The organism is Rossellomorea oryzaecorticis (assembly GCF_045897515.1).
In the GTDB taxonomy this organism is placed as follows: domain Bacteria; phylum Bacillota; class Bacilli; order Bacillales; family Bacillaceae_B; genus Rossellomorea; species Rossellomorea enclensis.
Map to the genome: position 1 here is coordinate 57672 of NZ_JBJOSA010000003.1, position 57383 is coordinate 115054.

The window sequence follows — 57383 nt, forward strand, 5'->3', positions numbered from 1 at the left end:
GGGATCGTTCTTCCAAGCTATCTGTTGTTGACGTTCGCATTCACCTTCCCGTTCAGTGATTTCCGTAATCTCCTCCCCGTCTTTGATCATTCGATTAAAGATATCATGTTGGCCACAAAAAATATGTCGCTGACGTTTCTCGGATATGAGTCGATCCTGATGCTCTACCCATTCATTAAAAACGCAAAGAAATCACAGAAATATGCTCATTGGGGACTGTTCACCACTACAATGGTGTACGTTTTCATTGCCCTTATTTCCTTTGCCTTCTTCAGTGAAAAGCAGCTGGCAAAGACGGTATGGGCGACTTTATCAATGTGGAAAATCGTTGAGATGCCTTTTGTTGAACGATTTGAGTATATCGGGATAGCCAACTGGTGCCTGATCATCCTGCCGAACGTCTGTATCGCTTTGTGGTGCGGGAGCAGGATCATGAAGAGGACCACCTTCCTCAAACAGCGTCATTCGGTCTGGATTCTATCGGCAATTGTCATCGGCACCCTCACATTCTTGACAAATCGCCAACAGGTAAACTTTTTGAATACCTTTTCAGGGGAAGTCGGTTTCTATATCAATTACGGGTACATCCCCCTTCTCCTCTTATTGGTGATCATCATGAAAAAGGTGAAAAAGAAGTCATGAAAAAACAACTGACATTATGTATCATACTGCTATTACTCCTGACAGGCTGCGTCGAAAGGGAGATCCTTGATGATTTGAATATTGAAACCGCCAAAGGGTACGATCTTGTGGATGAAAACACCATAAAGGGGACAGCTTTATTTCCTGTTTATATAAAAGTCGGGACCATCGAAAACAGGACCCTTTCAGCCGAAGCCCCATCCACCCGGGAAGTACTGGAGACATTATCCCGGAAGTCCCAGCAGCCTCTCGTCCGGGGAAGCCTGGATGTCGTGCTGATCGGAGATGAGTTGGCAAAGAAAGGAATCCTCGATGTCGCCGATTCCCTTCAAAGGGATGCAAGCATCGGGGCTCGTGTGATGCTGGCCGTTACCGAGGGAAATGCAGGGGATATCCTGGAAGGGGATTACGGGATCAGAGGGAACGGGATGTTCATATCGAATCTCCTCCATCAGAACATCAAGAGGAGGGAACTTCCTGAAACCAATCTGCATATGTTTCTCTTTGATTATTATCAAGAAGGCCAGACCCCTTATCTGCCCATCATCAAACAAGTCTCCAACGATACACTTGAAGTCACAGGTATAGCCTTGATGGATGATGACAAGATGATCGACAGGGTCGCTTCCGATGATATGTTCTTTTTCAAACTTCTGGTGGATAAGCTTTCAGAAGGAAGCCATGTGGTAAAGCTTGGCGGTAAAGACGGAAGCACGGAGCAGCGAGTCGAAGCGGCGGTAACGAGCATTAAATCGAAGCATAAGATCAAGGTAGTGAATAAAACGGATCCTGTAAAGGTTACCATCAAAATCACTATTAATGGGATTATTAAAGAATACACAGGAAAAAGCTTAACACCGAAGAAAATCAAAGAAATAGAAGATAAGATGTCATCTGATATTGTCGACCATTCAGAAAAACTGCTCGCACGGTTCCAGGAGCTGGGGATCGACCCCATCGGTATCGGACAGCTGCAAAAACACGGAATGCGAGGGTTTGATATAAAAAAATGGGAAAAGTCATTATATCCAAATGTCCAGTTCGATATTAAACCTAATGTAAACATACTTGAGTCAGGGACGGTGGAATAGGATCGTGCAGACAGAAAAAAGAGGAGAGGTGCCGAATGATCGCACCACTCCTCTTTTGCTTTATTAAAAATGGACGACCTTTCCATAAGATGAACTTTCCTTGCAGGCTTCGATGATCCTGATTACTTCAAGGGCTTCTGCTGCTTTTACCGGTGACGTATCATTATTCCTGATGGCCTCACGGATTCCTTGATAAAAAAGAGTGTAGTCTCCTTTTTCAGAAGGTAGTTTTACGGTGTCCACCTTTTTGCCGTCCGTAACGGATAACGTCCCCCAAGCACTTTCATTCTCCTGTCCCCATGATTCCGAATATGGGTCGAGACCCTCTTTCAGGTCTGCTTCCTGTCGGTCCATACCGTATTTCATATAGCTCCCGCTGCGGAAGTGCACCTGATAGCGGGGTCCGGGGTCAAGCACCATTGAGCGGGAATTGAGGGAAACCCTCATCCCTTCATATCCCATTACGATATGGAAGTAATCTTCCGCCTTATCCTGATCGCGCTGTGAAAACACATCTGCAAATACCCATTGAGGCGTACCGAACAGACAAAGTGCCTGGTCGATCAAATGTGAGCCAAGGTCATACAACACTCCCCCGCCATCGATTTTATTCTCTTTCCAGCGGTCCTTCACCTGAGGGCGGTAGCGGTCGAAATGGGCTTCGTATGTCGCAACTTTCCCCAGCCGTTTTTCTTCTAAAAGCTTTTTGATTGTGAGGAAGTCAGCATCCCAGCGCCGGTTATGGAAAACAGACAAGAGGAGGCCTTTTTCTTCGGCCAGTGCGATCAGCTCTTCTCCCTCGGAACTTGAGGTGACGAACGGTTTTTCCACCACCACATGTTTCCCGGCATGCAGAGACTGCTTGATCATGCTGTAATGCAGATGGTTCGGTGTCGTAATGACAACAAGCTCGATGTCTTCCTGAAGCAGTTCATCCAATGTTTGAACCACCCTGGCACCTTCTATGTCTTTCTGGACTTTCTCCTTGTTTGAAGACATGACTGTATGTATATGATAGTCCTTGGAATGCTGCAGAAGAGGACGGTGAAAGCTTTGTCCTGAAAATCCGTAGCCTGCAAGTCCAACGTTGATCGGTTTCATTTTATCACCTGAATTTCTATAGAATGTATCCATTATACTATCATGTCCTGTACAGATCTGGGAAATGCTTTGCAGGCCTGGATCTGATATCTTGCAGTTTACGTAAAGTTGCGCGTAAGGTTAAAATAAGAGGGAAAGGGGGGTTACAAATGCAATCGATCAAAAACAAAGAAACGTTCGAAGAAATCATTTCTTCAGAACAGCCCGTAATCGTTAAATTCCATGCAGACTGGTGCCCTGACTGCCGCCGCATGGACATGTTCATTGATGAAATCATGGAACAATACAATCAATATAAATGGTATGACATCAACAAGGACGAACTTCCGGAGATAGCGGAAAAGTATGACGTCATGGGGATCCCGAGCCTGCTCGTCTGGAAGAACGGCGAAAAGACCGCCAATCTTCACAGCGCGAATGCAAAAACGCCGGATCAGGTGACAGACTTCTTGGAATCCTTGTAATGACAAAGCCAGTCCTCCGCTTTACCGGGGGACGGGCTTTAAGCATTTTAGCAGGATTGGATGAGTTACTCATGAACGTTTCCATGCTCATCGACCGTAACGGTTCTGATGACCGTCCGTTGGAACCGCTCCCCCTGTGCTGTCGTTCCCTCTAAGTCAATCGTGATGTTATGGATGCCTTCACCGTATCCTGCAAGGGTTTCCGGGTTGAGATCCGCCGGTTGAGCCTTTTTCCCTGATGGGAAGTGGGAAAGATGAATTTGTTTTTCAATATCCACTATCCCTGTCATCTTCACTTCCTTACTATCGGACTCAGCCACTTTAACGCTGATGATTTCATCCATCCCCACATTCACCCCGCCTGAAAAGATGACATTCAACAAATAGGACTCCCGTGAATCATTCCTTGCCTCCATCACCCATCTGCCCTTAGCCGGTGACGGGATGATGATCGAATGGTGAAGTGCATTTGGAAAGAAACCGGTCTCATCACCCGCTGTGACAAAACGGACATGCCGCCTGCCATCAGGGTCCGTCAATACATAGGAGGCATCGTTTGAAGAACTGACCCAATCAACCGTCAGCTCCTCCACCCCATCTTCCACATAGAACCGTTCTGCTGCGACACCCGTATACACCCCTCCCTTATGGAGGACGGAAACGGGCAATTCCTTTTCAATCGATTCAGCGGAAATGGCAACAGGAAGTTCTTCCACTTCCTCAAGAACCAATTTTTCTATATAAGGAAAGATTTCATCTCCCAGTTTGATCGTCTTGTGGGTCCAGTCACCAACCATCACTTCCTCCCCATAAGGAAGCCGGGAGCTCTTCACCGTCACTGCACCGTCACTTGGACCGAACCGCCTCAAATACAAACCGCCCCAAAACAACTCTGATCCCATGCTGCCCCAGCCGGTACCGCCGAATGTATAAAAAGGTGAATGCCCCCGCTCCATGTTGTCATCCGTCCGTTTCCGGTAGGCTTTCATATAGCCCGTCTGCAGGGAAAATACCGCTTCACTCCTGCTGCCGAGCGTATCTGCGATCCAGTCTGCCCACTTGCTGAACGCCAAATCTGCAAGCTGGGATCCGTGATGAGGGGTCGATAAGGTGATCACCCGCTTCACAAACTGCGAGGCATCATGATAAACCATTGCCGTCTGGGCATCGATCCCTCCCTTGCTGTGAGCCACAATCACCACTTCACTTTGAAAAGATACAGAAATCTCCTTCAGTTTTTCAGCCAGCAGCAGTCCATTCGACCACATATCCGCCGTTCCTGAAAGATTGATGAACGCTGTGCGGTATCCTTTTGCACGTGCTGTTTCACGGATATCATTCCCATCAACGTTCCATGTTGCAGATGTCGTGTTTATACCATGAATGAAAAGGATCGGATAGCTGCCGGGCTTAATATCGTCAGGTTCCTCCCCCGGATACCAGCTACCCGGAATGGTTTCACCGGCTGTGCCCGGTGACATACTGGAATTTAGAGACTCCTTCATAAACCCGCCCCCTTCTTCTGTTTATAGTTTCTTTATTCCACACCTGAAAACCTTTAAATGGCTTCCATCTTTTAAAATCGGGACTTCATCCCCATGCATATCCATCACCCTTTTTTCCAAAACTAAAGTGACTAGATGAAGGAGGAATGACAAATGACGAAAAAAGATAATAAAGGAAGCAGCAACCAGAACTCCCCGAAACGGGGGACAACTGAATTTGCTGCGGAACTGACAAGCGGGGATAACAGCAAGGGCAATAAACATAACAAGGACCAAAAGAACAAGTCCGACTGAAGAATTGATCCCGTTAAACATAAGGAGGATGCCAATCATGGAACTTAAACGTGCGAAACAAATTTTATCTTCGTCAGCGGACATAGAAGTGAAATATCAAGATGCGTCTGTATGGATCGATGAAGTAATGGAAGACGGACAGACAGCAGTGGTACATCTGCGCGGTCCGCTTGAAGAGAGATCACAGGTAAGCATTGCGGATTTGCAAGAAGGATAAAGAAAGCCACGCGGCGATACCGCGTGGCTTTTCACATTATTTATTCTCTTTGATTTTTCCTTTATTCTTTAAAATTTCGAAAATCAACTGAGCCTGATCCGTATTGTCGATCATCCCTGCAAACTTTTCTTTCTGGGGACCGAATGCATAGACAGGTACGTCATCCCCTGTATGTCCATCCGTCGTCCAGCCAGTACCGGAACGTGTATCGAAGATCCTTTCGATTGCATTATCGATTTCCACTTTATCCTTCGTCGCCGCTGCTTCTTTTACAGAAGAAATTTCTTCGTCTGTCAATTCAAGGTCGACATATTGAGAAAGCGTTTCTTCTACAGATGCGCCGTTCGCGATTTCTTCTGCCATGAAGTCAGGCGTGCGTTTCGCAGCATCGATCACGTTTGGATCCCAGTTATAGTCACCATCCGAACCGATTGAGAATCCGCCAGTTGAGTGGTCAGCCGTCACGACGACCAGGGTCTCACCATTTTCTTTGGCAAAATCACGTACTTTTTCAAATGCTTTTTCAAAGTCCCTCATTTCACTCATAGAAGCGACAACATCATTATCATGTCCGCCCCAGTCGATCTGGCTTCCTTCCACCATCAGGAAAAATCCGTCTTTGTCAGATTTCAGGCGGTCAAGTGCAGATGTAGTCATATCAGCAAGACTTGGCTGTTTTTCATCGCGGTCGATCATCTTATCCATACCTGACTCGGCAAAAAGACCAAGGACCTGTTCATTATCATCATTCTTCATTTCTTCAGTTGACTTCACATAGCTGTATCCGTCTTTCTTGAATTCTTCAGCCAGATTACGGTCTTCACGTTCGAAGAAGTCCGTTCCACCGCCAAGCATAACATCGATTTTATGTTCACCCTTGATCATTTCATCAAAATAATCATTGGCTATTTCATCTTCATTTTTACGGCTTTCATCATGCGCACCGTAAGAAGCAGGTGTTGCATGCGTGATTTCAGAAGTTGAAACAAGACCTGTAGACATGCCGTTTTCCTTTGCCTGCTCAAGGACTGTTTTAACATCAGATTTATCATTATCAACAGCAATCGCATTGTTATACGTCTTCACCCCGCCGCTCATCGCTGTTGCTGCCGCTGCTGAATCCGTTACATTTTCTTTTTCATCTTCAGGATATGTGGACTGCAGTCCCACAAGATACGGATCAAATGCCGTTTTCTCGAATTCCGGTGTATCCGGATTGTCATTCATATAACGAAGGGCTGTTGTATAAGGGACACCCATGCCGTCACCAATCATGAAGATGACATTTTTGGCTTTCCCGTTTTTAGATTCTTTCGCTTGCGCCTCAGGGTTGTCCTGATTCATACCGATCACACTTCCGATTGCCAATGATGAAACAACTGCCAAAGGAAGGATCTTCTTCATGGATTTTTTCATTTCGCGACCTCCTAGATTATGAATACAGTTACTAGGATAGTAGAGAATTATAAAGAATTATTTTCAAAGAGACGACAATCTTGTAAAAGATTTGTAAATGTAAAAAGGCCCGCCCCGCTTCCCATTTACGGAGTGCGGTTCGGGCCTTTGTCTATTCCCTTACAAGAGGCAGGGTGCAGCACCTGAAGGAGCCGCCTGATTTGATGATTTCCGAGAAGTCGGTTTCAATGACCTTGAAGCCCTTTTCTCTTATTCTTTCATTCAACTCTCCATTCTGCGGGAGGCTGACAATCGTCTTGTCACCAATGGCAAGGACATTGGGTCCCATACGGAACTGTTCCTTCTCGCTTACTTCGATGATGTTGTAGTGCTCTTTGATTTTTTCCAGATCTTTTTTCGAAAAAGCAGGCGGATAAACGAGTGCCGCTTCTTCCGAAATGATCGTGAACACACAATCAAGGTGCAGGATATCACTCCTCAAAGGAAGTGCATGGACGGTATAGTCGGGGAGCAGTTTTTTTAGGGCCTGGACCGCCAGACGGTTCGTGCGTCCGCTTATTCCGACCCAGACATTTTTACCGTCTACCAGTACATCCCCTCCTTCGATTGAATGGGCAGCCAGATGGGTATGCGGGATCTTTTGTTCCTCGAGCCATCCGAGAAGAACCTTCACTTCTCCTTTTCTAAGCTCTGTATTCATCGATGAAACGATGAGTTCATTCCCGATGCAGAATCCGATATCCCTTGTGAATACCTGCTCGTTCATTTCCTTTCGAGGTGTGAGGTGATGCACCTCAGCGCCGTTTTCTTCAAGGATTTTCACAAACTGCTCATGCTGGTGCACGGCTTTATCTATATCGATGTTATCTTTCATAAAATGTTTTTGTGTTTCATTGATGATTTCCGTGATTCTCATGTTTTGAGGTGAAACCACCAATACCTTTTTTAATTTTCCGTATTCAGAAGGACAATTCAGAGCATTGTCCTGGACTGTTTCTCTAGACAGGTTCATAGGGTTTTTTACCTCCCAAAATTTTTCATTACGGAGGACTATTCCCCGTTTGGGAAGGGATGAAACCTTGGAAATAATATAGATTCCCCTACACATTTTTCCTTCTAATAAACCAAATGCAATTAAATCTATTTAAGAAATCCAAAGATCACAATACCTGTAGAAATCGGTTAACAATGCCGCTAATGATTTCCGTGCAAGACTTCGCTTTCCGCGGGTAGCCCGTGAGCCTCCTCGGCAAGCCTGCGGGAAGAAAAGCGGAGGGGCTTTGCCCAGAGGCGGTTGGCATAAGGCGAATCGTCCACGAAGGCGTTCTTTGCCTTCTTGGTCGGTTTGACTTATGACATGTGCCTCTAAGCCCCGCAGCTAGACAAGTCTCACATAAGCTACTCTTCCCGCAGGAGTCTTCGTCTTGCACTCCAATCAACCGCTGGAACAAGTTAAAGCTGAACAATTCGGCATACTTAAAACATTTTTCAATATTAAATTGAATTAATTCAGGAAATGGGAACACTAAAATGAGGTGATGGTGATGCGAATTTTTGTCTATTTTTTAATAGGGCTCTTTCTTTTCTCAAATCCTGCTTTAGCAGGGAAAAAGATTAGAGGATATGATATTGTTAGTCAGGACAAAAATGAGAATATAACCCTATACGGTAAGAAAACGAATGGATTATACAGGGGATTCAAGATTGATTTCAAAGGGGAAATTTATACAAAGCCTTTTTGGAATAGCGAAATAAGCCCTTCCTTCCCTCCACAAATATTCTACTCAGACATAAATACTGACGAAAAAGAAGAATTTTCCATTACCTTGACGAAGGGGCATGGAACAGGAGTCCTATTGGAAGATGTTCATGTTTTCCACACAATTGACAACGGATTATGCGAAGTGATTGTAGATAACCCTTTAGCAATCATTAATAAGAATGTTAAAACAAAGCTTTCGAATCAAGAAGCAGAAATTCAAATAGACAAAAGGAAGTATAAAGTTGATTTGCTTCCATTTGGAGTCAACCCTGAAAATTTGTTTGAGGATATAAGTTTTGGGAGCAATATTGATTATGAAGTAATGAACCATAATCTTATGGTTAAAGTAACCGGACAAATATCACCAGCTATGTTTATTGGGGATATTATCATCACTTATGAATATCTTGCTAAAATGTATCAAGCGAAATCTATCGAATTTATAACGGATATTGATAAAAATCCTTTTTATGGACCAGTGACACAGGAAGAGATATTTAACCCGGGAAAAAAACAAAGAAAGGACCACACATTTTAGATTTCTCTAATTTGTGTGGTCCTATTTCCCTCAATTACTGAGTTTGCACAAGTTCCCTTTTATTTGTTAAGATGATATTAATTGTTGTTATTTGAATTGTTGTTTGAACGGTTGGAGCCGCCTGAATTTGAGTTTCTGCCGCCTTTTTCACCGATGTCCTGGTAGAAATCTTTATCATGATTATTCGAGGTGGCTTCTCCGCCTTTTTCTCCGATCTCCTGATAGAACTCTTTATCGTGATTGCGTGACGTAGCTTCTCCGCCTTTGCGCCCCGCTTCTTCATAACTCATTTTATTATTGTTTTTACTGTTATTGTTGTTATTACTATTATTATTGTTTGCCATTTTGTTTCCTCTCCTTTAAATGTAATAGTCTCCATGACGTTTACCGGAAATGACGTTTCTATGACAATAGACTTTTTCGAATGCTTATGTTTTAGCTGTTGTTTGAGCTGCTGGATCCTGAGTTAGAGCTGTTGGACCCTGAGTTTGAATTGTTGCTTCTTGATTGATTTGAATTCCCTGAGTTGCTGGAATTTCTGCCGCCTTTCTCACCGATGTCCTGGTAGAATTCTTTATCGTGATTCTGGGAAGTAGCCTCTCCGCCTTTTTCTCCGATTTCCTGATAAAATTCCTTATCGTGCTTGCGGGCAGTTGCTTCTCCGCCTTTACGTCCTCTTTCCTCGCGGCTCATGTTTCCGTTATTATTGTTGTTATTGTTGTTGTTTCGATTATTGTTGTTTGCCATTTCGTTTCCTCTCCTTTAAATGTAATAGTCTCCATGACGTTTACCGGAAATGATGTTTCTATGACAATTTTTAGCTGTTGTTGGAGCTGTTGGATCCTGAGTTGGAGCTGTTGGACCCGGAGTTTGAATTATTGCTTCTTGATTGATTTGAATTCCCTGAGTTGCTGGAGTTTCTGCCGCCTTTTTCACCGATCTCCTGGTAGAATTCTTTATCGTGATTCTGGGAAGTCGCCTCTCCGCCTTTTTCCCCGATTTCCTGATAGAATTCCTTATCGTGATTGCGGGCAGTTGCTTCTCCGCCTTTACGTCCTCTTTCCTCGCGGCTCATGTTTCCGTTATTATTGTTGTTATTATTGTTGTTTCGATTATTGTTGTTTGCCATTTCGTTTCCTCTCCTTTAAGTGTGATTAGTGTGATAACCAATGACTCTTCAGAAAATGATGTTTCCAATGACTTTCCATAAACCTAAGCAGAATTCTCATAAACTGTCACCTTCACTATGGCTTGTCTTTTCTTTTAAAACGGTATGCCATATTGCAAGAATCCTCCTTTGATTTTTGATGTTACATTTGCTTGTTTACCATCTATTTGGAAAGATAAACATGGCGATGTGGAATAAATATTTGTATATTTCCTCGATGCCCAATAGGACGCGGCTTCCTCATCCGAAAAAATTTTTCGAATAATTTGTTTACAAACACCCTCCCCCGTTTCCATAAAAAAATGACGTGCGTGTACACGTCATTTTTCTATTTCTATCTAATGAACCATCCGGTCCCGGTCCTTCCAAAATTCTTTCCTTATCACGACCTTTTGGATTTTTCCGGAGGCCGTCTTCGGTAGTTCCTCCGCAAAAGTAATGCCTTTTGGCGCTTTGAAATGTGCCAGCTTCTCCCGGCAGAAAGAGATGAGCTCTTCTTCAGCAAGATTATGTCCGTCGCGGAGGACGACCACCGCGTGCGGGACTTCCCCCCATCTTTCATCCGGAACGGCAACCACCGCTGCTTCAAGGACGCCCGGATGTTCATAAAGCGCCCCCTCCACTTCGATCGAGGAGATATTTTCCCCGCCGCTGATGATGACGTCTTTCATACGATCGACAATCTCGATATAACCGTCTCCGTCCACAACCGCCATATCCCCCGTATGGAGCCACCCATCCCGGATCGCTGCATTCGTCGCTTCCGGATTTTTAAAATAGCCCTCCATGACCGTGTTCGTCCTGGTTACGATTTCTCCAATCGCTTTCCCGTCATGAGGGACCTCGTTCCCTAACTCATCTACGACCTTGACCTTGGCGCCGATCATGCTGTATCCCGCTTTGGCCTTTAACCGATACTTCTCTTCATTGGTTTTTTCCAGTTCCATGGAACGGATTGCAGAAGTGGTGATGAGCGGAGAAATCTCCGTCATCCCGTACACCTGGATAAATTCCCACTTCAGGTCCTCTTCCACTTTTCTCACAAAAGCAGGAGGAGGTGCAGAACCTGCGATGACGACCCTCAGCGGCTGATTGATGGCCGGCTTTTCAGATTCATATTGTTCAAGGATCATATTGAGGACAGTCGGGGCCATATGCATGACCGATACGCCGTGTCTCTTCACTTTTTCTAAAATAAGCTTGGGGTCGACCTTCCTCAGCATCACTTGAGTGGCACCGTTCGCCGTGTAATAAAAAGGTGAGCCCCAGCCGTTCACGTGGAACATCGGCAGCACATGAAGAAGAGTGTCCTGATCCGATACCTTAAGGTGGTGCATGCTGGACAGTGCGTGAAGATAATTTGAACGGTGCGTGAGGAGGACTCCCTTCGGATCACCGGTCGTACCGCTCGTGTACAGCAGGGAAGCGATATCCGATTCTTCAAGCGGCACCCGGTCGAATGGTTCGGTGCCGTACTTCCCCCTCCACTCGTCATATCCAGGATAATCGTCCTGAGAATCGCCGTGGATGATCACGTGTTTCAGGTTTGACACTTTCGACAGGATCGGTTGAACGAGCGGATACAATTCTTCATCCACAAACAATGCCTTACTTTCACTGTGGGTCAAAATGAATTGATAGTCCGCAGGCTTGAGACGTGTATTCAGAGGGGTCATCACTCCGCCGACTCCGTATACCCCGTAAAACCCTTCGAGCATCTCCGTCGTGTTCGGCGCGAGGTAGGCGACTTTATCCCCTTTTTTGAGTCCAAGTTCCTGCAGCCCCCGGGATAATTGGTTTACACGGGCATTCAGCTGTTTATATGTAAGTCTTTTTTCATCATCGATGATCGCAGTCTTATCCCCGTATTGCTCCACCGCCCGATCAAGAAAGTCCGTTAATACTAAAGGTACATGCATGCTGTCATTCCATCCCCTTCCCAAATTAGTAAAGCGTTTACTTTATTTTAAAGGGAATGTGTGAGAGATATCAAGTTAGTTGTGTCAATTTTCTGATAAGTTTCAAGGGAAGTAGGAGAATGTGTGGGATTGAAGCTGATTTTAGGTGAATTTGGGGATTGGAGCTATATTGCAGAGACAATTTTTGCTGGTTTGAAGGCGGGGAGAGGGAGAAATCCAGTCAGAAAAGGGGTTGGGAGCTTATTATAAGACCTGATGGACTGGAAAATTGGTTAGGAACAGGTAGAGTTGGAAGGAAAATGGTAAAACTTTTAATTTCGGGTCAAAATCTTCGAATTTCAGGCAATAATCTTTTAATTTCCACTCTTAATCTTCGAATTCTCCCCATTATTCTTTCGATTCTGCGATTAATTCCGTCACTTACCAAATTAATCCATAAAACCGCAACTTAAAAAGCATGGCAGCGCATTATCACGCCACCATGCTTTTTCCAATAATTAAGACCGTCCTCTTCTTCCGCCTGTACCCTGGCTTGAGCTGCCGCTGCGCCCGCCGGATCTCCCGCCGGTCCCTCGTCCGCCGCCTCTGCCAGCCGATGACGATCCTCTTCCAGATGGATTCCTGCCATCAGATCTAGCAGCTGAACGATTGCTTGATCCGTGTCTGCCATCAGGTCTATCACCCGAACGTCCGCTCGTTCCACTTCTGCCGTCAGACCTGCCAGCTGAACGGTCGCTCGTCCCGCGTCTGCTGTCAGAGCCGGCACCCGAACGTCCGCTCGAACCTCGTCCACTGCCTCTTCCGGAGGATGTCCGTTCACCGTCACGGCCGCCTGATCCGCGTCCGCTTTTCCTGCTGCGTTCCCGGCTCTCCTGAATTTTACGTTCCCTTCTATCCTTGGCACTTTCATTGTTCCCTTTACCGCGGGACGGGGATGGGTTGCTTTCAGCAGCAGCCGCCACTTCCACCTCACGCCTCGGCAGCGAACGCTCGATGCCCTTTTCGATCATTTCGAGTGCCTGCTTATCCTTCAATGCCGCAAACGTGATGGCGAGTCCGTCATTTCCGGCACGCCCCGTCCGGCCGATCCGGTGGATATAACTTTCCACATCCTCCGGGATATCGTAGTTGAAGACGTGCGTGACGCCTTCAACGTCAAGGCCGCGGGCCGCAACATCCGTGGCGATCAATAGTTGGATTTTGGCGTCGCGGAACTTTTTCATGACCGCTTCTCTTTTCGCCTGGGAAAGGTCACCGTGAAGCTCATCGACAAGGAATCCCCTTGCCTTAAGATCCATGTGCAGTTTGCTTACCCGCCTCTTCGTCCGGCAGAAAATGATGCCGAGAAACGGCTGGACGTCGTGGATCGTTTGACTGAGGGCATCAAGTTTCTGACGGTCGGTCGTTTCGATGACTTCCTGCTGGATTTCCTCGACGATCTTTTCCTTTTCCCGGATCTGAACGTTATGAGGGTTGTTCATATAGCGCTTCCCTATTTTCCGGATGTCCTTTGACATCGTCGCCGAGAACAGGGCGGTCTGCCTCGTATAAGGCGTCTCTCGGATGATTGCCTCGACCTCATCGAAAAAGCCGATATGGAGCATTTGATCCGCTTCATCCAAGACCAGGAATGACACTTCAGTGAAATCGACCGTCCCGCGGCGTACGTGATCAAGGATCCGTCCCGGTGTTCCGATGACGATGTGGACCGCCTTATTTGTCAAACGCTTGATCTGTTTCTCGACGTCCTGGCCGCCGTAGACCGCAAGCACATTGATGTCTTCTTTTGATGCAGCCAGCAGCTGGTTGAGTTCAGCCGTCACCTGGATCGCCAGTTCCCTTGTCGGAGTTACGATGAGGGATTGGATGCTTTCTTTTTCTTTATCGATACTCGCAAGCATCGGCAGCAGGAAGGCCATTGTTTTCCCCGTGCCGGTCTGTGCCTGTCCAATAACATCTTCGCCATTTAATAAAACAGGTATCGTTTCAACCTGGATCGGTGTCGGTTCTGTAATGGATTGTTCTTTTAATGCTTCTGTGTACTTGGGCTGAATCCCCAAGGATGTGAAATCGTTCAATATGGTCACCTCTTCCCCCTCATTATACCCCTATCCTTTCTATAAAAATAGGGCACTGTGCTATAATGAAAAAATCGTTGTAATAGAAATGAGGAATGAGCATGCTGACCTTCCAGGAAAAACTGGATATCATTGAAACATTCGATGAACTGACCAAAAAAGAGGTGTCTCTCAACCGGGTGAATTTTCACTTTGAGGACAGCCTTTATGATAAAACAGTCGTTGTATACCACCTGCATCCGAATGGAAACGGATTTGTCTACACCGGGGAGCTTCCCCAATATGAATCTAATGCAAAGGGTCTTGTGAATATCCGCGACTATACTGAAGAAGAGATCCGTACCATCATCACCGCCTCGATCACTTATTTATCCCAGGAAGAAGAAATCGAGCCTGCTGCCCAACAAACATGGAAAGATTCCGAAGGCCACACCCTTCTTCTCGTGGAAGAAGACGACCGCTGGAACATCTATGCCGGTGAAAACCTTGAGGACAGCTTCGGCGGATATGATGAAGCTGCTTTGTATTTGAGGGAAGAAGGATTTAAGATCCGATAATATTTTTTTCAAAATAACCCAGTCATATCAATAACAAACAACCCGCGGAGAATCCGTTGCCATTCCCTGTTTGCCCATGGATGAATATACTGGGGATAACTGCCCAACCAAAAGAGAAGGAGAGTTACAGATGAAAGTATTAGCGCTGCTCGGAAGTACGAGAAAAGACGGGAACTCCGAATACCTTGCGAAAAAAATCGTCGAGGGGACCGACCATACCATTGTGTCGCTTGCAGATTTGGATATTAAGCCAATCGTGGATATGAGACATACAGAAGAAGGATTCTCACCTGTCGAAGATGATTATGAGGAACTCGTTGAATTGATTCAGGAACACGACATCCTTCTGTTTGCAACTCCGCTTTACTGGTACGGTATGAGCGGGCCGATGAAAAACTTCTTCGACCGCTGGAGTCAATACTTGCGCGATGAACGGTTCAACTTGAAAGAAGAACTGACCAAGAAAAAAGCCTATGTCGTCATCAGCGGCGGACCAAGCGCCCGCATCAAGGGACTTCCGCTTGTTCAGCAGTTCAATTACATCTTTGAATTCGTGAACATGGAATTCGCAGACTATATGATCGGTGCCGGCGTACGCCCTGGTGAAGTGGCCACCGACCTTGCCGCGCTTGAAAAGGCGGAGCGCTGGAACGCTTTGTTCAGATAAAATAACATCGAAGTTCAGCCCTGAGATTTGATAAAGCTGAACACAATTGCAGTGAAGGATGATCCATGGGATCATCCTTTTTTGTTTATTCAGCCTTCAATTGGAAACATTATGATTATACCAACCATCGGAGGCACGACATGAATTTACCGACAATCCATACAAACATATGGGATGCGATCATCGCGATCCCCATCATCATTCTCATCACCCAGGGCATAAAGCTTGCATTCAGACCCCCGGCATTCCTCGTCCCGAATATCGCGGTCATTCTGGGATTGCTCATTTCCATTTTCATCAGCCATAAAGGACATCTCGTAGTCGGAATCTTCATGGGCTTTTTTTACGGATATGCCGCTATCGGAAATTATGCTTCGTTAAAGACCACTTTCCTCGCATACCGGAGACAGCGGGAGATCGTGGAATGAGGAGCACATTGGCAGGTTTAGCCCGAACCTGAATAGTAAAAAGTAAGAGTGAACAAATCTTAAATAGGAGTGATCAGAATGGACGCATTATATACAGCAAAAGCAACCGCAAACGGCGGCCGGCAGGGAAAGGTAAAAAGCAGCGACGGGGTATTGGAATTTGACCTTGCCATGCCAAAATCCCTCGGGGGAAGCGGGGCTGAAGGAGCGACGAACCCTGAACAGCTCTTTGCGGCAGGATATTCAGCCTGTTTCGACAGTGCCTTGAACCTCGTGGCAGGACAGGAGAAAAAGAAAATAGACTCGGAAGTCACTGCAGAAGTTTCGATCGGAAAAGATACAGACGGAGGATTCAAACTGGCAGTCGTCCTCTCCGTTTCAGTCGGCGGCTTAGAATTGGATGAAGCGAAACAGCTTGTGGAAAAAGCGCATGGTGTCTGCCCTTATTCAAAAGCCACAAGAGATAATATCGAAGTCAAACTGAATACATCCACACATTAAGACTACCGGGGAGGCTCTTTAACAGCCTCCCCCTGTTTTGTTGAAACATTACGTTTCAACAATTCTATAAGAGGGAATGCAATAGTCACAAAGAAGCTGACAGTTAGGGGATAAAGAAAATGGAACTACATAATGGGAAATTATTTTGGCCCACCACTTATAATGATACAGAAAAAGAGTTCGATACTCATTACGATGTCGCAATCATCGGCGGAGGAATGTCCGGGGCTCTCTGTGCCTATGTGCTTTCCCGTGAAGGATTAAAAGTGGCCATCATTGAAAAAAGGCAGCTTGCATCCGGCAGTTCGTCTGCAAACACCGGGCTTCTGCAATTTTCAAATGACATCATGCTCCATGAATTGATCGACGAGATCGGGGAGGAGCAAGCGGTCCGTTTTTATAAATTATGTCAGGAAGCGGTCGGACACCTGGAAGAAGTGGCGATGACCCTGCCCGTCTCACCGGAATTCACCCGCAGGAAGAGCATCTATTATGCGAGCTCGCCGCTGCATCTGCCAAAGCTGAAAAAAGAATATAAAACTTTGAAGGAGCACGGTTTCCCGGTGGAATACTGGTCCAAGAAAGATATGAAGGAACACCTCCCGTTCTCCAAATCCGGGGCGCTGATCACCCACGGGGACGCGGAAGTGAATCCATTCCGGTTTGTAAATGGGATGTTCGAATATTTGAAGGAACATAACACGACAGCCTTCGAAGGAACAGAAGCGATTGAAGTAAAGGAAGACGGCGAAAAGGTCATCATAGAAACGACCAAGGGGACGTTGACCGCCTCTCACGTCGTGCATTCTACCGGTTATGAAACTCCTCCGCTAAGCGAAAACATCGGGACCGAAATCAATCGTTCCTATGCCATCGCCACCAAGCCCGTCGATGATTTGTCACAGTGGCATGAACGGGCACTTATTTGGGAAACGGACAGGCCTTATTTGTATCTGCGAACCACCGTGGATAACCGGATCATTGCCGGAGGCCTCGATGAAGACCCGGCGGAAGCTCCGCAAAGCATGGAAAAAATCGAAAAACATGGTAAAAAGATTGAAAAAGAGGTGCAGAAGATGTTCCCCGGCCTCAACGTTGAAATGGAATATGCCTGGGGGGCAAGCTTCGGTGAATCCCTCGATCATCTTCCGTATATAGGGAGGCATCCCGATAAAGAGCGGATCTACTATTTGCTGGGCTACGGCGGGAACGGAACGGTATACAGCATGCTCGGGAGCAGGATCCTGAGGGATCTGATCCTCGGCCGTCCTAATAAGGATGCAGATTTAGTTAAGCTGGACAGATAATAAGAGAAGGCAGGAGACCATTCGCGTCTTCTGTCTTTTTCTTGTATGGATTAACCTTACATGCCCTATTTGTATACACTATCGTAGAACTTAAAGAGTAGGCGATTTCCATGGGTAATGAATTCAAAGCAACGTTCGGGGCGTGGGTCCAGGCTGTCGGCACGGTCCTTTCCGCAATCGGAAATACTCCGAGCAAATCTCTTTCAGACGATACACTCACCAATCTTGACATTATCGGAAATGAAATGCAGGCTACAGGAAATGCCCTTGAAGCTGATGCCATTAAAAACCCTTTCGATTTGACAAAGATCGGAAATCAAGTTCAATCAATAGGAAATCTAACTGTTTTATCAGGTCTAGTCTTCGATTTTAATGAAGTGACCAAGCAGGAACTTGATATCAAAGGGAATCTCCTGCAGGCACTTGGCGGATCTGCCGCAGTCGCTGATTCCCTGGATGAAGAACGTACCCTGGATGAATTGCTTTCAATTTACGGAAATGCACTGCAGGTCATCGGAAATTCCCTGCAGGCGATTTCAGGCATCTTGGAATTAAACAACGAAGAGAGCGGGGATTTGAATGTAATCGGAAGCTGGATCCAGGCTGTCGGTGCAGTCCTGTCCGCACTGGTTCAAAGCCCCGGATTAATCAGTGCATCAGAAAGCAATTCATAAGACCTCAACTTGTCTCCAAAATCAGACACATTCGTAATGATCATGAATTCATCGGTCCCATAGATTTCACTGAGCAAAAGCAGTTCCTCTTTCACTTTTTCCGGCGTCCCGACAATCGCACGCCTGCGGTTTTCTCTTACTTTCTCCATCTCCCTGGAGGTGAATATCCGGCTGTCCGCTTCTTCCTTCGACGGGATGCGGGTATCGATTCCCCTTTCCACTTCCAATAACCAGATATCCTGACTTTTGGCGATTCGTTCCGCTTCCTCCTGGGTCGGTGCACAAACGACGAATATGCAGACATTGCTGAGCGGGGATTCTAAACCCGCAGATGGACGGAATTGATGATGATAGTAGTCAAGTGCCTTCTTCCCGTTCGAAGGATTGATAAAATGACCATAGGTAAAAGCCGTACCGTTCTCGGCAGCCACCCTTGCGCCCCGATGGGTTATCCCGAGAAGCCATATATCCGGCGGTGTGCCGACGTAAGGATAAGCCTTGACTCCGGGCTCCCCATGAAGGAAGTGCTGAAGCCTTTCCACCTGTCCGGGAAACTCATTCATGCTTTTTTTCAATCCATCAGTCAATGCCAGGCGTGTCTCATAAGAACCGCCGGGTGAACGCCCGATCCCAAGATCGATCCTTCCCGGGAAGAGTGTCTGGAGCACCTTGAAATCCTCTGCGATTTTATAGGGGCTGTACTGAGGGAGCAGCACCCCGCCGGATCCGATTTTCATGCGTCTTGTCATAGAAGCAAGATGCGAAATCAGCACTTGCGGCGCAGATCCTGCCATACCGTTCGCATTATGATGCTCGGCCACCCAGAACCTGGTATAGCCCAGTTCCTCAGTGAATTTGGCAAGCCTCAAAGTTTCTTCGAATGCCGCTGCTGCATCCTGTCCCTTCGTAATGACCGATTGATCCAGCACACTCAATTTCATGATGTCCCCTCCAATAAGCTTTTCATATGAATAGTATCCCACCAACCGCGCTTCTTTTTAAAAAAATCTGCCTGAGCGTATACTTTCCATGTTTCTCTTTACACTAAACAATAAACAGAAGACAGGAGGAATAACCATGAGAAAGAGAACCCCGAACCTTTCAAAAGAAAACAATGTGGCTCCCACTTATGATGAAGAACAATCCTTCGGCGAGGACGCTACCGAAGAGGAAGTGAAGAACGGGGAATCCACGATGGTGACCCGGCTCGTTTATGATGAGGTCGATCCGAGCGAAGGATGAAGAATGGTTAAAAGCCGTCCCCTGGTGATGGGGGCGGCTTTTATCATTTTACCCGTTAGATACTGTCTCGTTATTTTCCGGATCAGACCAATTCATGCAACTTTGCAGCTTACACCGTTAAGTACATCTTATTACCTGAAGGGTCTTCTGTAGAGAGGCTGCCGTCCTGGCCGGTTTCCACTTGATAGCCGAGGGTTTTCAAACGGGTTGCTGCTTCATCCCTCTCATCCTGACTCGGATAATGAACATTGAATAACTGCAGGCCAACGCTGTTTTCCGCAGGTTTGGGCGCCCCGGCACCGTTCCATGTATTCAACCCAATGTGATGATGGTAGCGTCCGGTTGAAAGGAACAGCGCCTGATTCCCCAGAGCTGATACGACTTCAAACCCAAGCCCTATAGTATAAAAACCGGCTGTTTCATCAAGGTCTGCAGCATGCAGATGCAGATGCCCCATCACTGTTTTCGAAGGCAGTCCTGTCCATGGCTCCCCTTCTCCTTCAGCTAAAATGGCCCTGGCATCAATCGGATCGACTGCCATTTCCACCTGTCCGCCATTCCACGTCCAAATGGTATGAGGCTTATCCCAATACACTTCAATCCCATTTCCGTCCGGGTCAGTGAGGTACAGGGCCTCGCTTACGAGGTGATCGGATGAGCCCAATGGAATATTCAACTGCGCAAAATGATTGAGGATACTTCCCAGGTCCGCTCTATCTGGTAATAGGATGGCAAAATGATAAAGGCCTGTTGTTCTTGGCTGTTTAGGGATGACATTTTCCGGCTGATGGATTGTGAGCAGAGGAGTCTCCCCGTCTGCCGTCAGCTGTACTGTATCTTCAAATTTGCTTAAAATACTGAATCCGATAACTTCTTGATAAAAATCAAGCGATCTTTTTAAATCCTGAACATTTATGGTCACGTGATTGATATGAGTATATGGATGTTGGTGGAAGTTCATGGTTTTGTCTCCTTTATGGATGTAAGTTGGTTACTTTATGTAACTTATTTTATTTTAATAACTATAGTTAGTCAAGTAACTAATTTATAATTTATCATGACATATGATATAATTTTTCTTACAAAAGGAGGACTGATGAGATGAACACTACTGAAATTTGTCCAAGATTCGAAAAAGCCATCAGCATCATCAGCCCGCGGTGGAACGCCCTTATCATTTACCAGCTGCTTTCCGGTCCGCAGCGCAACTGCACCATAAAAGATGCAACCGGCATCAGCGGCAGAGTGCTCTCCCAGCGCCTGAAAGAACTCGAAGAAGAAGGCATCGTCGAACGCAAAGTCTACCCGGAAACCCCGGTAAGAATTGAATACTCCCTTACTGAAAAAGGCTATTCATTGGAACCGCTGATGAAAAATATCGAAAAATGGTCTCAGGAATGGATTGAGAAGGAATGAAGGACTCGTCACTTGGTGGTGGCGGGTTTTTTGTTTGAGTTTGTGGGGACGTTTTGTTTAGTTAGTTGGGTGAGGTCGTAGGTGGTGGATTTTTTGGTGCCGGTGGTTGGGAGGTTGAGGGATTTTAAAAGTCTTTTTGTAACATACCTTGATTCGATATTGAGGAACTTTCTTGCTTCTTCATTTGTTATTAAGGGTTTGATAAGCAGGCAATAATCCATTAATGCTTGAACATGACCATTTAAATTCTTTGCTTTGCAGTTTGTACAGAACCATGATCCATGTTTCCTGACAAGTGGACTATGAGTACATACTTCACAAAATACTCCTTTTTTGATTTCACTTGGTGATATATTAAACCTTTCCAAAATTGAATGTTCTGCCTCAACATGTTTTTTCTTCAACAAGCGAACCAACTTTTTAATTTCCTTATGATCATATACTTCTGATTGAGTTGATTTTTCGAACGTTTTAATATGGGTTGGAAGCAGATGGCGATGGATGACTGAGGAATTAAGATTGTGGTTTTCAGGCGAAGTTTTAATGATCGTTTTGTCGTTGCTTACTACTACCAAAGAAAATATAGAAATAGATGAAAAACCATGGTGCTTAAGCCATTTTTTTAGTTGTTCCACTTGCCTGAGAAGCTGTATTTGAGGATCTGGATATGCTTGCTTTTGCTCATCTTTTATTTGAATCAACTGGCTGAAGACTGGATCAAAATATATTGTGCCGGCTAAGTTTTTCACTTCTATCAAGAGGATAAAGTTTTTTGATATAACTAAAGTGTCAATTTGAAAGAAATGATTGCCGATTTGCAGGCGTAGTCCATGGAATATCAAATATTTCTCAGGGTTAAGAAGGCTGAGGGGATAATCCAAGGCTTCTTCCCCCTTATGTCCAGCTGTTCTTCTATTCAATTCATCCACTAATATTTGAATTTTATGGTGGTGCATGGGGAATCTACGAAGTAAAGCTTGCAGTTTTAAGATAATTCGAGGAATTTCACGATCTTTAATTATCATTTCACCACTCCAATCTTATATGATCTATAAATCATTCTACAATTGGAAGGAAAATCCTTTATTTTCAGTGAAAAGATTTCACTTCTATTTTTAAGGGCGGATTCATTAATTTTATGGGCGGAATCTGAGATTTAAGGGCGATATCTCTACGACCCCCTAATTCCTTTGGACACATTTGTACTGAAAAAAGTACACTAGAGACATAAGATGTCAGGAATTAGGGAGGGATATTTCTATGCCAAAGAAGAAGATTGAAGCTCTGGAAGAAGTCAAAAGAAACTATGTCCGAATGGCTCTGGAAAGTGGTAATTATTCGTCCATCGCCCGCCATGCAGGAATCTCTAGGGCTACCCTTACGAAGTGGATCAAAGAGTATGAAGATGAGGTAAGGGAACAGATGGAGGATCCAACATCAGCTATCGTTTCTACTGAGCCGACAAAAGAGGAATTGAAGGCTAAATATGAACAGGCGATGAAACTCCTTGGTGAAAAAGAGCTGGAAGTGGCCATGCTTAGAAACTTATTAAAAAAAACCCAGTACCGGCCCTAACGGTCTTGGATGAGGTTCGACTATGGGCAAAGGAGGGGTTTCACATAACTAAGCTTTCAGAGGTGACTGGGTTTAATCGATCCCTTTACTACTACCATAACGGCATTGAAGAAGCTGTCTCAGCTGAGGAAAAAAGGGGCCGGCCGATCCCAGGTTATTCTCAGACATACAAAGGAGAAATCATTCCCGATGAACAAATAGAAGAATTCCTCATGGAGGCCATCGAAGGGGATGGCGAAAACTATGGTGTAAAGAACTTAACTCAATTTCTAAAAGATCACCACGACCTTCAAATTAATCACAAAAAGGTTGCGAGGTTGTGCAGGAAGTTAGGGATTCTCCTTCCCCAACGAACAGGCAATCCGAAGTATCCAAAGCGACTTGTCCGAAAACGGTTCGTTACGGCCCCAAATCAGCTTTGGCAGCTTGATATTAAATACGGGTCCATCTCAGGAAGCCGAAGGTTTTTCTTTGTCGCCTGTGCGATTGATGTTTTTGACCGCGCCATCGTCGGATATTACAGAGGCCCACGATGCACCGCCAAGGATATTACGGGAATGCTTAATGAAGCCATAATTAGACGAAGGTTACAGGCTTTAGAAGAGATGGAAGGTCATTGTATCGTTATAAGAACAGATAACGGGCCTCAATTTGTCAGTAACCTTTTTGGTGAGTTCTGCGAGAGTAATAAGGTTTTTCATGAGAGGATTCCTCCTAGATCACCAAACTACAATGCCTTTATTGAGTCGTTTTTCAGTATTTTAGAGAGAGATCTATTCAGGCGTTATGAATTTGAACACTTTGAAGAGGCTTATTACGAAATTGATGAGTTCATGGAATTTTATAATCACCGACGTTATCATGGGAGCCTTGGCAGGCTGTCTCCGGTAAAGTTCCATGAGAAATACAAGGATATTGGCTTCCCCGAAGAAATGGCCTTGAGCCTTTAAGAAGGCAGGAATACTCCTTCTTCACTTACATACCCCCTAGATGGCGGAACGAAAGGGTCAAGCGGTCTTGGCTTGACGCTGTAGTGGAGTCATCTAAGCTCGGAATAAGTGAAGAAGGAAATGATGTAAATGAAATACTAAGAACCGATTAGTTATTCAGAGATTTCGTCAGGAATTAGGGGGTCAAACCGATATTTTTAAAATATGGGCGAACGCACAAGTTTAAGGGCGAACTACCGATTTATCGACAAAAAACGACAAACTTCTAACGCTACTCCCCCAAAAAAACCACCCCTCCCATGAATAAGAATGACAATCATTATCAATACTATATAAAAACAGGCAGCCACTCCACTGGCTGCCTGCCGGAACTTCATTCACGGAAAAAGTTCCTATTTCGTCATCAAATTCAATTACATACCAGGTTCAAATGTCTTACAATCCGTTTCTTCGCTGTTGTGGGCTTTGTTCCCCTTGTGACTCACTACGAAGATTTGGTCGGCTGAGCATTTCTTGCCTTCTTTGTTGTATTTGCAGTTGCTTACTTCACATAGTACATCTTGTGCCATGTTTCTTCACCTCCTCAGTTATCTTTAGAGTTCACTAAATTTCATCTGTTCATACCTCGGGGTGTTAGAATCCCTATACCCTGTTCTTTACTATCATAACCATTCAGATTCCGCCATATAATCAGAAAAGATACGAATAAGCCAAAGGGGGAATCAGGTTGGAGCAAAGACGTTTGTATCATGTGCAGAACCTTGCATTTGAGATCATGGATGAAATGAATGCCGGCAATGAATTGGAGAGAAAAGTTGATTTGAAGCATGTTGTCGACCATCTATCCAGGGCAATCGGCAGCCTTGCCGATCCATCCGGGACCTTTTCACTTGATTATGTCGAGGAAAGAATCGCGGCAGCCCACTATTCCGTTTTTAAAAATGAAAAGAAGCTCTCGTGCTTGAAGATTAAATCGCAGGCCGTTAAATAATATCACCTGCCCAGCCAATAAACGGTTTGGGCTTTTTAATTAAAGGCTGTTTTCTAAAAGATTGTTGCTTTTCGTAAATTGGCTAGTAGCCTGAATGTTGATTGTGGACGTGCTCTTTTCGAATTCCAGTTTAAACCACAGGTAGACGGACATCAGAAAATACCCAAGTTCCGGTATTTTCTTGTGTGTAAAGCAACAAAGTATGCGAAAAGAGCTTAATTAAAAAGGATTTCTCCCTTTCTTTCAGAACTCTTATAGTAAAAAGATTTTGAAAGGCAGGCTGCATAAAAATGAAGCACATTCCCATCGCACTGCAGATGTACACGCTGCGGAACGAAGCTGAACAGGATTTTACGGGCACACTGAAAAAAGTTGCCGGGCTCGGTTATGAAGGAGTCGAGCTGGCCGGGTACGGAGGTTTGGAGGCAAGAAAATTAAAAGAAGTACTCGATCACCTGGGGCTGAAAGCAGCCTCCAGTCACATCCCGCTTGCTGAGTTAAGGGATGAAACGGAAAAAGTGATCGATGATCAAAAGGTACTGGGAAGCCGCTATGTTGTATGCCCGTACCTCGCTCCTGAAGAAAGGACGGAAAACGATTATATCCGGCTGATCAATGACCTTAATGAGATCGGCGAAAAATGTGCCGGGGAAGGCATCGCACTTTGTTATCACAATCATGACTTTGAATTGACTTCCCTAAGTGATGGACGTTCAGCATTGGAGACGATCTTCGAGGAAACAAACCCGGAGTGGGTGAAGGCGGAATTTGATATTTTTTGGCTGACATTTGCAGGGGAAAAACCGGCCGAGTGGCTTGAACGTTACAAGCACCGCTCCCCGCTTGTTCATTTAAAGGATATGACGACGGATGGGGAGCGTTTTTTTGGGGAGCTTGGGGCCGGCGGGGTCGATCTTGAGTCGGTGCTCTCATTCGGGAACGGGTCAGGGACTGTTGACTGGTGGATCGTCGAGCAGGATGAGTGCAGGAATCCGCCGCTCCAGAGTGTGAAGAGAAGCTTGGAGTTTTTGAAAAAATGAACATGAATGGACACTTCCGCTGAGGGAAGTGTCCTTTTTAATGAATTGCAGCAATTTTTCTCATTTCGGGAACATCGAGGCCGAATCCTGTATGGAGTATTTCAGCTGCCCGGTGCATATCAGGCTGCTTCACGACTACCGTCACACTCCCGGGGGCGTCGTCGATGAACTGGAAATCGATCTGTGCACGAGTCAGCATCTGTGCGGTTTTCCCCTGGATGACCGGGCGTGTCCGGATGTTGCTTCCGATGACGGCCACTTTGGCCAGATCACAGTCCGTGGTCAACCGTTCAAACGCGATTGGTCCTTCCTTTTTTGAAATAAGCTCCAGTGATTCCTTCAGGTCACAATGCGGAATGAGAAGAGTAGTTACTTGTTGATTTTTGTAAAAATCACACTCGATATGTCTGGCTGCAAGTATCGACCTGATTACAGATTGCCTGTCATGTCCGCGGTCCCTGTCCTCTCCATTCAGAGTAATGCTTGCTCTTTCGTCTTGAAAGACGATGCCGATGACGGGGTATCTGTCTGACCGCTTGGAAGTACGATTTATGTACGTGCCCCGTTCATTAGTAAGACTGGACCGTACTGTCATCGGAACTCCGTGCTCTTTCGCATGTTTGACGGATCGTGGATGCAGTACGCCTGCTCCCCTTGCTGCAAGGTTCAGCATATCATCGTACGTCAGGGATGAAATCTTGGCAGCTTTCTTGATATACCGGGGATCCGAGGTGTATACACCATCGACGTCCGTATAAATGTCACAGCGTTCCGCACCGAGACGGGCTGCAAGGGCAGCTGCGGTTGTATCTGACCCGCCGCGCCCCAGCGTGGAGATGGCCCCCGCTTCTGTCACGCCTTGAAAACCTGCCACCACGACGACTTTACCATCAGCGAGTTCCCTTAATATTGGATCGGGATCAATACTTTTGAACTTGGCGTTGCCGTGTATCGAATCCGTCTGGATGCCTGCCTGGCCGCCGGTGAAGGAGATCGAATCCACTCCTTTTTCCTGGAGGGCCATGGCTAATAGAGCTATCGTAACCTGTTCCCCTGTCGACAGAAGCATATCCATTTCCCTTTTTTGCGGATTCGAGGTTACTTCATAGGCAAGCCTCGTCAAGGTATCCGTTGTATCCCCCATGGCCGAGACGACCACCACGACATCATGTCCAAGATTCTTTTCCTCAATCACCCTTGAAGCTGCCCTTTTAATTGCGGATGCAGAATCGACAGAGGTCCCTCCGAATTTTTGTACGATAATACTCACCTGCTAAACCTTCTTTCTTCGAGGATCATGGATGATCCGTTTTTTTGCTCATCTTACTTACGGAATTTTCCCTGGCATTATGGCAGCCTGCCCGGCAGGCTTGCAGCACAGCTATTAAACCGTCTCCCTCACCTTGAAAAGTGCCAGTGCATTATTCACTTTTCCGAACTCTGAAGCATGCGGACGGTCGTCGCCGGTTGCGTATCCATAATCGACCATGCGGTTGCGGTTCAGGCAAAGCTTGGTCAATTCCGGCTTAAAGAAGTCAAACAGCTCGAACCGTTCCTTCAATTGGGGGAATCTGTGCTGATAATCCCCGATGGCCTCTGCAAGCATGCCCCAGAATGTTTCTTCTTCCATAAGTTCATGATTGACGAGGATATTGCTCATATAGCGCAGATGGCAGATGAACAAACCTGTGAAGATGAATTGAGTCAAGCCTTCCGGCGGCTCGCTTCTCAGCACCTCTTTGAATTCCTTCGACAATCCTCTCAGCTCAGGGAAGTCCTGGTCCGAGATATTGACGTCATCGACGAAATCTTTGATGGCCAGACGGTGGGGAACAGAATCCTTCAGCACGACGATCGTATTCTGACCATGCGGAGAGAAAACCGTTCCATATTGATATAGGTAATGAAGCAGCGGATCCATGACCACCTTGAAGAAGGTCTTCATCCATTCATCGGCTTGGAGTCCGGAATCTTCGATCAGGCTTTGTACATACGGTTTATTGTCATGATCTTCATATAAAAGAGCCGCAAGCGTGATGGCCTGTTCCCCTTCATCGAGATACGTATAGATGCTTTCCCTCCAAATTGTCCCAAGCATTTCGAGATACTGATATGGAGCCTGCTTCACCCCGGTGTAATAGGGGTGATCGACATTCATACTGGCATTTTCCCCCGGCAGGATGACGCGGCATTCGTCCTTCAGGAAAGTGTCTTTGTCTGCTATGCCTTTGATGAGCTCCGTCACCTGCGGGGCAATCAATGTGCGCTCGGACGGCAGCCCCCTGTAAACAAGTGTATTGAGGATGCTCATCGGAAGCTTGACGTGATGCTTCCCTTTATTCGTCCTGTTCACGAATGTACGGATCGACTGCTGCGGCAGGTAGCTGTCGTTTCCTTCCCCGAGTGGGATGATCTTTTTTCCTGAAAGTTCCTCAGGGAAGTTCTGGATCAGGACGTTTTTCCACTGCCATTCGTGTACCGGCATGAAATAATAGTCTGACGGGTCCTCTCCATGGTCTTTTATTATTTTTTCAAAAGAAGTTCTTTCCGTTTCGGACAATTCAGAGGCGAGCAGGTCCTCATACTTCAAGCCTTCGACCGATTGGAATGAAGCAATTTTTTTAGCCACGGCAACCCAGGAAAGACGGATTTCCCTCCCGTGTTCGGGTGCATAGGTAAGATAGTCATCGTAGCCGAAGCCGATTCGGCCCTTGTTGTATGTAATCCATGGATGGCCGGTCATGAAGCCTTCAAGTTCGGCATAATCGACATGGATGAGTTCGTCAGATGATTTCAAATCTTTTTCGAGCAGGTGGGCATCGGCAATCAGGGTAGCGTTCAGCTCTTTGATCAGATGCCCGACCGTTTCCGGTGACATCGGGATGAGTTCCTGAAGATCGATGAGCAGTGCGATGGCGCTGTCAGCCTGCTTTGTTTCTCCGTTTGCTGTGATGTCGATCGTTTCCCATTTCACATCAAAACTGTCAAACAATCGTTTTTCAGCCTGGTAGCGGTACTGTTTATCGTCTGAGATCTGCAGGGCATATGTGATGGTCTTTCCCTTTTCATCGAGTATGCTGGGCTGGATCATGTCTTCGTACATATACTCTGATAACATTTTTGCAATCAGTTTGCGGTTGACCTTTTTCCAGTTGTGCTTGTTCAATACGGTTTGCAGTTCGCTTGCAAATTGCATGGGATCCCTTCTTTCTGTCTATTTTAGTTGCTGCTTTTAATAAATGAGATTCAAGGTTTATTACCGCTGTTGGGTTCCGTGCAGGACTTCGCTTTCCGAAAGGGTCTGCGTCTTGCCCGAACCAGTTTAGAATCCAGCGTCAAAAAACAGTGAAATTTGTGTATTTTCCATAGGAAAACATGTTTTTCGTCCTACCCGCTATATAATTCATTCGTTTTCCACTATAAAAACGTATTTCCAACTAAAATCTTCAAATTTGAACTTACTTGCCTTATACTCAGAAAGCTTTATTATTGAAAACGGAAATTTCATTATCGAAATCAAAAGCTTTATTATTGAAAATCAAACTTTTATTATCGAAACTGCGAAGCCTTTTATTAAAGATTCTTTATTGTAATCGAAAGCGCGACACTTATAAGCAAACCTATACTTTTATTATCAAAAAATGCAGGAGCTTACCCAATCCAAGTCCGCCATTCATTCCCCCGTCACCCTCACATGCTTGGAACGGCAGCCGCAGCCCGTTTTTTAACTCCAAATGTCTGAAACACATTCTTCGTCTGAACCGGATATACTTCCCTTCCGGCTAATTGATTGATAATGACTGCATTCCGGTGTGCGCCGAGTCCAAGGTCCGGTGCCCCGACTCCATGGGTGTGGATCTCCCCGTTTTGAACGAAGATGCTGCCGCCTTCACCGATGAAGGTCTCCAGGCGGTAATCCTTCGTGATCTTGAACCTGCCGGCGTCATCATATGCCAGGTCATCCTTCATACCGGACAGAAACGACGGAACCGCTGTTTTGTAACCTGTCCCGAAGATGACGACGTCGGTCTCTTGAGTGAATGTTTCTTCTTTTACTTGGTGATATCCGCGGAGCGAGTAACCGCGGCCGCTGGCTTCAAGACCGGTGATTTCCGTCATCGCCTGCAGAGAGATCCGAGGGTATTCACTTCCGATCGAACGCTCGTACAGATAGTCATAAATCTCCGCGATCGTGTCTGCGCTGATTCCTTTATACAAGAGGTCCTGATCCTTCAGGAGAGCATCCTTTTTCTCCTGCGGCAGGCTGTAGAAGAAGTCCGTATAGTCGGGTGAGAAGTATTCAAGTCCGAGCTTTGAATACTCCATCGGGAAGAATCCTTTGGAACGGGTGAACCAGTCCAGGGTGAATCCGTGGTTCTCCTGTTCTTTCGCCACATCAAGGAATACTTCCGCGGCGCTCTGCCCGGAGCCGATGACCGTCACCGATCGCGCCTCTTTACAGATATCTTTATTCTTCAGGTACTCGGATGTATGGAAGACGCTGCTTCCGAGATGTTCCTTGAAGTGTTCCGGCACAGAAGGAACCGATCCGATCCCCATCACGAGGTGGCGCGTCACGAACCGCTCTTCAGTACGCGCGGCATCATTCCATACGGAAACCTCGTACCCGTTCCCTCCGTCATCCAGCACTACCGGTACAACACGTTCGACTTCCATCCCAAACCGGCATTGCGGCAGCTGATCGGAGACCCAGCGGCAATAATGGTTGTATTCTTTTCTCGGAATATGGAATTTCTCAAGGAAATAAAAGTGATACAAACGATTGTGAGCCTGTAAATAGTTCAGGAATGTGTATTTGCTTCTGACATCTGCCATCGACACAAGGTCCGCGAAAAATGGTACCTGCAGGGTCGTCCCATCGATCAGCATCCCGGGATGCCAATTGAATTCCGTCTTCTTTTCGAGGAACAGTGCCTTCATATCCCCAACTTCATCAAGCAAGGCCGCCAAGCCTAAATTGAAGGGGCCGATCCCGATGCCGATCACGTCATGGATTTCATTTTCATTCATGGGGTCCACCTCTTTTCGAATTCTCCCCGCTCACATTTCATGAGCAGTCCGGTTTTATCCGGCAGTTCAATCGACTCAATCGGTTCAAAACCGCATCTTTTAAACACATGGATCATTTTTTCATTTCGGATATCGGGTTCTGCCATGACTTTTTCAGTGCGTTCATCCTGGAATTGAAACCGGACCATTTCCCTTAACAGCGGCAATGAATATCCTTTTCCTAAAAATTCTTTATCACCGATCAAGAGATGGACGCCCTGGTCATGGGGAACGGCATTATACATTTTTTCCAGCACATCCCATTTGACCCAGTAGGCCTCCCAGTAACTCATCGGCACATCGTCCAGACATCCGATATAGAGGGTATGGTGATCATCGTTCAATGCTTTTCTCAAATGTTCCCTGAACTTATTAAGAGGCATGTTGAGATTCCAGAACGGGTGGACATGGTCCTCCATCATCCAGGTGTGGATCATGTCCACATCCCGCTCAAACTCTGCTTTCCTAAACGAAATCTTCCTTCCGATCTCTTCATCATAAAACTCATAGTGCATGGAGGATCTCCTCCTCTCCCGCGATCGGGTTCTTCACCATCGTATAGACGGACTGCGATTCCATCGGGCCGACAAGCTCATCCATGTCATAGAAACGGGTCAGCAGGTTGGCTTTACACGGAAGCACCGGCTGATACAACAGACTGCTCAGAAGGTCTGATGGCATCGTTTCTTCGTGTTTCTTCAGGCGATCCTTTAATTCACGGATCAGCTCCCCTTCCTTGATCAGGCCGCTTACCCCAAAGCCATTGATCAGGCCGAACAGGTGATTGAAGAAGAAGTAATATCTCAGGCGCTCCTCGGCTACGTCGTCAGCACAGATCGTATCGCTCAATGTATTGAGCTCAGGAAGCATCTCCATCAATTTGCCGGCCTTCGATTCACTGTAGTAGTACCCTTGATTATCACGATAGTAGAACGTTTCAGGATATCCGTCCCTTAGTTTGATGACCGAGTTCTGCTGATGGGCCTCAAGCGCGATCCCGTATGTATCAAAGAGCCAGATCATCGGATCGAGCGTCAGATCCAGGTAACGTTTGAACCAGTCGATGCTCACTTCTTCCGCCGAACGATTCTCTCGGTTGGCAATCCCTTTGATTATACTGTAGAGCCTTGGTTTTCCAGCGAAGGCATGATCCTGGCACAAACCTGCAACCAGGCTGGCATTTTTGCTATTTTCATAGAAAGGATTGTCGCGGATCACGACCTCAAATCCTGAGAGTTCTGTCTCCGATACAAGATTCAAGTAAGCTGGATCCTCTAATATGCGAAAGTTGGGAAAATTCCGCTTGATACTTTGTCCAACTTCCGTCTCCAGAAGCCTTGAAACCTCCACTCCCCTGGCAAGCTCCTTTGCCTGGTTGATGCGGAGGGAGTTTGTGATTTTGACAGGTACAGAGAATTTATACATATATTTAGAGCTTTTGCTGTACACGCTCCTGAATGATGAAGTACCCGTAAACTTTTTGCCGGCGGGACCTGCATACTGAAGCGAACCATCCGCTAGCCTCGTTTGCACTTCAGGATTCTCCATCAGTTCCTTCACTTGGAGTGGATGAACCGGGATCAATACCTTTTCATCTTTTTTCATGATTTCTTCGAGCCAGTCCTGATCAACTTCGCTGTCATTCTCCAATTCTTCGAAAATAATAGAAGCAGCAGACTGCGGACGGCTGGAATCCTGGAGAACCAGTGACTTCTCCGCTGCAAAATAGTGAAGCTGGAACGCTCCTTTCCGCTCGGGGGAATACATCGCATCCTCCGTTTCAGTCAGACCCTGTTTACTTTTCGGGGTCGGATGAAGCAGGTGCCCGAATAATAGGGACTGCTCCGCTTCGATGAATTCAAAGTCTTCCTGCGAAAGTGATTCTGCGTCTTCCACCCGGGCATCCAGGTACGTTTTGATGCTGCGGCAGCTCAGGATGACGCGGTAAATGAGTTCATCCTTGGCTCCCCTGAAGCTTTTATCCAGTAGGAATTCTTTCACGATAAGCGAAGTAAGCGTGATATAGTCGCTCGGCTGCAGGTCTTCACTGCCAGAGGTGCGATAGTAGATCGGGAAAGAAAATAAATGGCGGTCTGTATCAGACCAGTATCCAACCCCTGCAACCACTTCGATTTTCTGCAGGATCAATTTGGAGACGATCACTTTGTCCATCCCCTCTTTTACAAAAAAAGGGTGTTCCATCAGTTCCGGAGCTTCTTCAAAATTCCCGGTCTCCCTTAAATAACAATTCAGAAAGCTTTGCATCGTGGCGTTTTCTGCCAGCTGCTTTGTATCATACACGGGCTAAACCTCCATTCATTAGTTGAGTTGCAGTCTTCTTTATTTCATCCATCAGCTCGTGGATATCTTCTTCACTTGTTCTCGGATTCAGGAGAGTGAGCTTCAAGAAGATCTCACCGTCAACGGTTGTCTTCGCAATGACTCCCTTTCCTTCATGAAGGAGCGACTGCTGAATCGCCCTGTTCAGTTCATCAAGGCCGATGCCGATTTCAGTCTCCGGCTTATACCTGAAGATGATGGTATTGATTTCTGGATGTTTATTTTTAAGGTCGATGGTATCAAGACCTTCCAGGTATCCTGCTGTATAGCGGGCAAGCTCCATGGTCCGGTCGATCATTTCACCAAAGGTTTCTATGCCCACTGTCTTCAAGGACAGATAAAGCTTCAATGAATCAAATCTTCTGGTGGTAGAGGTCGATTTCGTCACAAGATTCACAATTCCGTCATCTTCATCTTTTAAGGGATTTAAGTAATCCGCGTGATGGGAAAGGAATCCGAAATGCCGTCGGTCCTTCACCATGAATGCCCCGCAGCTGACAGGCTGATAAAATAATTTGTGAAAGTCTATGGTCATCGAGTCCGCCTTTTCAAGGCCTTTAAGCTTATCGCAGTGAGAATGACTCAGGAGCAACCCACCCCCGAATGCTGCGTCCACATGGAACCAAAGTCCTTTTTCCTCTGAAATGGAAGCGAGTTCCGGCAATGGATCGACGCTTCCGAAATCTGTGGTTCCGCATGTTGCGGCGATGGCGAAGGGCAGCATGTCGTCTGCCTTAAGCCGCTTCAGTACATTTTGAATATCTTCCATGCACATCCGGTGGCGCTCGTCCGTTTTCACCGTGATGACAGCTTGTTCACCCAGACCGAGCTGTGAGGCGGACTTCTTCACGGTAAAATGGGCATCTTCCGAACAAAGGATGCGCAGCCGGTGAAATTCAGGCGGCAATCCTTGCTTTTGTACGTTATGGCCCCATTGGTTTTGGCAGAATGAATCCCTGGCAAGCAGCAGCCCCATGTAGTTGGATTGTGTACCGCCGCTCGTGAACACACCATCGGAGGGTCCAGGATAACCCACCGTTTCCTTCAGCCATTCCACCATTCCTTCTTCTACATATGTAGCTGCCGTGCTCTGATCCCAGGAGTCCATGGACTGATTCAATGTACCGATGATGCATTCGCCGATGATCCCCGGGAGCAGCGGCGGACAATGCAGATGAGCCATGCTCTTTTTATGTGAGATATGAAGGCTGTTCCTTATGACGGGACCTTCAATCTCATCGAGGACCTTCTGAAGCGAGCGGCCTTCCCCGGCAAAGTTCATGATCCCCGCGATTTCCTTTTCGATTTCAGCCGGGGTCTTTCCGATGAAAGGCTGTTCGGTATCGCTGTAAACTTCTTTCAGTTTATTGCTGACTTGTTCCATTCCTTTTTCAAAAGCGGTGAGCCCTTCCTCCCCCTGATGAAGGAAGAAGGAGTCAAACGCCGTCTTTTTATTTTTTAGCTTTATGTCTGTACTCATAGGGCCTACCTCACAACGGAAGCCGAGACAGCTTCTTTGAAGATGGAGAAGACTTCATCCAATTGCTCCCCAGTGATGATGAGCGGAGGAAGGAATCGGACGACTGCCCCGTGTCTGCCCCCCACTTCAAGGATCAATCCTCGTTTGAAGCACTCCTGCTGAATCCTGCTTGCAAGCTCAGGATTTGCAGGGTGGCTTCCTGATATTGACTGCGGCAGAGAAGGGTCCACCATTTCCACGCCGATCATCAAGCCTCTTCCTCTCACATCCCCGATTTCAGGAAATTCGCTTTGAAGTCCGGATAACGACTTGAGAAGTCTTTGTCCCATTTTGTCAGCATGCTGAATAAGGTCATTTTCCTTGATATATTTTAATGTTGCCGTACCCGCTGCCATCGCCATCTGATTTCCGCGGAACGTACCGATATGCGCTCCCGGCTCCCAGCAGTCGAGATCCTTGTCATATACGACAACGGACAGCGGCAGACTGCCCCCGATTGCCTTCGAGAGGACAAATACATCCGGTACGATTCCGGCATGCTCGAATGAGAACAGCTTTCCTGTACGTCCTATTCCAGTCTGTACTTCGTCAATGATCAACGGGATGCCGCGTTCTTCCGTGATCCGTCTCATTTCCTGCAGCCACTCGATCGGTGCCGGTATAGAACCACCTTCACCCTGGACGGTCTCGAAGATCATCGCAGCCGGCGGCAGGATCCCGCTTTCAGGATCATCCAACAGGTTCTCGATATAGCGTGCCGAGATACGGTGGCTCTCTTCTCCCCCTATCCCGAACGGACAGCGGTATGTATATGGGTAGGGCAGGAAATGAGTGTCAGGCATGAGGCCGCCGACTTTCTTCTTCGGACCCAGGTTTCCTGAGATCGCCATCGTTCCGTGCGTTGCACCATGATATCCCCCTTGGAAGGTCAGGATACTTTGCCTGCCGGTTGCCGTTTTGACCAATTTCAATGCTGCTTCGATGGCATCCCCGCCTGTCGGCCCGCAAAATTGCACTTTTGCACGGTCCCGGAACCCTTCGGGCAAAGAAGCAAATAGCTCGTTAACGAATTCTTCTTTCACTGGCGTGGTCAAATCTAAAGTATGTAAAGGGCGTTTATCGCGGATTACCTGCTCCATGGCTTCGACCACTGCAGGATGATTATGCCCTAGCGCCAATGTGCCGGCCCCTGCCAGGCAGTCGTAATACTTCTTTCCTTCCATATCGGTAACATGGATCCCCTCGGCCTCGCTGATGGCAAGAGGAATCCTTCTCGGATAGGATCTTGCATTGGATTCGCGTTTCTCCTGCTGGTTTAGTAATTCTTTATTTGAAGTCAAGGTTTGAACTGTCATACGTCATCTCCCTTTCACTGATTGTTTCCGTTTTGCTTTCAACGTCATAGTAATTGATAATGATTATCAATGTCAATATTAATTGAAAACTGTTCTCAGTTGAAAATGGGTAAATAATACTTTTGGCAGGGGGATGTGGTTAGTTTTGTTTGATGCAGGAAAAACCTTGGTACTATTGGGGTTCGGGCATCTTTTAAGGCAGTTCTTCCATACCTGGATTATCTGTATTGAGAAAATTCCCGTCTTTCGTAAAAAAGGAGGTTTGGACTAGAAGGTAATTGAGAATGGATGATGGTTGCAAGAAGCTTATTCTCAATTTAAAAAACCCAACCGCTCTAAAGCGATTGGGTTCAAAACCATTATGAAATTTGATGTTTATGAGGTACGTCCGTTCAAGCTAAACGTATCCTTTTTAAAGTTCCAATGCCTCCCGCGCCCCACTTCTTTTTTTACCTGCAAGCACAGAATGATACCGATAAACAAACAGTGTCACCAAGACTACCGCACCGGACAGCAGGTACAGGCTCGTGAAGCCCAGGCCTCCTGAAATCATACCCAGCACGACAGATCCGGCTGCGATTCCGAGGTCATAGAAGATAAAGAATGTCGCTGTCGAGTGGCTGGTTCTTTCCCTCGGGGAAGATTGGATCGCCATCGTCTGGTAGCTTGGCAGCAAGGCACCGTAGCCGAGGCCGATGAGTGCACCTGCTGCAAGAAGGACGATTGTCGACTGTGTGATACTCAACACGGCGAGGCCGATCGCAAAGATGATCAGCGACGGGTAAATGACCGAATCGGGTCCCTTTTTGTCAAATAATCTTCCTGTGTATGGTCTGGATAACAGCATCGCTGCCGCAAACACGACGAAAAACAGGCTGACCGATTCAAAGAGGCCGACTGATTTTGCATAAACGGAAATGAATGACATGATGCCGGAATACGCAAACGCCGTCAGGAATCCCACGAACGCGATCGGCATCGCCCTCACTTCGATCAAATCCTTCGCAGTGATCCGTCTGGAAGCTTTCGGGCCGGATGCCGCTGCGGAAGATGTCTGAATGCCGAAAGTCAATATAAAGGCAGCCACCATCATGGACGCCAGCAGAAGGAACAGGGATGTATATGGGATGAACTGAACGAGGGCCAGTGAAAGGAACGGACCGGCAACAACGGCCAGATTCATCGACATGGCAAAGTATCCGAGTCCTTCCCCCTTCCTATGCTCCGGTATCATATCCGCCGCGATTGCCACTAATACGGTTGAAGCGATGCTGAACCAGATGCCATGGAAAAAGCGCAGCGCGATCAGCAGATTAAAATCACTGATCACAAAATAAAAAAAGGAAGAAGCGCCAAAGAAGAAAACGGATATCATCAGGGTCTTCTTTTTCCCCAGTGCGTCAATGATCTTTCCTGAAAACGGCCGGACGATGATCGCTGAAATTAAAAACATCGTTGTTACGAGACCAGCCTGTGCTTCACTTACCTGAAGTTCGTCAATAACGTAGACAGGCAGCACGGTCAACAACGAATAGAAAACCAAAAAGACGAAAAAATTATTCGATAAAGCCATCAGAAAAGGCTTTGTCCAAATGTTGTGTGTCGATTTTTGCATGTAAATCCCCTTTCAAGCGATGATGTATAATCGATTCAATTAGTTGTCATACTAATTATATATACAGAAAGCACAGAAGTAAATACTTGTTATGACAATTAATATGAAATCGTTCTCATTTCCAGTGACTTTTGTAGTATGATAGAAGGAGACTAAAATTGGTGGCAGGTGATACAGCATGCATGATACTCGCGATGAAGCAATCGGTCTTTTTACAAGCAATACCGTTAAGAACATTATCCGTTTCTTATCTGTGAACATTAAGAATTTCGATATTACACCCGAGCAATGGACCGTCCTTAAGCGGCTGTCCGAAAATGACGGCATCAACCAGAAGGAACTGGCGAATAAAGCAGAGAAGGACCAGCCCACCGTGACAAGGATCCTCGATATCCTCGAACGGAAAGAACTGGTCATCAAGAAGAAAAATGAAGAGGACCGCCGTTCATTCATCCTGTTCATAACAGACAAAGGGAACACGCTCAAAGAGGAACTGACCCCGGTCATCGAAGCGCTGTGGGAAGAAAACATCCTCGCCGGCATCTCAGAAGATGAGCTGGAAATGTACAGGAAAGTCCTTGTGAAAATGAATGGGAATCTGGAGAAGTGTTGATCCATTAGACGGACTTGCGTTAAGCAGGTCCGTTTTTTATTTTGCAGAGGAAGATAAATGCCAGAAAAATCTTTGACACCCTGGCAATAAATGTAGTATATTACGATAGGAACGAACATTCACGAATTAAAATATAATTAATATTCGTTTTTAGGAGTGTTATTCATGGAAAATGTATTTGATTACGAAGATATTCAATTAATTCCTGCAAAATGTGTGGTAAACAGCCGTTCTGAATGTGATACATCGGTTACGCTTGGCGGCCGTTCATTTAAACTTCCTGTTGTTCCTGCAAATATGCAGACCATCATCGATGAAAAGATCGCCGTTTACCTGGCAGAAAATAATTACTTCTATATCATGCATCGCTTTGAACCTGAAAAAAGACGGGATTTCATCAAGGATATGAAGTCACGCGGTTTATACGCGTCCATAAGCGTAGGCGTCAAAGAAGAAGAATACACATTTGTGGAGGGGCTTGCAGAAGAGCAGCTTACTCCTGACTATATTACAATCGACATCGCGCACGGCCACTCCAATGCCGTGATCAATATGATCCAGCATATCAAAAAGCACCTTCCGGAAAGCTTTGTGATCGCCGGCAACGTCGGAACTCCGGAAGCCGTAAGAGAGCTTGAAAACGCCGGGGCTGACGCTACGAAAGTCGGCATCGGACCTGGTAAAGTATGCATCACGAAAATCAAAACGGGATTCGGTACGGGAGGCTGGCAGCTGGCGGCCCTCCGCTGGTGTGCAAAAGCCGCCACAAAGCCGATCATCGCTGACGGAGGGATCCGCACGCACGGTGATGTAGCGAAATCGATCCGCTTCGGTGCGTCCATGGTCATGATCGGTTCCTTGTTCGCCGGTCACGAAGAATCCCCGGGTGAAACGTTCGAGAAAGACGGCAAGCTTTTCAAAGAATATTTCGGTTCTGCGTCCGAATTTCAAAAAGGTGAAAAGAAGAACGTCGAAGGAAAGAAAATGTTCGTGGAACACAAAGGAGCACTCCAGGATACCCTGACTGAAATGGAGCAGGATCTTCAGTCTTCTATCTCCTATGCAGGGGGAACTAATCTTGACAGCATCCGCCACGTCGATTATGTGGTCGTGAAGAATTCCATCTTCAATGGTGATAAAGTCTATTAATATCAAAAGAGGGACGGGCAGAATTTATTGGCCCGTCCCTCTTTGCGTTCAAATATGAAGTCACTCCGGTTCAACATGGACGTGGACATCATAAATTTCGTACTCTCTCTCCAGCTGTTTCTCCACTTTAGTGGAGATGTCATGGGCTTCATTGATGTTCAATTCCGGATCCACCGTAATGACGATGTCCACGACAATATTGTTTCCGTACGTTCTTGCCTTGATATCTTTGATCCCCTCGACACCTGAAATATCGTCGATCGTTTCTATGTACTCTTGTATCAGATCCTGATCAAATCCATCCGTCAATTGATGGGAAGCTTCACGAAAAATGCCCCAGGCCGTCTTGATGATCAAGATCCCTACGATTAAAGCCGTAAGGGGATCGAGCCAGGCCAGGTTGAACTGTGAACCGATGATCCCGACCACCGTACCGATACTTACCCACGAATCGGAAAGATTGTCTTTGGCTGCGGCCATGACCGATTGACTCTTTATTTTCAACGCAAGTGTTTTATTATAACGGTAGACGAAATACATCACCAATGCTGAAAAAATCCCCGTCCATGCGGCAATCATGTCCGGCGGGTGCGACTGCCCCTCGAACAGGGTAACGACTGCCCCGCTCAGCACTTCGATCCCGACGACTGCCATGATGAAAGAAGCCACCATCGAAGCGACCATTTCAGACTTCCAATGCCCGTATAGATGATCATCATCAGCAGGTTTCTGCGACAACCTGAGCCCGATCAATACGGCAACCGAAGCCAGAATATCCGTCGTATTGTTCAAGCCATCCGCTTTCAATGCCTCCGACCCGCTCACATTGCCAATCACCAGTTTTAATATGGATAAGAGAATATATGCGATGATGCTGATGATCGCACCCCGTTCACCCAATTTTAAATCTGAATATCGTTTATCATCCAATGATTCCAACCTCCAAACAACTGCCTGAACATTTTATCAAGCGGCATGCGAGTGGGTCTATAGAAACCTTTTTATCCATCCCCATTTATCTCTCTTAAAGTCAAAAAAGTTGCACACAGTAAATTTAATTGGTGCAACCTTACTTCTGTTTTTCATCTTCAGTCGTGACTTAAGCACTATTAATATTGTTCTATCCAATCCATTTGATTCATATATTTTTTCTAGAAATGGAGGGATAACAATGGGTATCAGATTGATCAAGATTTCGGTTGTTTATTTTATGATCGGCGTGTTATTCGGATTGTATATGTCGATGACGCATGATTACAGTTTCACACCGGTTCACGCTCATATCAATCTTCTGGGCTGGACAGCTCTTACTTTGGCAGGTATCATCTATCATTTATTCCCGGCTGTGTCTCAGACAAAGCTTGCAAAAGCTCATTTTTGGCTCCACAATATCGGTCTCCCGCTTATGATGGCCGGACTGCTCATCCTCATTTCATCCGGCAATGAAGCCATCATCCCGGTGATCGCAGCCGGGGGAGTGCTGACGACGCTTGCCGTGTTATTGTTTGGATACAATGTATTGACGAAACTAAAGCCAGAATAATAAAACAGCTGCTGCCCGGATTTCGCTTAAGGCAGCAGCTGTTTTTCCAATTCCGTCACTTCTTCTTTTAAGTCTTCCACATCACGGAGCAGCCTGAACATCCCTTTTAGGATCAATTCATCCGGTTTGGATTTCCGGCACTCTTCTGAAATCCTGTCGGCAAATTTCACATACTCCCCTGCTTCATCACTCCCGAGTGAATGAATCTTCTCATACAGATTCGTCCACGCTTCCTCCCTTTTTTCAAAAGAAATGAAGGCCCCTTCCCGGTCCATATCAACTGAAAACGGCTTCATCATTTCATCATCGAGGAGTGGTGCGCTCTTCCCTTCAAAGAAGTCGTCTGCAAGGATCATGATCTGTCTCACAATATGCTTCCCGAGATCGGCCGGTTCAAGATCGCTGTCGGTTGAAATCAGAAGCATCATATAAGAAGAATAAATGGACTGTGTCATCCACATCAGATCCCATTTATAGGGGTCGATCCTATCCCCGTATAACCGGTGGAGATTGTGCTGCAGCCAGCTGAATAATCTCCCGCGCATCCTGTGCTCCATCTCGGCGAGCTTTTCGCTGTCCTTGGCGGTTTCTCCCCTCATATGCATCTTCATATACGATTTGTACTCAAGGATTCCTTCAAACTGGACCTGGAATTGTTTAGCCAGGCGGTCCTCTGGTGCCATATTGCTGTCAAGGCCGACCACAAACGCCCGCTCGAAGACGAGCTGCTGATAATGTTCATAGATGGATATGATTAAATCTTCCTTTGATTGGAAAAAAGAGTAAAGAGAACCTTTGGATATCCCGATGCTGTCAGCTATCTGCTGCATCGAGGTCCGGTTGTATCCGTGTTCTGCAAACAGATCGACAGCTGTTTCCAGTATTGCTTTACGTTTGTTCAATAGATATCACCTGTCTTCTATATAAAGTCCGATTCATTTGATTTTTAAACCATTTTACCATAGTTTCGATGCCCTCATCACTCCTCCCCGGGTTAGCACATTATTCCTTGACTAAAATTTACGACCGTGAAAAAATGACTTATGAGTCAATTTTCATTAAACTTGATATATCAATACATCAAAAGCAATAGCCAAAACCATTTTGACCCACGAGTCAAACCAAGTGAACAGGAGGAATGATTGATGATTCGAGCAATCTTGAAGCGATCGAAAATCACATTGATTTTTGTACTGCTCTTTGCCATTATCGGGATTTTTACTTTTTTCCAGCTCCCCCAAAGGGAAATTCCCGAGACTGAAGTGAATATCGGGACGGTTTCCACGGTATATCCGGGGGCAACCGTTGATACGGTCGAGCGTACCGTCACGAATCCGATTGAAAATTCGCTGCAGTCGATCGACGGGATCAAGGAACTCAATTCGTCTTCTGCTGCCGGATTCTCTACTATCATTGTAGAGGTCGAAGATGGCAAAGACAAAAAAGAAGTGTTCAGCGATGTGCGGCAGGCGGTTTCCGATGCCTCCACATCGTTTCCCGAAGAGGTATTCGATCCGGAGATCAATGAATCCACAGTGAAGATGCCGATCGTCTCCTATCAGCTCACGAGCGACAGCCGTGAAAGCCTTCAAGACATCAAGGAAGAGATCGACCGCTGGAAAACGGAGGTCGAGGAATTATCCGGGGTTTCAGGGGTGGCTGTCAAGGGACTGCCCGAGGAACAAATCCTCATTGAATTGAAGCTCGAGGATTTAAAGGAATCCGGTCTTAACGTGTCCGATGTCATGACCGCCATTAATGATGAGTACTACCCTGCACCACTGGGGAAAGAAGAAATCAATGATGAAGTCGTTCAGTTGAAGGTCGATCATTATAAGACGCTTGAAGAAATGGAAAAAGTCTTCGTCGGAAAGAATCCGGGTGGTGAATCCGTCCTGCTCGGGGATATCGCAGACGTGAAGATTTCACCAAAAGAGGCTGAGGATATCATTACATTTGAAGGAAAACCTGCCGTATCCTTCACTGCTTTTGTACAACAGGGCGAAGATATCCCATCCGTCGATGACCGGGTGAGCAGCAAGGTCGAAGAACTTTCGGATAATCTTCCGGGGGACGTAGAACTCGTTCCATATTATTCACAGGCAAGCCTGGTGACTGATATTTTTAAAGGATTGTTCACCTCGCTTGCAATATCCGTCCTTGCAGTCATCGTCACGACCGCGGTGGGTCTGACCGGATCCGGGGTCTTCGTCGTCGCACTGGCGATTCCGATTTCGGTGCTCGCAGGGTTGATCCCACTTCCATATGCAGGAGTGGACCTGAACCAAATATCAGTGATCGGGGCCATCATCGCACTCGGTATCCTTGTGGATGACTCGATCGTCATGAATGATAATATCCAGCGCCGCTACAAACTCGGGGATTCTGCGCTGAGGGGTGCTGTGAACGGCGTGAAGGAAATGTGGGTGTCGATTGTCACCTCCTCCCTCGCGATCGTGTTCACTTTCCTGCCGCTCGTCTTTTTATCAGGAGGGAACGGTGCATTCATCAGGGCGCTTCCGACCGTCTTGATCACAACGATCCTGGCTTCGACTTTGGCAGCACTGGTATTCGTACCGGTGCTCCGCTACATGCTTTACAGTAAAACAAAGAAAAAGATTTCTGACTCACCCGGTCTGCTCGGGAAGCCGCTTGATAAACTGGCCGACTGGTATGCAGACGGTGTCCTTAGAAGATTTTCAAAGAAACCTTTGTTGACCGCCATACTCGGACTGGTGTTCACGACAGCCATATTCGGCCTGATCGCCTTTACGCCGTTTGAATTCTTCCCGTCCGCCGACCGCGAAGAAGTGACGATCGACGTCACCCTTCCGATTGGTACGACACTTGAAGAAACATCCGATACGCTTGCAGAAATGGAAGACAGACTGAAATCGGATGAAGGTGTCTACGAAACAAGCGTATTCGCCGGAACCGGGCTGCCAAATCTATTCAATAGTTCCCTTGAGAACTCAGGGGACAATACAGGTCAGATCGTTGCCCGCGTAGACCGGGAAAACCAGACTGCCCAAGGGCTTATCGACGATTGGACTGAAAAGCTGCGCACCGGGTTCCCGGATGCCGTCCTTTTCATGGAAACAATCGAACAAGGTCCTCCTGCCGGTGCGCCTGTAACGGTAACCTTATCTGGACCTGAAATGGAGAAACTGCTTGAACTGAGGGATTCGATCAAGGATGATATCGGAAAGCTCGAGACCAATCTGGTCGTCGACAATGTAGGAGAACTCTCCCCTGTCCAGGAATATGTACCTGACCGTGAAGCGCTCGAGGAAAACGGCATCACCGTTAACCAGATCAGTCAGCAAATACGCCTGGCAACAGAGGGGATCCCTCTGAAAGCCTTTGACAACGGCGTCACGAAACGCGATATGAACCTTGTACTCGGCGGAAATGACGGGGAAATCGATCTTTCTTCCCTCGAATTACCGGCTGCCGGCGGGCAGAACCCTGCCGGACCGCCGAAACTGGTAGGTCTTGATGAACTGGTGAATGTTCAAAAGAAAGAAGAAATCCAGCAGATTCCTCACGTCGACGGTGAACGTGCGATCACAATTCGCGCATTCCCTGAAAATGAGGAAGGTTATGAAGAAAAAGTCCAGGAGATCGTGGATGACGCCGGGAAAGACGTAGGTTCTGAATACAGCTTGACACTCGGCGGTGAAAATGAAGCGCAGGACAGCTTCTTCTCGGAAATCACCATCCTGTTCACGATTGTGATTTTCCTTGTCTACCTGTTGATTGCCCTGCAATTCAATTCATTGTCAATGCCATTCCTGGTATTGGTTGCCGTTTATCTGGCGATTGCGGGAGCCATCCTTGGATTGTTCGTCACCCAGACACCGATCTCTTTCCTTGCCGTCATGGGAATGGTGTCGCTGACCGGGATCGTCGTCCGGAACTCGATCGTACTCATCGAATTCACCGAGCAGCGACTGCGCGATGGCATGGACGTGAAGAAAGCCGTAATCGAAGCAGGACGCGCAAGACTGCGTCCGATCGTTCTGACGGCCCTGACATCCATCGTCGCCCTGATCCCGGTTGCCGTCAGCGGAGACGCCCTCTTCACACCGCTCGCGGTCACCATCATTTCCGGAATCGCCTTCTCGGTGATCCTGACGCTCTTGATCGTACCGGCACTTTATCTGGTATTTGACCGATTTAGAGGTAAGAAGAGACAGCGGGATGCTGTGGAATAATTGTGTAAGGCCCGTCCCTCACTGCATTAAAGCAGTGAAGGACGGGCCCTTTCATTTAATAGAATACATCGAACCTCTCCCACACTTCTTCGAGTTCATCGAGCCGCTTTTCGAAACCGTCCTGCTTTTGTTTTGCGGCATAGATGACGAGTGCGTTGATGACACTGAGCGGTGCGGTGAAGCTGTCGATGAAGGCAGGCATTTTGCTTTCTGCCGTTAATGATACATCCGCATGCTGAATGAGCGGTGATAACAGATTGTCGGTAAGTGCAGCTGTTTTTGCTTTTTTTTCTTTTGCAAAACGGAGTATGTCGACTGTACTTTTTGTATATCTTGAGAAGCTGATACCCAGGACTAAATCCTCCTCACCAAGATCGTGAAGACGGTCTGCATTTTTCTCGATTGAATCGAGCATCTTGACATCATCAAGAATCATAGTCAGGTAGTAATGAAGGAAAACCCCCAGGGCTTCTGCACTCCTGTTAGCCACAATATAGACTCTCCTTGCCTTCAACAAGTACTCTACCATTTTGCGGAAATTTTCAACATCCAGGTTCTTAAATGTGTGCTGGATGTTTTCAATGTCTCCTCCGATGATTTGGGAAATGCCTTGATCTTCATGCCCGTATACCTCTTTTGACAGCTTCAGTCTCTCAGTCGCAGTTAATTGCTGCTGAACCGAAGACTGGATGTGGCGCTGAAACTCGGGATAACCCGTAAAGCCCAAAAACGCGGCAAAACGAACGACTGTAGCATCGCTTACGTTGACTAGCTTCGCCAGCTTCCCGACTGTTAAAAATGGGATTTGATTGGGATTTTCGAGTATATATCGGGCAATTTTCTCCTGCGCCTTACTCATTTCCGGCATTTTTCCGGAAATGACTTTGTAGACATCAATGTTCATATTTCACCTCTTTTTGACTCATTTCCTGATTATTTTGATGGCTTTATCGTGTGCATCGAGTGTCCTTTCTATATCTTCCCGGCTGTGGACGGCAGACATGGAATAACGGTTGAGTGGTTTTGTGTAGATTCCAAGTTTCAATAGCTCATAGTCGATTTTGCTTCTTAAGGTACTGTTGGCTTTAGCCATATCCCGATAGTTCCTGATGCTTCCTTCCGCCAGGATGATGTTGAAGATGCTCCCTTTCCCCACAGTCTGCATCGGGATGTCATGGCATTTATAGATATCTTCAAGCCCAGACCTCAGTAATGCTGTGTCAGCGAGAAGTGCCTCCATCGTTCCCTCCTCTTCGAGAACCTCAATCGTCGCAAGTCCTGATGCCAGTACTGTCGGATGGCCGTTGTAGGTTCCGCTGTGAAATAATGGATCTTTTTTGCTGCCGTTTTCAGCACCGGCCGTAAGAATGTCCCTTCCCCCATCCGGCGCGCTGATTTCCATGACTTCTTTTTTTCCGCCGACCGCCCCTACGGGAAATCCGCCGCCAAGCACCTTACCGAGAGCGGTGAGGTCCGGTTTGATATGATATAGGTTCTGCGCTCCTCCTACGGTAAGCCGGAACCCTGTTTTCACTTCATCAAATATCAGGAGGATCCCAAGTTCTTCCGTTATCTCCCTTAGCTTTGTCATGAAAATCTCATCAGCAGGAATGAATCCGCCTTGAACCGGCTCCATGATGATGGCAGAAATCTCATGCGCTCTGTTCCGCAGGATTGTTTCTGTCGCATCAATATCATTAAAAGGAAGTATGACCGTATTTTTACGATAGTAATCAGGAATGCCAGGTGACTCAGGCACCACATCCGGTTCAGTTTCATCGCCGGCCATGTCGATTTCAGGATTCACGCTGAGGAGCACCTGATCATACCCGCCGTGATAATGACCTTCAAACTTCGCGATTTTTGGTTTGCCTGTATAAGCCGCCGCTGTCCGGATCGCAAGTAAAGTGGCTTCAAGACCTGAATTCGTATATCGTACCATTTCAATACCTGGAAATAGAGAAATCAATTTTTCAGCAAGGACGGTCTCAAGTCTGTGCGGGGTGCCGAAAATGGTCGTTCCCGCTTCCTTCATTTGATTCATCGCTGCTTCATATACCCGCGGATGACCATGGCCAAGGATCAGGGCTCCATAACAGAGCAGATAATCAATGTACTCATTTGCGTCAACATCGATCAGCCTGCTGCCGTGCCCTTTTTCCATCATGATCGGGTGAGGTGCCATATATTTGATATTCGCCGTGACTCCTCCCGGGATGACCTTTTTTGCCTTTTCAAATAATGCCGCTGAATTCTTTGTGTGACGGGACAATGGATTGAGCTTATTTTGATGCAAAAGTAAGACCTCCGATATTAAATATTTATTTCTTCTTATAACTTAACATGAAATAAATATTTCAAAAAAGGGTTGGGCCGTTCTGTTATGTAAGATTAATGCCGGTAAAAGTTTTGTAAAAGAGAGCTCATTCACACTTCGATATAAGAAGCATGCTCGTAAAAATATTGCTGGACTTGAGGGATTAATTATTCAATGAGATTTTGACGATATTCTATAAGTTTCAGATGTTTCTCCACTGTTTTCCCAAAAAAGTTAGTAATTACTCAGTCCCTGGTCATTCCGGGCACTTTACCCATTTCATAAACGCTTTTAACAATCCGGAATAAATTAATCAGTAGAAAGGAGTGTGAATCAAAATGGATAGTCCAATCTGGTTATACCTCTTCGGCATTCTGTCAGGCTTTGCCCTCTTGAGGGTGCCGCTGACCGGCTTCCTTGCGCCGATCAATCCGATTGTCGATGTGATCGGGGTTCTTGCAGTTTTATTATTCTCTATCGTACTGATTTTCAAAGGTGTCATGCACCTCATTGACAGCCGGAGAAGAAGATAACAGTAAAGGCCCGTCCCTCGCTGCTCTCACGCAGTTCAGGGCCGGGCCTTTTTTCATCCATATTGCTTCTGGTGTTCCTGCTTCCTGGAAAGATAGTCTTCATCTTCCCTTGCAAGCTTCCATTTTTCTTCAAAGATGGCGGCCGATTCTGCTTTTTCGGAATCGATCTGTCTTTCCTTCACATCGCCGTCTTCATCATACTTTTTGCCGCCTTTGTAGTTGGCGTAGCGGCGGGATCTGGTGTAGCCCATCTGCAGGAATTTCCGGGCCATGTCCATTCCGACAAAATCGTCCTGCTTTTTGTAATCGAGGAACATCTCATAAATTTTCTCCGAGGATTCCTTCGCGATATCGGGTGTCTTGAACCGCCAATGGGGGAGGATTTCACTTTTATAAGGTTCAACGAGAAGGACACCCTGCTCTCCCCTTCCGACCCGGTAAAGTTCGGGATGCTCCCGGAAGTCGGTTGAGTCGAAGTCCAGTGAATAATCGAATGGCATCGTATCATCCTTTTGCACGTTTTCAGCTTGTTTACCCGGATGATTCTGCACTTAACCCCTTAACCACGATAAAAAGACCTGCATAGAACCGCTCTATACAGGTCTTTAATTTTAAAAACCGGGCTGATTTACTTCCCCTGCTCATCCAGCGCCTGGTACTTTGCCTGATACTTTCCGCCGTCAGCCACTTCGGAGTGATACAGGGCCTTCATGGCAAAACTTCTCTCCAAGCCCTGCTCATCCATCAAATTCTTAAGGCGGTCCTGCAGTGCTTTTTCATCCTTCATCAATCGCTTCATTTGGGAACGTATATATTTCAAAGGTTTCATCTCCTTTTTCGTTTAGCAATGAAATACCATTATAACAACCTTTCAGGATTATACAAAGTTTCGCTGGTCACCCTCATGATTGCTTGATAGAATCATAGATAATTAGCAGAAAAATTTGTAAGCAACTTATAAACACGGTGAAACGCATATACATATTAACAGAGACATCCTTAGACAGGCCTTCCGTCATGCCATATTTTTAAAAAAGAGAGAGGGATTGTCATGTACAAACTGTATTGCAGGGCCTACCAAACCGCTTACCGGGGGGCATTGTATTTCCTGCCGTGGCGGAAACCCCGGTTGATCGAGGGGGAAAACAGCCTCGCCGAATTGCCTGGTATTTTAAAAGAAAGCGGAATTTCGAGCGTACTGGTCATTACAGATGAAGGTATTTCTTCACTCGGATTGATGGACGGTCTCCTCAAAGAGTTGAAAAACAACAATATTCGTTACTCCGTCTATGACAAGACCGTCCCGAACCCGACCATCGATAATATCGAAGACGCCTTGAAATTGTATCACTTCAATAAGTGTGATGGGATCATCGCATTTGGCGGCGGGTCGCCGATCGACTGTGCCAAAGCGGTGGGGGCCAGGGTGGCGAGGCCGGACAGGACCCTACCGGAGATGAAGGGACAGTTGAAAGTGAGAAGGAAGCTCCCTCTCCTCGCCGCCGTCCCGACCACTGCCGGAACGGGAAGCGAAGCGACGATCGCCGCAGTGATTTCAAATCCGGAGACCCATGAGAAATATGCAATCAACGACTTGTCGCTGATTCCGCAGATCGCGGTCCTCGATCCGCTGCTTACGGTAAAACTTCCGCCTCACATCACTTCGACGACCGGAATGGACGCATTGACCCATGCAGTCGAGGCCTATATCGGCAGGAGCAGAACAAGGGAGACAATGGAGTGCAGCAAACAGGCAGTGAAGCTGATATTCAGCAATCTTTACGAAGCCTATTCCAACGGGGAAAACATTGCAGCCCGTACCAATATGCAGAAAGCATCGTATCTTGCGGGAGTTGCGTTCACCCGCGCATATGTGGGGTACGTCCATGCGATCGCCCATACCCTCGGCGGATTCTATTCGGTTCCGCACGGGCTCGCGAATGCCGTCATCCTCCCATATGTACTCGAGTACTACGGAGAGTCGGTTCATCAGCCGCTTGCGGAATTGGGCGATGCAGCCGGGATCGGGTCGCCAACGGATCCGGCGGGTGAGAAAGCGGCTGCCTTTATTGCTGCGATAAAGAAGCTCAATACAGATATGAAAATCCCTGACAAGGTGGACGGCATTTCCGAAAGCGATATCCCGCTGATGGTCAAGCGGGCCCTGAGTGAAGCGAATCCGTTTTATCCGGTGCCGAAAATCCTGTCGGAAAAGGACTTAACTGCCCTTTATAATATGATCAGGCAAAAGCAGACTGCACCTATTTGATTTCTTCCATGATGTGCGTATAAAAAATGGACCTGCCCCCGGCATGTCCATTTATGTGTTGTCAGCCGGGCGCCACCCCGGCAGCGTTGACACCCAAACAATCCTTATCTCCGTTCCAAAGGTAGCGTCATGCAGCGGATGCCTCCACCGCCTTTCTCCAGTTCATTCACATCGACCTCGATGACCTTTTTATTCTTCAATTTAGGATGATCTTGAAGGATGCTTTTGTTGATTTTTGTACTGACCAGAAGCGTTTCCGGATTCAGGTTCAGGAAATTGATATCTGCGACGGTGTGCTTCACCTTGTCCGTCCACAGCACTTCAAACCCGTGCCGCTTAAGGAAGTCGCCTGTCATGGTGTAGGAGGAGTCTTTTTCAGTGACGACCTGCACAGGGAATAAACGCATATAGCTTTTCGCGACAAGGAGGTCAGGGCCTGCGACATTGCAGTTCATGTCCAGATGCATCGTCTCCCCTGTCCTGGGCAGATCGATGATGCCGATCTCTGAAAATCCCGCGGCAAAAATCCTTTTTTGGATTGCTTCAAGGCTTTCAATGCTTGTCCTGAGGCCGGTGTTGATGAATACAGCGTCCTTATCAAGCACGAATACGTCTCCGTTTTCTAGTGCTTTCATCCCGTTATTGGCTTTAATATTGAAAACCTCTTTGTCAAACCATTCCTTAAATAGTCCGTGAGCATGTATATATTCCGGTGAACGCATCGATGCTCCTGCATCCCCCGGGATCACCGTGTTCCCGTATACGCAGGCAAGGTCCCGCACAAACACCCTGTTGAGCAGGTGTGGATTCAATTCGGCATCCCCGCCTTTTAAGTAATGGGAGTAGTCGATGACCTGTGCACCCTCATTTTCAATAGCTTTTATCAAATTCTCATGGTTTTCCTTCGCCTTTTCATGGTGAACGGGCTTTTCCCAGCCGACATAATCGGCGGTGCGCTGGTCAGGGACGTCCAATACAGTCGGGGAACAAACCACGACCGTCTTCAGTTCATCATGCTCGTTCCAGCAGTTCGGTTGAATCTTATGCATCCTCTGGCCTCCTTCTGTTTTCCTCTTTTACTTTTTCCTTTCTGGTCTGAAAACATTCCAGTGTTGGGAGATCGCGGCGTAATGGCGATCCAGGCTGGATTAAGTCCGGAATTTCTGTTTTATGAGAGATATCCTGCCTGGATTATGTGGGATCTTTGTTTTATGAGGGGTGTATCCTGCATTGATTATGTTGTATCTCTGTTTTATGAGGGGTATCTCGCCTAAGATATGAGCGGAACTCCTGTTTTATGGGCGAAATCCGCGATATATGGGCGGAATTCACAATATATGGGCGAATTAAAGATTATTCGACAAGTGCACAGCCCCACTACCCTCTCAATACCCCGCACCGTACAGAAAAGATTAACTCTCAGCACAAAAAAGAGCCAAAGCACCGCGCCTCAACTCTTGATCCTCTTCTGGCTATTCATAAATGGACACTTGGACAGGGACGAATCGTCGTCACGGAGGAAATACTGCTGCCACTCGTGGTTATCCTCCTGGCCGTACCATTTAAGACTCGGATGAGCATCGATTCCATCGTATTCCACGAGACGCTTCCGGATGACTTTTTTCAGTTTCTGCCCGAATGCGGTGGATGAATTGATCTCGTCAAATACCCAGCGCGGCTGAAAGGCAATCATAAAACAGGGAAAATGCCGGCTTTTCCGGCTAATGTGGGCAGGGGTGGCACAGAAAGCGAAGTAAGGCTCCCCGTCAAAACAAAACTCCCAGCTGTGATGATGGGGGTCTTCCGCGATTCCTTCCGGCCAAGGGGTTTCATCCTGTTCATGAAGTTTATTCAATACGGACCAGAACAGGTCCTGATAATCATCGATGTCTGCAAATTGCAGCTCTTCTGATTGAAAGAAGACGACCAGTGAAGCATTGTTCCCGGTATCACGGGAGATTTCACCGTACTCCTTCAGCAGGGAAGCGAGCTGTTCAATTGATTGACCCGTCCTCGGATCATCGGCAAATCCAAAGCGGAGCATATCTTTATGAAATCCCTGTATACCGGGCACGCAGGGATATGGATGCTGTTCACCACGCATCATTTGTGCAAACTGGGTATAAGCTGACTTCTCCCAAGAGGGCAGGTCATTGAAATGACGGTCAATCCAGCTTTTTGAACGTAACATGGGCGAATACCTCCTATCGGACTACACACTATCCTATTAGGAGGCAATGTTCTGGGTGTCTGTCTATGACAGCAAAATTCCCGCTGCCTTCACACCGAAATAAATCCCGAACCCGATGAGCACGAGACCGGAAATGATCGAGATCCATCTGATGATCCTCCCGCTGAACCACTTCCCGGTTCCGGCGGCGACTGAAGCCATCGCGAAATCCCAGATGGTGATGCCGAGGAAGATCCCCATGCTGTAAATCAGGATCTGCCCGCCATGATAGGTCTCGGTGGTCTCTGCCAGGATCGAACCGTAAATACCGAGCCAGAACAGGATGCTCAGTGGATTGGAAATGGCCATGAAAAATCCCGTCCGGAACGACCTCGCTTTTGTCTCTCTTCCATTTTGCTGAGAATCACGGGCAGGGGCACCCGCTTTTACGACACTTTCAATCCCTGTATAGACGAATACAAAGAATCCGAACAGCCATAAAAACAGTTGAACAATAGGCGTGTCCACGAACTGTGCAAGCCCGAAATAGATGAGAAGCATGAAGACTGCATCCGCAGCCATCCCGCCTACCCCCACCAGCCAGGCATGCCAAAATCCAAGCCGGATCCCTTTATCCAATTGCAGGGCATTGATCGGTCCCATCGGTGCGGACAGCGATAACCCCAGTACGATATAACTTATAAATACGCTCATCTCCCAACCCACCTCTGACAAAACTTCTTCCTAGTATATTCGGACGGGCCGCCTTGTAGTAGGCCCTTGTCTGTTTTTTATAAAATCATACATGATTATTTGTAACCGCGGGAAATCTAAAGGGGATGTCAACTACGATTCAGGAGGGAAACATCATGTTCAATCAACAAAATCAGCAAAACCAGACTAATATGAATCCGTCTCCCCAGCAGGGAATGAATAATCAAACCATGAACCAGCCGAATAAAAACCACGGCGGCCACGAATTATTCGATGCCCACGAGGTGATTGCAGGGATCATCAGCATGCTCGATCAGTATCAAATGTATGATCAGCATATCCAGGATCCTGAACTGAAAGAAATCGTCAAACGCCAATCCGCTTTCGTGACGACGATGTACAACACGATCGTTGGCAGTTTTTCAACCGGGCGCGATCCGCAGGTTCCCACCCAGCAGTATAAAATGACCCAGAACAATGACACAGTTTACGGAATAAAGCCGGGGCAGCCAAAGAAACCGAACCAGTCGGTGAATGAACTGTCCGATAAAGGACTGTCTGCCTATATGCTCGGACAGACCAAATCGCTTGCTACCCTGCTTGCGATGACGGCTCTTGAGATGACCAATCCGGTCCTTCGCCGCGTCGTTGCCGACAGCGTTCCGAACTTCATTGAAATGAGCTATGAGATTTTTCTATATCAGAACAAACACGGCTACTATCAGGTGCCGCAGCTGAACGATCAGGATATGGCCCAGATGCTGCAGAGCTATACAACCGTACCCCAGCAGCCGGGGAATATGCCCCATTAATAAGCGGGACAAGGGGACAGGTTCATTGTCCCAGTAAGGAATCGACTACTCTTAGGACATGCGGCTAAAATTCCGTGTCCAGCTTGAATCGACTACACCTTAAGGACACGGATAAAACTCCGTGTCCTTTTTTCACGTCAAGAAGAAACGGACGACTTCAGTTCCTCGGTGACCGCTTCCCGCCCTTCAAGCGACCTGGTGATCAGATAATAGAGGCAAGTTCCTGTTAAGCCGAGAATGAGCAGTATCCCGCCCATCATCACCGGACTGATCCATTCGCCTGCGATGATCAGTAGCGACGCGATAATCATCGCACCATAAAAGGTCAAGCTGTAAAATGCCATGTACGTACTGCGTGCGTTGGACGGGGCAAGTTCGCCGATCATGGCCTGTTTCACCGGTACATACATGAGCTCGCCGATCGTCCCCACGAAGATGAGTATGAAGAGGATCCATATATTGCTGATGAAGGCCAGTGCACTGAAACTGACGGAAAAGATGAACATTCCCATAACGAGGTTCCATTTGTCTTTCCACTTTTTAAAAAGGTATAAAACAACCGCGGACAACAGGACGACCAGCAGGGTATTTTCGGTTTTAAGGAATCCGAGTACCTTTGTGCCGTCGATCGTAAACTCAATGCCGAGCAGTGAAGCACCCTGCTCGGGGATATCCCTTTCAAGGCGTATCCCGATATAGTTGGTCAATGACTGCTCAAGGGTGAATATGAACACGGCGCCAATGATGTAAAACATGAACAGTCTGTCTTTCAATACGGCGGAATAGCTTTTGAAAAAATCAAATGGTGAAGATTTACTTTTTCCTGTGGAAGGCTGGACGGGAGCTGGTGTGTAGGTTTCTGAGATGAAGAAAAAAGTGATGACGACGGATAAAAGCGAGATGAACGATATCCCGATGAACAGTTCGAATAAATAGCTTTTAAACAGGAATGCACCCATTATTCCCCCGAGTGCCGTGGCAAGGTTCCCCAGCCAGTAGCTGATCGTGAATACGAGCTTCCTGGACTCGGTATCCGTCACATCGATGATCATCGCCTGGGCAGCCGGCTGCAGCATTCCGCCTGCAAACATATTGAAGACGAAAAACACCGCGGATACATACGGCAGGTCATACCACGGGGAGTTGCAGAAAGCGATCAAGAGATAGGTGACGAGTACGCCGATTTCCGAATAGATCATGATGCTCCGGCGCCCGATCTTATCGGACATATGCCCGCCGATGAATCCTCCGATCACACCGCTGATGACGGTCAATATAAGGATGATCCCGGTTTCGGCTGCCCCGATTTTCTTGGAAAAATAAATGGCCAGGAACGGAATGACGGCCATGGATACAAGCCCGCCCAGGAACTGAATGCCCAGCCTTAATTTAATGTTGGGATGAATGTCCCTGAGTTTCATTGCATTTCCTCCCTTGCGTCTGCAACCGGTCCAAACAGCCGCAGTGCCTGGATCTTCATATCGTTCCAAACGAGGTTTGTATAGTCATCGATGAATGTTAATCTCATCCCGTTTATCAGAGATAAATACGACTGGGCGATCAAAGGCGGTGCATCTTTATAGAAGAGTCCCATCCCCTGGCCTTCGGCGATGACCGGATAGATTTTATCGATAAATACGTTGACGAAATCATCAAGCTCCTTGAAAAGCGCAGGATATCTGTCTGGTCTGGCAAGAACCTGCTGAATCAAACGCAGATAATCCATGCTTTTTGAAAACTGATCCACCTGACAATGGATCATTTCTTTAACCATCTCCATCGGATTGCCGCTGTAACGTTCTTCTATTTCATGAAAATAAGGCTTTATCTCTTCGAGGGGCTCAAGGACCGATGCCTGAAACAGTACATCCTTTGTTTCGAAGTACGTAAACACGGTACCAAAGCTGACGCCTGCCTCCTTCGCTACCGCCGCGATCGGGGTCTCGGCGAATCCGTTTTCGCTGAACAGTTTCACAGCAGCCTCGAGGATCAACGCTCTTTTCCTTCTCTTTTTTTCTTCGAGTGAAAGTGATGCGGACATGTGAAAATCTCTCCCTTTTTAAAATTGATTGATCAATCAATCATTATTTTATTGTAAGAACCTTCCAATGTCAACACCTTTCTTCGACACTGAAAATAACAAAACACACAAAAAAGGAAGCCTCCTAAATAGAAGCTTCCTTTTCTATGGTTCATATGGTAGATCAACGGGACAGTGTACCTGTCCCCCTGTCCCATTTTTAGTGCATGCTGTTCATGACCCAGACGGATCCTGCTACGATGACGATGGCGATGAAGGCTGCTGACAGCATTTTGCCGACCTGCCATCTTCCTTCTCCTTCGGTTACGTGCATGAACATGAACAGCTGGATTGCCGCCTGCAGGAAGGCAAGGACAAAGACGATGGCCACGATGGTTCCGCGGGCAAGGTCAGTGTACAGTCCCCACCAGACTGCCAGGAAGGTCAATCCGACTGACAAGAAAAATCCAATGATTTGAGTCCAAGGTATACGGCTGTGGTTTGATGTGTTATTTGACATATTATCCCACCATCCCTAACAAGTACACGCTTGTAAACACGAAGATCCATACGAAATCAAGGAAGTGCCAGTACAAGCTGGATACAAATAGTTTTTTCGCAGTATCAGGATTCAATCCCTGCTTCTTCACTTGGAACATCACAAGGATGATCCATAGGATCCCCAGTGAAACGTGGAGTCCATGCGTACCGGTCAACAGATAGAATGAAGACCAGTATGCATTTGTTCCCATAGCAGCTCCTTCATGAATGAGGTGAAGGAACTCTGCTATCTCCATGTAAAGGAACCCTGCACCGAATAGCAGTGTGATGATCAGCCAGACCATCATCCCTTTGACATTTCTTCTTCTTAATTCATTTATCGATAATCCAGACGTGAAACTACTGATCAGTAGCAGCAGCGTCATGATGATTGTATTCTTCAGATCAAACACTTCACTTGGCAGCGGGCCGCCTACCGTCCCGCTTTCAAGGGCAAAGAACGTGGCGAAGATCGTAGCGAACAGCGCCATTTCCGCTCCAAGGAAAATCCAGAAACCGAAGATATTCAGTTTCCCTATTTCCGATTGATATTCCAGTGGCGTGTTTGGATCTACATTTGTACTATGTGCCATACTCACGCCTCCCTCTTGAACCGATTTTCAGTTTTTTCGATCTCATCCACACTTACGTAGTAGCCTTTATCATACTTGTGCGAAGTAAGTGAGCGGTGCGCCATCGTTCCAAAGATCCCGACAAGCGCAATGATCGCAAGCCAGAATAGTTCGAACACAAGTCCGAATCCTGCAACAAAGAAGAGAGCGGACATGATGAACGGCACTCCTGCATTGTTCGGCATATGGATCGGTTTGTATTCAGGTTCTTCAGGCTTTCCTTTTTCTTTCCATTCCTGTTTCATGTAGTGGAATGCATCGACATTCTTCACTTCCGGTACATGAGCAAAGTTGTAGTGAGGCGGGATCGCTGAGCTTGTCGCCCACTCAAGTGTACGGCCGTCCCAGGCATCGCCCGTCATCTCACGTTTTGCATAACGGTAGCTGTAATATACGTTGTACACGATGATCATGAAGCCGACACCCATGCCGAATGCACCTACAGAAGAGA

59 protein-coding genes and 1 pseudogene (2 of these 60 cut by a window edge) are annotated in these 57383 nt (G+C 46.8%); 25 read left to right on the forward strand and 35 right to left on the reverse strand.

Annotated features, from left to right (window positions below; genetic code table 11):
- Positions 1-642 carry the 3' portion of a GerAB/ArcD/ProY family transporter gene (locus tag ACKA06_RS04535; protein WP_411159060.1) on the forward strand. The gene continues 447 nt to the left of window position 1, outside the view, so 642 of the gene's 1089 nt are visible here — the last part of the coding sequence; the start codon falls outside the window, past its left edge; the stop codon is at positions 640-642.
- On the forward strand, positions 639-1733 hold the full coding sequence (locus tag ACKA06_RS04540) for a Ger(x)C family spore germination protein (protein WP_411159061.1): 1095 nt from the start codon (positions 639-641) through the stop codon (positions 1731-1733). The genes ACKA06_RS04535 and ACKA06_RS04540 overlap by 4 nt, the downstream gene beginning before the upstream one ends.
- 63 nt (positions 1734-1796) lie before the next feature.
- On the opposite strand, the gene ACKA06_RS04545 is transcribed toward ACKA06_RS04540, so the two are convergent.
- Positions 1797-2834: an oxidoreductase gene (locus ACKA06_RS04545; protein WP_411159274.1), complete on the reverse strand. Its 1038-nt coding sequence runs from the start codon at positions 2832-2834 to the stop codon at positions 1797-1799.
- A gap of 149 nt (positions 2835-2983) precedes the next feature.
- Here ACKA06_RS04545 and ACKA06_RS04550 point away from each other — a divergent pair, with 149 nt between their 5' ends.
- Positions 2984-3298 carry a thioredoxin family protein gene (locus tag ACKA06_RS04550; RefSeq protein ID WP_411159062.1) on the forward strand — a complete coding sequence of 105 codons (315 nt, stop codon included), beginning with the start codon at positions 2984-2986 and terminating at the stop codon, positions 3296-3298.
- 65 nt (positions 3299-3363) lie between these two features.
- Here the strand turns inward: ACKA06_RS04550 and ACKA06_RS04555 are convergent, their stop codons facing one another.
- On the reverse strand, positions 3364-4803 hold the full coding sequence (locus ACKA06_RS04555) for a PGAP1-like alpha/beta domain-containing protein (protein WP_411159063.1): 1440 nt from the start codon (positions 4801-4803) through the stop codon (positions 3364-3366).
- Between the two features lie 153 nt (positions 4804-4956).
- Here ACKA06_RS04555 and ACKA06_RS04560 point away from each other — a divergent pair, with 153 nt between their 5' ends.
- Together ACKA06_RS04560 and ACKA06_RS04565 are read left to right on the forward strand one after the other, a co-directional pair.
- Entirely contained in the window at positions 4957-5097 is a 141-nt protein-coding gene (locus ACKA06_RS04560; RefSeq protein ID WP_411159064.1) for a hypothetical protein, read from the forward strand.
- Between the two features lie 37 nt (positions 5098-5134).
- The gene (locus tag ACKA06_RS04565) at positions 5135-5314 is read left to right on the forward strand and encodes an H-type small acid-soluble spore protein (protein WP_032086532.1); all 180 of its coding nucleotides are present in this window, start codon (positions 5135-5137) and stop codon (positions 5312-5314) included.
- A gap of 36 nt (positions 5315-5350) precedes the next feature.
- Here ACKA06_RS04565 and ACKA06_RS04570 read toward each other — a convergent pair whose 3' ends face one another.
- Complete coding sequence (locus ACKA06_RS04570; protein ID WP_064567405.1) at positions 5351-6730, reverse strand: alkaline phosphatase; 1380 nt, start codon at positions 6728-6730, stop codon at positions 5351-5353.
- Between the two features lie 151 nt (positions 6731-6881).
- A complete protein-coding gene (locus ACKA06_RS04575; RefSeq protein WP_411159066.1) occupies positions 6882-7742 on the reverse strand; it encodes a dimethylarginine dimethylaminohydrolase family protein in 861 nt (286 codons plus the stop codon).
- A 532-nt stretch (positions 7743-8274) separates the two neighbouring features.
- Between ACKA06_RS04575 and ACKA06_RS04580 the strand changes: the two genes are divergently transcribed.
- Positions 8275-9030, forward strand: coding sequence for a hypothetical protein (locus ACKA06_RS04580; protein WP_411159067.1), 756 nt, complete (start codon positions 8275-8277; stop codon positions 9028-9030).
- Positions 9031-9125: 95 nt separating this feature from the next.
- Here ACKA06_RS04580 and ACKA06_RS04585 read toward each other — a convergent pair.
- The 5 genes and pseudogenes from ACKA06_RS04585 to ACKA06_RS04600 all read right to left on the reverse strand — a co-directional run.
- Positions 9126-9374, reverse strand: a pseudogene (locus ACKA06_RS04585) (KGG domain-containing protein); the annotation flags it as partial.
- 91 nt (positions 9375-9465) lie between these two features.
- Positions 9466-9777, reverse strand: a complete 312-nt coding sequence (locus tag ACKA06_RS21645; protein ID WP_456153941.1) for a KGG domain-containing protein — start codon at positions 9775-9777, stop codon at positions 9466-9468.
- Positions 9778-9847: 70 nt separating this feature from the next.
- The gene (locus ACKA06_RS21650; protein WP_456153942.1) at positions 9848-10159 is read right to left on the reverse strand and encodes a KGG domain-containing protein; all 312 of its coding nucleotides are present in this window, start codon (positions 10157-10159) and stop codon (positions 9848-9850) included.
- A gap of 377 nt (positions 10160-10536) precedes the next feature.
- The gene (locus ACKA06_RS04595) at positions 10537-12117 is read right to left on the reverse strand and encodes a long-chain-fatty-acid--CoA ligase (RefSeq protein ID WP_411159068.1); all 1581 of its coding nucleotides are present in this window, start codon (positions 12115-12117) and stop codon (positions 10537-10539) included.
- A 497-nt stretch (positions 12118-12614) separates the two neighbouring features.
- Positions 12615-14204 (reverse strand): DEAD/DEAH box helicase, encoded by a 1590-nt coding sequence (locus ACKA06_RS04600; RefSeq protein ID WP_411159069.1) that lies wholly within the window; start codon positions 14202-14204, stop codon positions 12615-12617.
- 92 nt (positions 14205-14296) lie between these two features.
- Between ACKA06_RS04600 and ACKA06_RS04605 the strand changes: the two genes are divergently transcribed.
- The 6 genes from ACKA06_RS04605 to ACKA06_RS04630 all read left to right on the forward strand — a co-directional run bounded on the left by ACKA06_RS04605 (position 14297) and on the right by ACKA06_RS04630 (position 18329).
- Positions 14297-14752: a hypothetical protein gene (locus tag ACKA06_RS04605; RefSeq protein WP_411159070.1), complete on the forward strand. Its 456-nt coding sequence runs from the start codon at positions 14297-14299 to the stop codon at positions 14750-14752.
- A gap of 130 nt (positions 14753-14882) precedes the next feature.
- Positions 14883-15419, forward strand: coding sequence for a flavodoxin family protein (locus ACKA06_RS04610; protein WP_411159071.1), 537 nt, complete (start codon positions 14883-14885; stop codon positions 15417-15419).
- A 140-nt stretch (positions 15420-15559) separates the two neighbouring features.
- A complete protein-coding gene (locus tag ACKA06_RS04615; RefSeq protein WP_411159072.1) occupies positions 15560-15847 on the forward strand; it encodes a hypothetical protein in 288 nt (95 codons plus the stop codon).
- Positions 15848-15925: 78 nt separating this feature from the next.
- A complete protein-coding gene (locus ACKA06_RS04620) occupies positions 15926-16348 on the forward strand; it encodes an organic hydroperoxide resistance protein (protein WP_071620532.1) in 423 nt (140 codons plus the stop codon).
- A 119-nt stretch (positions 16349-16467) separates the two neighbouring features.
- A complete protein-coding gene (locus ACKA06_RS04625; RefSeq protein ID WP_411159073.1) occupies positions 16468-17655 on the forward strand; it encodes an NAD(P)/FAD-dependent oxidoreductase in 1188 nt (395 codons plus the stop codon).
- A gap of 110 nt (positions 17656-17765) precedes the next feature.
- Positions 17766-18329 carry a DUF6944 family repetitive protein gene (locus tag ACKA06_RS04630; protein WP_411159074.1) on the forward strand — a complete coding sequence of 188 codons (564 nt, stop codon included), beginning with the start codon at positions 17766-17768 and terminating at the stop codon, positions 18327-18329.
- Here ACKA06_RS04630 and ACKA06_RS04635 read toward each other — a convergent pair.
- A complete protein-coding gene (locus ACKA06_RS04635; protein ID WP_411159075.1) occupies positions 18287-19270 on the reverse strand; it encodes an LLM class flavin-dependent oxidoreductase in 984 nt (327 codons plus the stop codon). The genes ACKA06_RS04630 and ACKA06_RS04635 overlap by 43 nt on opposite strands.
- Before the next feature lie 136 nt (positions 19271-19406).
- Between ACKA06_RS04635 and ACKA06_RS04640 the strand changes: the two genes are divergently transcribed.
- Positions 19407-19571, forward strand: a complete 165-nt coding sequence (locus ACKA06_RS04640) for a hypothetical protein (RefSeq protein ID WP_411159076.1) — start codon at positions 19407-19409, stop codon at positions 19569-19571.
- Positions 19572-19680: 109 nt separating this feature from the next.
- Here ACKA06_RS04640 and ACKA06_RS04645 read toward each other — a convergent pair whose 3' ends face one another.
- Positions 19681-20532, reverse strand: a complete 852-nt coding sequence (locus ACKA06_RS04645) for a VOC family protein (protein ID WP_411159077.1) — start codon at positions 20530-20532, stop codon at positions 19681-19683.
- A gap of 140 nt (positions 20533-20672) precedes the next feature.
- Between ACKA06_RS04645 and ACKA06_RS04650 the strand changes: the two genes are divergently transcribed.
- The gene (locus tag ACKA06_RS04650) at positions 20673-20987 is read left to right on the forward strand and encodes a winged helix-turn-helix transcriptional regulator (RefSeq protein ID WP_411159078.1); all 315 of its coding nucleotides are present in this window, start codon (positions 20673-20675) and stop codon (positions 20985-20987) included.
- Between the two features lie 8 nt (positions 20988-20995).
- Here the strand turns inward: ACKA06_RS04650 and ACKA06_RS04655 are convergent, their stop codons facing one another.
- Positions 20996-22012 carry a nuclease-related domain-containing protein gene (locus ACKA06_RS04655; protein WP_411159079.1) on the reverse strand — a complete coding sequence of 339 codons (1017 nt, stop codon included), beginning with the start codon at positions 22010-22012 and terminating at the stop codon, positions 20996-20998.
- A gap of 235 nt (positions 22013-22247) precedes the next feature.
- Between ACKA06_RS04655 and ACKA06_RS04660 the strand changes: the two genes are divergently transcribed.
- Positions 22248-22562: a transposase gene (locus ACKA06_RS04660; protein WP_411159080.1), complete on the forward strand. Its 315-nt coding sequence runs from the start codon at positions 22248-22250 to the stop codon at positions 22560-22562.
- Between the two features lie 5 nt (positions 22563-22567).
- Positions 22568-23512 (forward strand): IS3 family transposase, encoded by a 945-nt coding sequence (locus ACKA06_RS04665; RefSeq protein ID WP_411159081.1) that lies wholly within the window; start codon positions 22568-22570, stop codon positions 23510-23512.
- A gap of 413 nt (positions 23513-23925) precedes the next feature.
- Here ACKA06_RS04665 and ACKA06_RS04670 read toward each other — a convergent pair whose 3' ends face one another.
- On the reverse strand, positions 23926-24081 hold the full coding sequence (locus ACKA06_RS04670; protein WP_071620538.1) for a DUF1540 domain-containing protein: 156 nt from the start codon (positions 24079-24081) through the stop codon (positions 23926-23928).
- Positions 24082-24287: 206 nt separating this feature from the next.
- Between ACKA06_RS04670 and ACKA06_RS04675 the strand changes: the two genes are divergently transcribed.
- Positions 24288-24503: a hypothetical protein gene (locus ACKA06_RS04675; protein WP_411159275.1), complete on the forward strand. Its 216-nt coding sequence runs from the start codon at positions 24288-24290 to the stop codon at positions 24501-24503.
- A 290-nt stretch (positions 24504-24793) separates the two neighbouring features.
- Complete coding sequence (locus ACKA06_RS04680; protein ID WP_411159082.1) at positions 24794-25543, forward strand: sugar phosphate isomerase/epimerase family protein; 750 nt, start codon at positions 24794-24796, stop codon at positions 25541-25543.
- Positions 25544-25580: 37 nt separating this feature from the next.
- Here the strand turns inward: ACKA06_RS04680 and ACKA06_RS04685 are convergent, their stop codons facing one another.
- From ACKA06_RS04685 to ACKA06_RS04720, 8 genes are all read right to left on the reverse strand, one after another.
- Complete coding sequence (locus ACKA06_RS04685) at positions 25581-26813, reverse strand: aspartate kinase (RefSeq protein ID WP_411159083.1); 1233 nt, start codon at positions 26811-26813, stop codon at positions 25581-25583.
- A 114-nt stretch (positions 26814-26927) separates the two neighbouring features.
- Complete coding sequence (locus tag ACKA06_RS04690) at positions 26928-28739, reverse strand: IucA/IucC family protein (protein ID WP_411159084.1); 1812 nt, start codon at positions 28737-28739, stop codon at positions 26928-26930.
- A 494-nt stretch (positions 28740-29233) separates the two neighbouring features.
- Positions 29234-30574, reverse strand: coding sequence for a lysine N(6)-hydroxylase/L-ornithine N(5)-oxygenase family protein (locus ACKA06_RS04695; RefSeq protein WP_411159085.1), 1341 nt, complete (start codon positions 30572-30574; stop codon positions 29234-29236).
- Positions 30571-31101: a GNAT family N-acetyltransferase gene (locus ACKA06_RS04700; RefSeq protein ID WP_411159276.1), complete on the reverse strand. Its 531-nt coding sequence runs from the start codon at positions 31099-31101 to the stop codon at positions 30571-30573. Before ACKA06_RS04700 ends, ACKA06_RS04695 begins: the two co-directional genes overlap by 4 nt.
- Positions 31102-31117: 16 nt before the next feature.
- Positions 31118-32878: an IucA/IucC family protein gene (locus tag ACKA06_RS04705; protein WP_411159277.1), complete on the reverse strand. Its 1761-nt coding sequence runs from the start codon at positions 32876-32878 to the stop codon at positions 31118-31120.
- 28 nt (positions 32879-32906) lie between these two features.
- Positions 32907-34433 carry a pyridoxal phosphate-dependent decarboxylase family protein gene (locus ACKA06_RS04710; RefSeq protein WP_411159086.1) on the reverse strand — a complete coding sequence of 509 codons (1527 nt, stop codon included), beginning with the start codon at positions 34431-34433 and terminating at the stop codon, positions 32907-32909.
- Between the two features lie 5 nt (positions 34434-34438).
- Entirely contained in the window at positions 34439-35788 is a 1350-nt protein-coding gene (locus tag ACKA06_RS04715; RefSeq protein ID WP_411159087.1) for an aspartate aminotransferase family protein, read from the reverse strand.
- A 412-nt stretch (positions 35789-36200) separates the two neighbouring features.
- Positions 36201-37403, reverse strand: a complete 1203-nt coding sequence (locus tag ACKA06_RS04720; RefSeq protein ID WP_411159088.1) for an MFS transporter — start codon at positions 37401-37403, stop codon at positions 36201-36203.
- Between the two features lie 178 nt (positions 37404-37581).
- Here ACKA06_RS04720 and ACKA06_RS04725 point away from each other — a divergent pair, with 178 nt between their 5' ends.
- The gene (locus ACKA06_RS04725; RefSeq protein ID WP_071620548.1) at positions 37582-38016 is read left to right on the forward strand and encodes a MarR family winged helix-turn-helix transcriptional regulator; all 435 of its coding nucleotides are present in this window, start codon (positions 37582-37584) and stop codon (positions 38014-38016) included.
- Positions 38017-38181: 165 nt separating this feature from the next.
- Entirely contained in the window at positions 38182-39165 is a 984-nt protein-coding gene (guaC, locus tag ACKA06_RS04730) for a GMP reductase (protein ID WP_071620549.1), read from the forward strand.
- Positions 39166-39225: 60 nt separating this feature from the next.
- On the opposite strand, the gene ACKA06_RS04735 is transcribed toward guaC, so the two are convergent.
- The gene (locus ACKA06_RS04735; protein WP_411159089.1) at positions 39226-40095 is read right to left on the reverse strand and encodes a cation diffusion facilitator family transporter; all 870 of its coding nucleotides are present in this window, start codon (positions 40093-40095) and stop codon (positions 39226-39228) included.
- 241 nt (positions 40096-40336) lie between these two features.
- Between ACKA06_RS04735 and ACKA06_RS04740 the strand changes: the two genes are divergently transcribed.
- Entirely contained in the window at positions 40337-40708 is a 372-nt protein-coding gene (locus ACKA06_RS04740) for a cbb3-type cytochrome c oxidase subunit I (RefSeq protein WP_411159090.1), read from the forward strand.
- Between the two features lie 26 nt (positions 40709-40734).
- On the opposite strand, the gene ACKA06_RS04745 is transcribed toward ACKA06_RS04740, so the two are convergent.
- Positions 40735-41610 (reverse strand): TetR/AcrR family transcriptional regulator, encoded by an 876-nt coding sequence (locus tag ACKA06_RS04745; protein WP_071620552.1) that lies wholly within the window; start codon positions 41608-41610, stop codon positions 40735-40737.
- Between the two features lie 243 nt (positions 41611-41853).
- Here ACKA06_RS04745 and ACKA06_RS04750 point away from each other — a divergent pair, with 243 nt between their 5' ends.
- Complete coding sequence (locus tag ACKA06_RS04750) at positions 41854-44925, forward strand: efflux RND transporter permease subunit (RefSeq protein ID WP_411159091.1); 3072 nt, start codon at positions 41854-41856, stop codon at positions 44923-44925.
- Between the two features lie 55 nt (positions 44926-44980).
- Here the strand turns inward: ACKA06_RS04750 and ACKA06_RS04755 are convergent, their stop codons facing one another.
- Together ACKA06_RS04755 and ACKA06_RS04760 are read right to left on the reverse strand one after the other, a co-directional pair.
- Entirely contained in the window at positions 44981-45829 is an 849-nt protein-coding gene (locus tag ACKA06_RS04755) for a MurR/RpiR family transcriptional regulator (protein WP_071620554.1), read from the reverse strand.
- Positions 45830-45847: 18 nt separating this feature from the next.
- Positions 45848-47221: an aspartate aminotransferase family protein gene (locus tag ACKA06_RS04760; RefSeq protein ID WP_411159092.1), complete on the reverse strand. Its 1374-nt coding sequence runs from the start codon at positions 47219-47221 to the stop codon at positions 45848-45850.
- Between the two features lie 359 nt (positions 47222-47580).
- Here ACKA06_RS04760 and ACKA06_RS04765 point away from each other — a divergent pair, with 359 nt between their 5' ends.
- The gene (locus ACKA06_RS04765; protein WP_071620556.1) at positions 47581-47775 is read left to right on the forward strand and encodes a hypothetical protein; all 195 of its coding nucleotides are present in this window, start codon (positions 47581-47583) and stop codon (positions 47773-47775) included.
- Positions 47776-47828: 53 nt separating this feature from the next.
- Here the strand turns inward: ACKA06_RS04765 and ACKA06_RS04770 are convergent, their stop codons facing one another.
- Positions 47829-48275: a DUF4385 domain-containing protein gene (locus tag ACKA06_RS04770; protein WP_411159278.1), complete on the reverse strand. Its 447-nt coding sequence runs from the start codon at positions 48273-48275 to the stop codon at positions 47829-47831.
- Positions 48276-48403: 128 nt separating this feature from the next.
- On the reverse strand, positions 48404-48595 hold the full coding sequence (locus ACKA06_RS04775; RefSeq protein WP_071620558.1) for a hypothetical protein: 192 nt from the start codon (positions 48593-48595) through the stop codon (positions 48404-48406).
- A gap of 231 nt (positions 48596-48826) precedes the next feature.
- Between ACKA06_RS04775 and ACKA06_RS04780 the strand changes: the two genes are divergently transcribed.
- Complete coding sequence (locus tag ACKA06_RS04780; RefSeq protein ID WP_411159093.1) at positions 48827-50044, forward strand: iron-containing alcohol dehydrogenase; 1218 nt, start codon at positions 48827-48829, stop codon at positions 50042-50044.
- A gap of 104 nt (positions 50045-50148) precedes the next feature.
- Here the strand turns inward: ACKA06_RS04780 and ACKA06_RS04785 are convergent, their stop codons facing one another.
- From ACKA06_RS04785 to ACKA06_RS04795, 3 genes are all read right to left on the reverse strand, one after another.
- Positions 50149-51093 carry an arginine deiminase family protein gene (locus ACKA06_RS04785; protein WP_411159094.1) on the reverse strand — a complete coding sequence of 315 codons (945 nt, stop codon included), beginning with the start codon at positions 51091-51093 and terminating at the stop codon, positions 50149-50151.
- A gap of 401 nt (positions 51094-51494) precedes the next feature.
- Positions 51495-52235, reverse strand: a complete 741-nt coding sequence (locus ACKA06_RS04790) for a YqcI/YcgG family protein (protein ID WP_411159095.1) — start codon at positions 52233-52235, stop codon at positions 51495-51497.
- A 63-nt stretch (positions 52236-52298) separates the two neighbouring features.
- Complete coding sequence (locus ACKA06_RS04795) at positions 52299-52928, reverse strand: LysE family transporter (protein WP_411159096.1); 630 nt, start codon at positions 52926-52928, stop codon at positions 52299-52301.
- A gap of 155 nt (positions 52929-53083) precedes the next feature.
- On the opposite strand from ACKA06_RS04795, the gene ACKA06_RS04800 reads away from it, so the two are divergent.
- The gene (locus tag ACKA06_RS04800) at positions 53084-53740 is read left to right on the forward strand and encodes a spore coat protein (RefSeq protein ID WP_411159097.1); all 657 of its coding nucleotides are present in this window, start codon (positions 53084-53086) and stop codon (positions 53738-53740) included.
- A gap of 137 nt (positions 53741-53877) precedes the next feature.
- On the opposite strand, the gene ACKA06_RS04805 is transcribed toward ACKA06_RS04800, so the two are convergent.
- The 5 genes from ACKA06_RS04805 to qoxB all read right to left on the reverse strand — a co-directional run.
- Positions 53878-55161 (reverse strand): MFS transporter, encoded by a 1284-nt coding sequence (locus tag ACKA06_RS04805; protein WP_411159098.1) that lies wholly within the window; start codon positions 55159-55161, stop codon positions 53878-53880.
- On the reverse strand, positions 55158-55781 hold the full coding sequence (locus tag ACKA06_RS04810; protein ID WP_411159099.1) for a TetR/AcrR family transcriptional regulator: 624 nt from the start codon (positions 55779-55781) through the stop codon (positions 55158-55160). Before ACKA06_RS04810 ends, ACKA06_RS04805 begins: the two co-directional genes overlap by 4 nt.
- 199 nt (positions 55782-55980) lie before the next feature.
- Positions 55981-56280, reverse strand: a complete 300-nt coding sequence (qoxD, locus tag ACKA06_RS04815; protein WP_071620564.1) for a cytochrome aa3 quinol oxidase subunit IV — start codon at positions 56278-56280, stop codon at positions 55981-55983.
- 1 nt (position 56281) lies between these two features.
- The gene (gene qoxC / locus ACKA06_RS04820; protein ID WP_411159100.1) at positions 56282-56893 is read right to left on the reverse strand and encodes a cytochrome aa3 quinol oxidase subunit III; all 612 of its coding nucleotides are present in this window, start codon (positions 56891-56893) and stop codon (positions 56282-56284) included.
- A gap of 2 nt (positions 56894-56895) precedes the next feature.
- Positions 56896-57383, reverse strand: partial view of a cytochrome aa3 quinol oxidase subunit I gene (gene qoxB, locus ACKA06_RS04825; protein WP_411159101.1) — the final stretch only. It continues 1477 nt past the right edge of the window; 488 of the gene's 1965 nt are visible here — the last part of the coding sequence; its start codon lies off the right edge, out of view — the gene reads right to left on this strand; it ends in the stop codon at positions 56896-56898.

Bases quoted from the DNA above. Each gene is read 5' to 3' on its own strand.
- ACKA06_RS04540 (WP_411159061.1), top strand. From the start codon at position 639: ATGAAAAAACAACTGACATTATGTATCATACTGCTATTACTCCTGACA.
- ACKA06_RS04545 (WP_411159274.1), bottom strand. From the start codon at position 2,834: ATGAAACCGATCAACGTTGGACTTGCAGGCTACGGATTTTCAGGACAA.
- ACKA06_RS04550 (WP_411159062.1), top strand. From the start codon at position 2,984: ATGCAATCGATCAAAAACAAAGAAACGTTCGAAGAAATCATTTCTTCA.
- ACKA06_RS04555 (WP_411159063.1), bottom strand. From the start codon at position 4,803: ATGAAGGAGTCTCTAAATTCCAGTATGTCACCGGGCACAGCCGGTGAA.
- ACKA06_RS04560 (WP_411159064.1), top strand. From the start codon at position 4,957: ATGACGAAAAAAGATAATAAAGGAAGCAGCAACCAGAACTCCCCGAAA.
- ACKA06_RS04565 (WP_032086532.1), top strand. From the start codon at position 5,135: ATGGAACTTAAACGTGCGAAACAAATTTTATCTTCGTCAGCGGACATA.
- ACKA06_RS04570 (WP_064567405.1), bottom strand. From the start codon at position 6,730: ATGAAAAAATCCATGAAGAAGATCCTTCCTTTGGCAGTTGTTTCATCA.
- ACKA06_RS04575 (WP_411159066.1), bottom strand. From the start codon at position 7,742: ATGAACCTGTCTAGAGAAACAGTCCAGGACAATGCTCTGAATTGTCCT.
- ACKA06_RS04580 (WP_411159067.1), top strand. From the start codon at position 8,275: ATGCGAATTTTTGTCTATTTTTTAATAGGGCTCTTTCTTTTCTCAAAT.
- ACKA06_RS21645 (WP_456153941.1), bottom strand. From the start codon at position 9,777: ATGGCAAACAACAATAATCGAAACAACAACAATAACAACAATAATAAC.
- ACKA06_RS21650 (WP_456153942.1), bottom strand. From the start codon at position 10,159: ATGGCAAACAACAATAATCGAAACAACAATAATAACAACAATAATAAC.
- ACKA06_RS04595 (WP_411159068.1), bottom strand. From the start codon at position 12,117: ATGCATGTACCTTTAGTATTAACGGACTTTCTTGATCGGGCGGTGGAG.
- ACKA06_RS04605 (WP_411159070.1), top strand. From the start codon at position 14,297: ATGCTGACCTTCCAGGAAAAACTGGATATCATTGAAACATTCGATGAA.
- ACKA06_RS04610 (WP_411159071.1), top strand. From the start codon at position 14,883: ATGAAAGTATTAGCGCTGCTCGGAAGTACGAGAAAAGACGGGAACTCC.
- ACKA06_RS04615 (WP_411159072.1), top strand. From the start codon at position 15,560: ATGAATTTACCGACAATCCATACAAACATATGGGATGCGATCATCGCG.
- ACKA06_RS04620 (WP_071620532.1), top strand. From the start codon at position 15,926: ATGGACGCATTATATACAGCAAAAGCAACCGCAAACGGCGGCCGGCAG.
- ACKA06_RS04625 (WP_411159073.1), top strand. From the start codon at position 16,468: ATGGAACTACATAATGGGAAATTATTTTGGCCCACCACTTATAATGAT.
- ACKA06_RS04630 (WP_411159074.1), top strand. From the start codon at position 17,766: ATGGGTAATGAATTCAAAGCAACGTTCGGGGCGTGGGTCCAGGCTGTC.
- ACKA06_RS04635 (WP_411159075.1), bottom strand. From the start codon at position 19,270: ATGAAATTGAGTGTGCTGGATCAATCGGTCATTACGAAGGGACAGGAT.
- ACKA06_RS04640 (WP_411159076.1), top strand. From the start codon at position 19,407: ATGAGAAAGAGAACCCCGAACCTTTCAAAAGAAAACAATGTGGCTCCC.
- ACKA06_RS04645 (WP_411159077.1), bottom strand. From the start codon at position 20,532: ATGAACTTCCACCAACATCCATATACTCATATCAATCACGTGACCATA.
- ACKA06_RS04650 (WP_411159078.1), top strand. From the start codon at position 20,673: ATGAACACTACTGAAATTTGTCCAAGATTCGAAAAAGCCATCAGCATC.
- ACKA06_RS04655 (WP_411159079.1), bottom strand. From the start codon at position 22,012: ATGATAATTAAAGATCGTGAAATTCCTCGAATTATCTTAAAACTGCAA.
- ACKA06_RS04660 (WP_411159080.1), top strand. From the start codon at position 22,248: ATGCCAAAGAAGAAGATTGAAGCTCTGGAAGAAGTCAAAAGAAACTAT.
- ACKA06_RS04670 (WP_071620538.1), bottom strand. From the start codon at position 24,081: ATGGCACAAGATGTACTATGTGAAGTAAGCAACTGCAAATACAACAAA.
- ACKA06_RS04675 (WP_411159275.1), top strand. From the start codon at position 24,288: ATGGATGAAATGAATGCCGGCAATGAATTGGAGAGAAAAGTTGATTTG.
- ACKA06_RS04680 (WP_411159082.1), top strand. From the start codon at position 24,794: ATGAAGCACATTCCCATCGCACTGCAGATGTACACGCTGCGGAACGAA.
- ACKA06_RS04690 (WP_411159084.1), bottom strand. From the start codon at position 28,739: ATGCAATTTGCAAGCGAACTGCAAACCGTATTGAACAAGCACAACTGG.
- ACKA06_RS04695 (WP_411159085.1), bottom strand. From the start codon at position 30,574: ATGAATGAAAATGAAATCCATGACGTGATCGGCATCGGGATCGGCCCC.
- ACKA06_RS04705 (WP_411159277.1), bottom strand. From the start codon at position 32,878: ATGCAAAGCTTTCTGAATTGTTATTTAAGGGAGACCGGGAATTTTGAA.
- ACKA06_RS04710 (WP_411159086.1), bottom strand. From the start codon at position 34,433: ATGAGTACAGACATAAAGCTAAAAAATAAAAAGACGGCGTTTGACTCC.
- ACKA06_RS04715 (WP_411159087.1), bottom strand. From the start codon at position 35,788: ATGACAGTTCAAACCTTGACTTCAAATAAAGAATTACTAAACCAGCAG.
- ACKA06_RS04720 (WP_411159088.1), bottom strand. From the start codon at position 37,403: ATGCAAAAATCGACACACAACATTTGGACAAAGCCTTTTCTGATGGCT.
- ACKA06_RS04725 (WP_071620548.1), top strand. From the start codon at position 37,582: ATGCATGATACTCGCGATGAAGCAATCGGTCTTTTTACAAGCAATACC.
- guaC (WP_071620549.1), top strand. From the start codon at position 38,182: ATGGAAAATGTATTTGATTACGAAGATATTCAATTAATTCCTGCAAAA.
- ACKA06_RS04740 (WP_411159090.1), top strand. From the start codon at position 40,337: ATGGGTATCAGATTGATCAAGATTTCGGTTGTTTATTTTATGATCGGC.
- ACKA06_RS04750 (WP_411159091.1), top strand. From the start codon at position 41,854: ATGATTCGAGCAATCTTGAAGCGATCGAAAATCACATTGATTTTTGTA.
- ACKA06_RS04755 (WP_071620554.1), bottom strand. From the start codon at position 45,829: ATGAACATTGATGTCTACAAAGTCATTTCCGGAAAAATGCCGGAAATG.
- ACKA06_RS04765 (WP_071620556.1), top strand. From the start codon at position 47,581: ATGGATAGTCCAATCTGGTTATACCTCTTCGGCATTCTGTCAGGCTTT.
- ACKA06_RS04770 (WP_411159278.1), bottom strand. From the start codon at position 48,275: ATGCCATTCGATTATTCACTGGACTTCGACTCAACCGACTTCCGGGAG.
- ACKA06_RS04780 (WP_411159093.1), top strand. From the start codon at position 48,827: ATGTACAAACTGTATTGCAGGGCCTACCAAACCGCTTACCGGGGGGCA.
- ACKA06_RS04785 (WP_411159094.1), bottom strand. From the start codon at position 51,093: ATGCATAAGATTCAACCGAACTGCTGGAACGAGCATGATGAACTGAAG.
- ACKA06_RS04790 (WP_411159095.1), bottom strand. From the start codon at position 52,235: ATGTTACGTTCAAAAAGCTGGATTGACCGTCATTTCAATGACCTGCCC.
- ACKA06_RS04795 (WP_411159096.1), bottom strand. From the start codon at position 52,928: ATGAGCGTATTTATAAGTTATATCGTACTGGGGTTATCGCTGTCCGCA.
- ACKA06_RS04800 (WP_411159097.1), top strand. From the start codon at position 53,084: ATGTTCAATCAACAAAATCAGCAAAACCAGACTAATATGAATCCGTCT.
- ACKA06_RS04805 (WP_411159098.1), bottom strand. From the start codon at position 55,161: ATGAAACTCAGGGACATTCATCCCAACATTAAATTAAGGCTGGGCATT.
- ACKA06_RS04810 (WP_411159099.1), bottom strand. From the start codon at position 55,781: ATGTCCGCATCACTTTCACTCGAAGAAAAAAAGAGAAGGAAAAGAGCG.
- qoxD (WP_071620564.1), bottom strand. From the start codon at position 56,280: ATGTCAAATAACACATCAAACCACAGCCGTATACCTTGGACTCAAATC.
- qoxC (WP_411159100.1), bottom strand. From the start codon at position 56,893: ATGGCACATAGTACAAATGTAGATCCAAACACGCCACTGGAATATCAA.